The sequence below is a fragment of the Streptomyces sp. Q2 genome (assembly GCF_056820935.1).
Genome location: NZ_JBXEJE010000026.1, coordinates 56,158 through 112,533 on the forward strand (window position 1 = coordinate 56,158; position 56,376 = coordinate 112,533).

At 68.7% G+C, this 56,376-nt stretch carries 53 protein-coding genes and 4 pseudogenes (2 of these 57 cut by a window edge); 24 read left to right on the forward strand and 33 right to left on the reverse strand.

The genetic code is table 11. The features are described from left to right. Positions 1-1,033, reverse strand: partial view of a pirin family protein gene (locus ACWBNA_RS27990; RefSeq protein WP_482707281.1) — the 5' portion only. It extends 80 nt beyond the left edge of the window; 1,033 of the gene's 1,113 nt are visible here — the first part of the coding sequence; its start codon is at positions 1,031-1,033; its stop codon lies off the left edge, out of view. A 386-nt stretch (positions 1,034-1,419) separates the two neighbouring features. Here ACWBNA_RS27990 and ACWBNA_RS27995 point away from each other — a divergent pair, with 386 nt between their 5' ends. Continuing rightward, positions 1,420-1,788: a DUF6343 family protein gene (locus tag ACWBNA_RS27995; RefSeq protein WP_482707367.1), complete on the forward strand. Its 369-nt coding sequence runs from the start codon at positions 1,420-1,422 to the stop codon at positions 1,786-1,788. Positions 1,789-1,869: 81 nt separating this feature from the next. On the opposite strand, the gene ACWBNA_RS28000 is transcribed toward ACWBNA_RS27995, so the two are convergent. The 3 genes and pseudogenes from ACWBNA_RS28000 to ACWBNA_RS28010 all read right to left on the reverse strand — a co-directional run. Further along, complete coding sequence (locus ACWBNA_RS28000; protein WP_482707282.1) at positions 1,870-2,196, reverse strand: NADPH-dependent F420 reductase; 327 nt, start codon at positions 2,194-2,196, stop codon at positions 1,870-1,872. Continuing rightward, the gene (locus tag ACWBNA_RS28005; protein WP_482707283.1) at positions 2,193-2,429 is read right to left on the reverse strand and encodes a hypothetical protein; all 237 of its coding nucleotides are present in this window, start codon (positions 2,427-2,429) and stop codon (positions 2,193-2,195) included. The genes ACWBNA_RS28000 and ACWBNA_RS28005 overlap by 4 nt, the downstream gene beginning before the upstream one ends. Positions 2,430-2,834: 405 nt before the next feature. Then, positions 2,835-3,210: pseudogene (locus tag ACWBNA_RS28010) on the reverse strand (cation:proton antiporter domain-containing protein); the annotation flags it as partial. Between the two features lie 6 nt (positions 3,211-3,216). Between ACWBNA_RS28010 and ACWBNA_RS28015 the strand changes: the two are divergent. Then, the gene (locus ACWBNA_RS28015) at positions 3,217-3,330 is read left to right on the forward strand and encodes a hypothetical protein (RefSeq protein ID WP_482707368.1); all 114 of its coding nucleotides are present in this window, start codon (positions 3,217-3,219) and stop codon (positions 3,328-3,330) included. Between the two features lie 76 nt (positions 3,331-3,406). Here ACWBNA_RS28015 and secD read toward each other — a convergent pair whose 3' ends face one another. The 3 genes from secD to ACWBNA_RS28030 form a co-directional block, all read right to left on the reverse strand. After that, on the reverse strand, positions 3,407-5,635 hold the full coding sequence (gene secD, locus ACWBNA_RS28020) for a protein translocase subunit SecD (RefSeq protein ID WP_482707284.1): 2,229 nt from the start codon (positions 5,633-5,635) through the stop codon (positions 3,407-3,409). A gap of 602 nt (positions 5,636-6,237) precedes the next feature. Further along, positions 6,238-6,903: a response regulator gene (locus ACWBNA_RS28025; RefSeq protein ID WP_482707285.1), complete on the reverse strand. Its 666-nt coding sequence runs from the start codon at positions 6,901-6,903 to the stop codon at positions 6,238-6,240. Next, the gene (locus ACWBNA_RS28030; RefSeq protein WP_482707286.1) at positions 6,900-7,853 is read right to left on the reverse strand and encodes a HAMP domain-containing sensor histidine kinase; all 954 of its coding nucleotides are present in this window, start codon (positions 7,851-7,853) and stop codon (positions 6,900-6,902) included. Before ACWBNA_RS28030 ends, ACWBNA_RS28025 begins: the two co-directional genes overlap by 4 nt. A gap of 453 nt (positions 7,854-8,306) precedes the next feature. Here ACWBNA_RS28030 and ACWBNA_RS28035 point away from each other — a divergent pair, with 453 nt between their 5' ends. Beyond that, entirely contained in the window at positions 8,307-8,501 is a 195-nt protein-coding gene (locus tag ACWBNA_RS28035; RefSeq protein ID WP_482707287.1) for a hypothetical protein, read from the forward strand. A 430-nt stretch (positions 8,502-8,931) separates the two neighbouring features. On the opposite strand, the gene ACWBNA_RS28040 is transcribed toward ACWBNA_RS28035, so the two are convergent. The 3 genes from ACWBNA_RS28040 to ACWBNA_RS28050 all read right to left on the reverse strand — a co-directional run bounded on the left by ACWBNA_RS28040 (position 8,932) and on the right by ACWBNA_RS28050 (position 10,121). Beyond that, positions 8,932-9,303, reverse strand: coding sequence for a toxin Doc (locus tag ACWBNA_RS28040; RefSeq protein WP_482707288.1), 372 nt, complete (start codon positions 9,301-9,303; stop codon positions 8,932-8,934). A gap of 1 nt (position 9,304) precedes the next feature. Then, entirely contained in the window at positions 9,305-9,562 is a 258-nt protein-coding gene (locus tag ACWBNA_RS28045; RefSeq protein ID WP_482707289.1) for a YlcI/YnfO family protein, read from the reverse strand. Between the two features lie 262 nt (positions 9,563-9,824). Continuing rightward, positions 9,825-10,121: a hypothetical protein gene (locus ACWBNA_RS28050; protein ID WP_482707290.1), complete on the reverse strand. Its 297-nt coding sequence runs from the start codon at positions 10,119-10,121 to the stop codon at positions 9,825-9,827. Positions 10,122-10,580: 459 nt separating this feature from the next. On the opposite strand from ACWBNA_RS28050, the gene ACWBNA_RS28055 reads away from it, so the two are divergent. From ACWBNA_RS28055 to ACWBNA_RS28070, 4 genes are all read left to right on the forward strand, one after another. Then, positions 10,581-11,222 (forward strand): ABC transporter ATP-binding protein, encoded by a 642-nt coding sequence (locus tag ACWBNA_RS28055; protein ID WP_482707369.1) that lies wholly within the window; start codon positions 10,581-10,583, stop codon positions 11,220-11,222. Next, a complete protein-coding gene (locus ACWBNA_RS28060; protein WP_482707291.1) occupies positions 11,219-12,025 on the forward strand; it encodes an ABC transporter permease in 807 nt (268 codons plus the stop codon). The genes ACWBNA_RS28055 and ACWBNA_RS28060 overlap by 4 nt, the downstream gene beginning before the upstream one ends. A 73-nt stretch (positions 12,026-12,098) precedes the next feature. Then, on the forward strand, positions 12,099-12,764 hold the full coding sequence (locus ACWBNA_RS28065; protein ID WP_482707292.1) for a phosphatase PAP2 family protein: 666 nt from the start codon (positions 12,099-12,101) through the stop codon (positions 12,762-12,764). A gap of 14 nt (positions 12,765-12,778) precedes the next feature. After that, on the forward strand, positions 12,779-14,098 hold the full coding sequence (locus tag ACWBNA_RS28070) for a wax ester/triacylglycerol synthase domain-containing protein (protein ID WP_482707293.1): 1,320 nt from the start codon (positions 12,779-12,781) through the stop codon (positions 14,096-14,098). 28 nt (positions 14,099-14,126) lie between these two features. Here ACWBNA_RS28070 and ACWBNA_RS28075 read toward each other — a convergent pair whose 3' ends face one another. Further along, on the reverse strand, positions 14,127-15,215 hold the full coding sequence (locus ACWBNA_RS28075; RefSeq protein WP_482707294.1) for a polyprenyl synthetase family protein: 1,089 nt from the start codon (positions 15,213-15,215) through the stop codon (positions 14,127-14,129). Positions 15,216-15,315: 100 nt separating this feature from the next. Next, positions 15,316-16,614, reverse strand: a complete 1,299-nt coding sequence (locus ACWBNA_RS28080) for a polyprenyl synthetase family protein (protein ID WP_482707295.1) — start codon at positions 16,612-16,614, stop codon at positions 15,316-15,318. Between the two features lie 60 nt (positions 16,615-16,674). Here ACWBNA_RS28080 and ACWBNA_RS28085 point away from each other — a divergent pair, with 60 nt between their 5' ends. The 3 genes and pseudogenes from ACWBNA_RS28085 to ACWBNA_RS28095 all read left to right on the forward strand — a co-directional run. Next, a complete protein-coding gene (locus ACWBNA_RS28085; protein ID WP_482707370.1) occupies positions 16,675-17,052 on the forward strand; it encodes a DUF6300 family protein in 378 nt (125 codons plus the stop codon). Continuing rightward, positions 17,049-17,153: a hypothetical protein gene (locus tag ACWBNA_RS28090; RefSeq protein ID WP_482707296.1), complete on the forward strand. Its 105-nt coding sequence runs from the start codon at positions 17,049-17,051 to the stop codon at positions 17,151-17,153. The genes ACWBNA_RS28085 and ACWBNA_RS28090 overlap by 4 nt, the downstream gene beginning before the upstream one ends. 249 nt (positions 17,154-17,402) lie before the next feature. Further along, positions 17,403-17,639 (forward strand): annotated as a pseudogene (locus tag ACWBNA_RS28095) (short-chain dehydrogenase); the annotation flags it as partial. Positions 17,640-17,749: 110 nt separating this feature from the next. Here ACWBNA_RS28095 and ACWBNA_RS28100 read toward each other — a convergent pair. Together ACWBNA_RS28100 and ACWBNA_RS28105 are read right to left on the reverse strand one after the other, a co-directional pair. Then, a complete protein-coding gene (locus tag ACWBNA_RS28100; protein WP_482707297.1) occupies positions 17,750-18,319 on the reverse strand; it encodes a TetR/AcrR family transcriptional regulator in 570 nt (189 codons plus the stop codon). Between the two features lie 305 nt (positions 18,320-18,624). Further along, positions 18,625-20,124, reverse strand: coding sequence for an MFS transporter (locus ACWBNA_RS28105; RefSeq protein WP_482707371.1), 1,500 nt, complete (start codon positions 20,122-20,124; stop codon positions 18,625-18,627). A 982-nt stretch (positions 20,125-21,106) separates the two neighbouring features. Between ACWBNA_RS28105 and ACWBNA_RS28110 the strand changes: the two genes are divergently transcribed. From ACWBNA_RS28110 to ACWBNA_RS28130, 5 genes are all read left to right on the forward strand, one after another. Next, positions 21,107-21,808, forward strand: a complete 702-nt coding sequence (locus ACWBNA_RS28110; RefSeq protein ID WP_482707298.1) for an SDR family oxidoreductase — start codon at positions 21,107-21,109, stop codon at positions 21,806-21,808. A gap of 26 nt (positions 21,809-21,834) precedes the next feature. Next, positions 21,835-22,704, forward strand: coding sequence for an alpha/beta fold hydrolase (locus ACWBNA_RS28115; protein WP_482707299.1), 870 nt, complete (start codon positions 21,835-21,837; stop codon positions 22,702-22,704). 226 nt (positions 22,705-22,930) lie between these two features. Further along, positions 22,931-23,302 carry a DUF1330 domain-containing protein gene (locus ACWBNA_RS28120; RefSeq protein ID WP_482707300.1) on the forward strand — a complete coding sequence of 124 codons (372 nt, stop codon included), beginning with the start codon at positions 22,931-22,933 and terminating at the stop codon, positions 23,300-23,302. A gap of 146 nt (positions 23,303-23,448) precedes the next feature. Then, complete coding sequence (locus tag ACWBNA_RS28125) at positions 23,449-24,018, forward strand: TetR/AcrR family transcriptional regulator (protein ID WP_482707301.1); 570 nt, start codon at positions 23,449-23,451, stop codon at positions 24,016-24,018. A gap of 460 nt (positions 24,019-24,478) precedes the next feature. Then, positions 24,479-25,576, forward strand: coding sequence for an NmrA family NAD(P)-binding protein (locus ACWBNA_RS28130; protein ID WP_482707302.1), 1,098 nt, complete (start codon positions 24,479-24,481; stop codon positions 25,574-25,576). 606 nt (positions 25,577-26,182) lie between these two features. Here ACWBNA_RS28130 and ACWBNA_RS28135 read toward each other — a convergent pair. Further along, the gene (locus ACWBNA_RS28135) at positions 26,183-26,650 is read right to left on the reverse strand and encodes an ester cyclase (protein WP_171394757.1); all 468 of its coding nucleotides are present in this window, start codon (positions 26,648-26,650) and stop codon (positions 26,183-26,185) included. Positions 26,651-26,738: 88 nt separating this feature from the next. On the opposite strand from ACWBNA_RS28135, the gene ACWBNA_RS28140 reads away from it, so the two are divergent. Next, a complete protein-coding gene (locus ACWBNA_RS28140; RefSeq protein ID WP_311715582.1) occupies positions 26,739-27,089 on the forward strand; it encodes a winged helix-turn-helix transcriptional regulator in 351 nt (116 codons plus the stop codon). Positions 27,090-27,449: 360 nt separating this feature from the next. On the opposite strand, the pseudogene ACWBNA_RS28145 reads toward ACWBNA_RS28140, so the two are convergent. The 10 genes and pseudogenes from ACWBNA_RS28145 to ACWBNA_RS28190 form a co-directional block, all read right to left on the reverse strand. Then, a pseudogene (locus tag ACWBNA_RS28145) lies at positions 27,450-27,698 on the reverse strand (phosphoribosyl-dephospho-CoA transferase MdcG domain-containing protein); the annotation flags it as partial. 72 nt (positions 27,699-27,770) lie between these two features. Further along, a complete protein-coding gene (locus ACWBNA_RS28150) occupies positions 27,771-28,286 on the reverse strand; it encodes a DUF6262 family protein (RefSeq protein WP_482707303.1) in 516 nt (171 codons plus the stop codon). Then, the gene (locus ACWBNA_RS28155; RefSeq protein ID WP_482707304.1) at positions 28,283-29,038 is read right to left on the reverse strand and encodes a hypothetical protein; all 756 of its coding nucleotides are present in this window, start codon (positions 29,036-29,038) and stop codon (positions 28,283-28,285) included. Before ACWBNA_RS28155 ends, ACWBNA_RS28150 begins: the two co-directional genes overlap by 4 nt. Positions 29,039-29,044: 6 nt before the next feature. After that, positions 29,045-29,413, reverse strand: a complete 369-nt coding sequence (locus ACWBNA_RS28160; RefSeq protein WP_482707305.1) for a hypothetical protein — start codon at positions 29,411-29,413, stop codon at positions 29,045-29,047. After that, positions 29,338-30,693, reverse strand: coding sequence for a hypothetical protein (locus tag ACWBNA_RS28165; protein WP_482707306.1), 1,356 nt, complete (start codon positions 30,691-30,693; stop codon positions 29,338-29,340). Before ACWBNA_RS28165 ends, ACWBNA_RS28160 begins: the two co-directional genes overlap by 76 nt. 319 nt (positions 30,694-31,012) lie before the next feature. Beyond that, a complete protein-coding gene (locus ACWBNA_RS28170) occupies positions 31,013-31,693 on the reverse strand; it encodes a site-specific integrase (protein ID WP_482707307.1) in 681 nt (226 codons plus the stop codon). Between the two features lie 493 nt (positions 31,694-32,186). Then, positions 32,187-32,780: an alkaline shock response membrane anchor protein AmaP gene (amaP, locus tag ACWBNA_RS28175; RefSeq protein ID WP_482707308.1), complete on the reverse strand. Its 594-nt coding sequence runs from the start codon at positions 32,778-32,780 to the stop codon at positions 32,187-32,189. 9 nt (positions 32,781-32,789) lie between these two features. Then, on the reverse strand, positions 32,790-33,476 hold the full coding sequence (locus tag ACWBNA_RS28180) for a DUF6286 domain-containing protein (protein ID WP_482707309.1): 687 nt from the start codon (positions 33,474-33,476) through the stop codon (positions 32,790-32,792). Between the two features lie 442 nt (positions 33,477-33,918). Beyond that, the gene (locus ACWBNA_RS28185) at positions 33,919-34,143 is read right to left on the reverse strand and encodes a hypothetical protein (RefSeq protein WP_482707310.1); all 225 of its coding nucleotides are present in this window, start codon (positions 34,141-34,143) and stop codon (positions 33,919-33,921) included. Positions 34,144-34,181: 38 nt separating this feature from the next. Then, on the reverse strand, positions 34,182-34,613 hold the full coding sequence (locus tag ACWBNA_RS28190; protein WP_482707372.1) for an Asp23/Gls24 family envelope stress response protein: 432 nt from the start codon (positions 34,611-34,613) through the stop codon (positions 34,182-34,184). A gap of 225 nt (positions 34,614-34,838) precedes the next feature. Between ACWBNA_RS28190 and ACWBNA_RS28195 the strand changes: the two genes are divergently transcribed. After that, entirely contained in the window at positions 34,839-35,630 is a 792-nt protein-coding gene (locus ACWBNA_RS28195; RefSeq protein WP_482707311.1) for a hypothetical protein, read from the forward strand. 83 nt (positions 35,631-35,713) lie between these two features. On the opposite strand, the pseudogene ACWBNA_RS28200 reads toward ACWBNA_RS28195, so the two are convergent. After that, positions 35,714-36,796 (reverse strand): annotated as a pseudogene (locus tag ACWBNA_RS28200) (hypothetical protein). Between the two features lie 601 nt (positions 36,797-37,397). On the opposite strand from ACWBNA_RS28200, the gene ACWBNA_RS28205 reads away from it, so the two are divergent. Next, a complete protein-coding gene (locus ACWBNA_RS28205; protein WP_217241807.1) occupies positions 37,398-37,643 on the forward strand; it encodes a DUF6411 family protein in 246 nt (81 codons plus the stop codon). A gap of 123 nt (positions 37,644-37,766) precedes the next feature. Next, positions 37,767-38,777 carry a polyphosphate kinase 2 gene (gene ppk2 / locus ACWBNA_RS28210; protein ID WP_482707312.1) on the forward strand — a complete coding sequence of 337 codons (1,011 nt, stop codon included), beginning with the start codon at positions 37,767-37,769 and terminating at the stop codon, positions 38,775-38,777. A gap of 154 nt (positions 38,778-38,931) precedes the next feature. Here ppk2 and ACWBNA_RS28215 read toward each other — a convergent pair whose 3' ends face one another. Continuing rightward, positions 38,932-40,632, reverse strand: a complete 1,701-nt coding sequence (locus ACWBNA_RS28215; protein WP_482707313.1) for an alpha-amylase family protein — start codon at positions 40,630-40,632, stop codon at positions 38,932-38,934. Further along, on the reverse strand, positions 40,623-41,627 hold the full coding sequence (locus ACWBNA_RS28220; protein WP_482707315.1) for a TIGR03885 family FMN-dependent LLM class oxidoreductase: 1,005 nt from the start codon (positions 41,625-41,627) through the stop codon (positions 40,623-40,625). Before ACWBNA_RS28220 ends, ACWBNA_RS28215 begins: the two co-directional genes overlap by 10 nt. Before the next feature lie 749 nt (positions 41,628-42,376). Between ACWBNA_RS28220 and ACWBNA_RS28225 the strand changes: the two genes are divergently transcribed. Next, entirely contained in the window at positions 42,377-45,988 is a 3,612-nt protein-coding gene (locus tag ACWBNA_RS28225) for a protein kinase (protein ID WP_482707316.1), read from the forward strand. Between the two features lie 677 nt (positions 45,989-46,665). Here the strand turns inward: ACWBNA_RS28225 and ACWBNA_RS28230 are convergent. The 3 genes from ACWBNA_RS28230 to ACWBNA_RS28240 form a co-directional block, all read right to left on the reverse strand. Then, on the reverse strand, positions 46,666-47,874 hold the full coding sequence (locus tag ACWBNA_RS28230) for a UDP-N-acetylglucosamine--N-acetylmuramyl-(pentapeptide) pyrophosphoryl-undecaprenol N-acetylglucosamine transferase (protein ID WP_482707318.1): 1,209 nt from the start codon (positions 47,872-47,874) through the stop codon (positions 46,666-46,668). Positions 47,875-47,948: 74 nt separating this feature from the next. Beyond that, positions 47,949-48,287 (reverse strand): thioredoxin family protein, encoded by a 339-nt coding sequence (locus tag ACWBNA_RS28235; protein WP_482707319.1) that lies wholly within the window; start codon positions 48,285-48,287, stop codon positions 47,949-47,951. 560 nt (positions 48,288-48,847) lie between these two features. Next, positions 48,848-49,987 (reverse strand): PucR family transcriptional regulator, encoded by a 1,140-nt coding sequence (locus ACWBNA_RS28240; protein ID WP_482707320.1) that lies wholly within the window; start codon positions 49,985-49,987, stop codon positions 48,848-48,850. Between the two features lie 87 nt (positions 49,988-50,074). On the opposite strand from ACWBNA_RS28240, the gene ACWBNA_RS28245 reads away from it, so the two are divergent. From ACWBNA_RS28245 to ACWBNA_RS28255, 3 genes are all read left to right on the forward strand, one after another. Next, positions 50,075-51,130 carry a ferredoxin reductase gene (locus tag ACWBNA_RS28245; protein ID WP_482707321.1) on the forward strand — a complete coding sequence of 352 codons (1,056 nt, stop codon included), beginning with the start codon at positions 50,075-50,077 and terminating at the stop codon, positions 51,128-51,130. Positions 51,131-51,137: 7 nt separating this feature from the next. Next, positions 51,138-52,256 (forward strand): fatty acid desaturase family protein, encoded by a 1,119-nt coding sequence (locus ACWBNA_RS28250; RefSeq protein ID WP_482707322.1) that lies wholly within the window; start codon positions 51,138-51,140, stop codon positions 52,254-52,256. 314 nt (positions 52,257-52,570) lie between these two features. Next, positions 52,571-52,741: an ATP-dependent DNA ligase gene (locus ACWBNA_RS28255; RefSeq protein ID WP_482707373.1), complete on the forward strand. Its 171-nt coding sequence runs from the start codon at positions 52,571-52,573 to the stop codon at positions 52,739-52,741. Positions 52,742-53,003: 262 nt separating this feature from the next. Here the strand turns inward: ACWBNA_RS28255 and ACWBNA_RS28260 are convergent, their stop codons facing one another. Next, the gene (locus tag ACWBNA_RS28260) at positions 53,004-53,567 is read right to left on the reverse strand and encodes a DinB family protein (RefSeq protein WP_482707323.1); all 564 of its coding nucleotides are present in this window, start codon (positions 53,565-53,567) and stop codon (positions 53,004-53,006) included. An 858-nt stretch (positions 53,568-54,425) separates the two neighbouring features. Between ACWBNA_RS28260 and ACWBNA_RS28265 the strand changes: the two genes are divergently transcribed. Further along, complete coding sequence (locus tag ACWBNA_RS28265) at positions 54,426-55,643, forward strand: hypothetical protein (protein WP_482707324.1); 1,218 nt, start codon at positions 54,426-54,428, stop codon at positions 55,641-55,643. Between the two features lie 337 nt (positions 55,644-55,980). Here the strand turns inward: ACWBNA_RS28265 and ACWBNA_RS28270 are convergent, their stop codons facing one another. Next, positions 55,981-56,376, reverse strand: the 3' end of a protein-coding gene (locus ACWBNA_RS28270; protein ID WP_482707325.1) for an ATP-binding SpoIIE family protein phosphatase. The gene runs 1,767 nt beyond the window's last position; only the last 396 of its 2,163 coding nucleotides appear in the window; its start codon lies beyond the right edge, outside the window; it ends in the stop codon at positions 55,981-55,983.

Below are 56,376 nucleotides of genomic sequence, written 5' to 3' on the forward strand. Positions count from 1 at the left end.
TCCTCCCCCGGCTAAAGCCGGGGGTATCCACGAAAGGGAACTCCGATGAATGCGAGCGCCTGCCGGCCAGCGGTTTGCTCATCAGTTCTCTCCGGCCTGTGGCCAAAAGGGGACCTTGGCGGGAATGAGCGGCAGGGCGGAGCGGACGCGGCCGAAGCGGTTGTCCTGGGCCGTCCAGGAGGCGTGGGCGGCGTCGATCTCGGCGTGGCCGCGGGCGACGAAATTCCACCACATGAGGATCCGGTTCCGGGAACGGTTCGCCGCCGAGCAGGATCGCCCGGGCCGGTTCGCGAACCTCCAGGCGTAGGTGGTCGCGACCTTCACCGAGGTATCCCAGCCTGCCCGGCAGCAGCTGCCTGCCGTGGACGGCCACCGCTCCTTCCAGGACGATCAGGGCGTACTCAAAGTCGGTGCGCAGCGGCACGGTGACCGGTGCGCGCAGGTCGAGGTCGGTCCCCACCAGCGGTGTGTCGTGCCGGGCGGGGCTGGCCGGCCCGGTGAAGTCACCGACCAGGACGGTCGCCGTGCCCGCGCCGTCGTCCAGGTCGGCGCGGGGCAACTCGGTGTGGTGCTCGAAGGTGGCCGGCCCATGCCGGGTGGTCTCCGGCAGGGCGATCCACAGCTGGATGCCTTCCAGGGTGCCCCGGTAGTGGCCGGTGGCCTCCTCGGCGTGGGCGACGCCGCCGCCGGCTGTCATCAGGTTGAGCTGCCCGGGCTTGATCACCTGTTCGGAGCCGAGGCTGTCGCGGTGCAGCACCTGGCCATCGGTGAGCCAGGTGACGGTCTGCAGCCCGATGTGGGGGTGCGGGCCGATGTCCAGGCCACTGTTCTCGGTGACGTCCGCCGGCCCCATGTGGTCGGCGAAGCACCAGGCACCTACCGTGCGCCGGCCGCGGCGCGGCAGCGCGCGCCGCACACGGATCTTCCCGACCCTCTCCTCGCGGCTGTCGCTCACCTCCACACACGGAGCCGTGGCATGGCCGGCGTCGGCCAGGGCGGGGGGCGCGTCGGCCACGCCGACTGGTCCACTCATCACGGCACCTCGTTTTCCTGGCTCTCGCGCCGGCAAGGTCGGCGGGGGGATGACCTGCAACGGAAGCAGCCCACATCGCTGGGGGTTTCGGCCAGCCCCGGCCATCACAGCAGATGCCGATCCCAAACGCGTGTCCGGCGCCACGCACCTGGCCCATGCATCACCGGCCAACCGGGCTGCCGCACCCGAGATGGCAGGCCTCGAACCAGCAGGCTGCGGCACCGGCTCACCTCCAGGCGCCCGACCGTGGCACGGGCATGGCAGGGGGGCAGCGGGTGGAACCCGGAAGCTGGCGTGGGCTGCCGCCGATGCGCCCCACTGGGCATGCCATCGGCGGCCGCAGCCTCGTTGTCGGCAATCTCAGCACCACCCCAAAGGAGGCGACCATGCCACCAAGGAAGGGAAGTCGGCCGCAGAGCGCAACCGGGCCGTCAGACAGACGTACCCCGCTGCCCGGATCACGCTCGGGCTACACCGGCCGCTTCGAACGAACCGGTACCGAACCTGTCACCGCCCGAAGTGCCCTCGGCCTACGGCTGCTGTTGTCCATCTTCCACACGCCGTTCTTGGTCGCCGCATCAGTGCTGTTCGCCCTGTGGTCAACGCGCTCCCAGCCGGGCAGCAGCCCGACCTCCTCACCAACTGGCGGTGCTGGCGGGGCGTGCGCAGCACTCGCTGTGATCGCAGCAGTGGACCTGGCGGTCATCCTCCGCCGCCGCAGGAGGCAGCGTTCTCCCCGCCGGACCGCCCGGTGAGTTCCAGGGCCTTGGCTGCTACGGGTGAGCGCGAGCCAGAGTGCGCTTCTTTTCACGTAGGACGGTCCCGCCGGGGCTTATCTAGGGAAGGATCTTGATCGAGCTTTGCCAGTTCAGCTGGAGTGGCTGCTGGAGGGAGATGTGCAGGAATCCCATCGCCTCCAGCTCCCGGGCTCTGCGCAGGGGTCCTACGTCGAACGGGCGCATCGCGCCGGAGCGGACAAAGTCCGCGATCTTGTCCTTGGCTGCGGAGTCGTCTCCGGCGATCAGGACGTCGAGCGGGAAGTCATGACCTTCGCCTGTCGTCAGTGGGCCGGCGAAGGTGGTGTTGAACGCTTTGACGACCTTCACGTCCGTGCCGACGATCTGCTGGATCTCCTCGGCAGCCGAGCTGTCCGGGGGTGTCACCGCCCATCCATGGTCGAGACGTCGATGGGGTTGCAGATGTCCACCAGGACCTGCCCGGCCAGCGCAGCCCCTGAGGTTCTCGCGGCCTGCAGTGCCGCGTCGTACCACAGTGCGAGCACAGTGACATCGGCTGGCCCCGTCGAAGCGGCCCAGTCGCTCTCGCCGTCCGGGAACTGCTCCTTGAGCTCCTCGGCCAGCGCCCGGCAGGGTCGGCGTCCGGGTGGACCATGCACACGCCATGGCCGCCGGCAAGGGCACGGGTGGCAATTGCGTGGCCCATATTGCCGGGGCCCACAATGTTGATCTTCACAGCTGCTGCCTTCCGGTCTGACGGAGCTACGACGCCGTCGGGTCCATCGGCTCTGCCCATGGGCAGGGGCTGTCCCGGAGCGAAGGGCCGCGTCGTGGCTTTGAGCCGAGGGACACAGGTGCATCCCTATCCCGAGGCCCGACAGCTGTGCGCGAAGGCCGGCCACTGTCACCCGGATGCCGGGCGCAGCCGGGATGCTGACACCGTGGGCGACCATGGAACACAGCGCCTCACGCCTCGCCGCGTGCTTTCATCACCCGTCGTGTTGAGCACCCGCAGCCCGACGCCGGTGGCCAGCAGCACGCCCGCGCCGATGTAGATGTCGGCGCCCCACGGCCACGTTCATGGTGATGGTCAGTGCTGCGGCGATGGCGACCGGTCCGGCGACAAAGGTGATGTCTGCCGGGTTGTTGGCCAGACCGAAGGCGAAGAAGAAGATCGCCGCAAGGCGTCGCGCAGCGGATGCACCAGTTCCCGGATCCGCGGCCCGGAGGAGGTCCCGGCGAGCTCAGGCCGATCATGGAGGCGCCGATGGCGTCGACGACTCCGAGGACCTCGGAGATATCGGCGATGAGGCTTGCGGCGCCGACGAAGCTGATGACCAGCAGTTCGTTGTCCCGCACCGCGATCAGGCGCCCGATCAGACGAGTGCCGTAGCGGGCTGCGATGGCCAGCACCAGGAACTCCTCAGCCAGCTCCGCCTGCACGGCATCCAGGACCCCGCCCGGGTACACCTGGCCTACCTCGAACCCAACGGAATGATCAGCGTACTGACCGGCACCGGCGAGGAGACCGAAGCCTCGCAGCACACTCCAGTCCAGTGACCGATCCCCTGCCCCACGATCGCTGGCTGCTTCACACCCCGGTTGCGGACCGAACCGACGGAGCACCGGGCCGCGCCTATGCGCGTTTGTGAAGTTCGATGGCGAGGGGTGTGGCGGTGAACATGGAGGAGTAGGTGCCGACAGCGAGGCCGATGAGCAGGGCGAGGGCAAAGTCGGTGAGGGAGTCGCCGCCGAGGACGGCCAGGGCGGTGAGGATGAAGGCGGCGCCCATGCCGGTGTTGACGGTGCGGGGCAGGGTCTGCAGCAGAGCGCGGTTGGCGGTGGCGGGAAAGGGTGTCTTGGGGTCGCGTCGGCACAGGTCCCTGATGCGGTCGAAGACGACGACGGAGTCGTTTACCGAGTAGCCGATGACGGTCAGCAGCGCGGCGAGGAAGACGCCGTCGATGGGTTTGCCGAGCCAGGCGAAGATGCCGGTGAGGATGACCACGTCGTGGGCGAGTGCGGCGACCGCGGAGGTGCCGAACAGCCAGCGGAAGCGGGCGGCGAGGTAGAGCAGCTGGGCGGCGAGGGCGACGCCGAGGGCGATGACGGCGCCCTGGCGTAGTTCCTGTCCGAGGCTGGGACCGATCGCTTCGTCGCGGAGCTTGTCGGCATCGCTGGTCAGAGTGCCGATGGTCTCCGTGACGGTGGCCGCTTGCGCGTTCGTCAGCTGGTCGGTGCGGACGGTGAGCTGGTTGTCGCCCGAGGTCTGGACGACGGCGCGGGGGAACCCGGCGTCGGCGAGGGCGGCACGGGCCCGGTCGGAGTCGACGGGGGTCGCGGTGCTGTATTCGATGAGGCGGCCCCCCGTGAACTCGACACCGAAGTCCAGGCCGCGCACGGCGATACCGGAGGTTGCCAGGGCCAGGACGGCGGCGGATACGACCAGCCACCGCCCAGGGCGGCGCATCAGGTGGGGGTTGGTACGGGTGAGGTGGTCGCGGACGGTGCCGGTGTGAGCGATGCCCGTCAGGCGTGGGCGACGGCGAAGCCAGGACCGGGAGACGGCCAAGTCGGCGAGGACGCGGGTGATGACCAGGGCGCTGAACATGGAGGCCAGCACGCCGATGCCCAGAGTGACGCCAAAGCCGCGCACGGGCCCGGAGGCGAGGAAGAACAGCAGGCCGGCGGCGATGAGGGTGGTGATGTTCGAGTCGGCGATCGCGCTGAAGGCGCCGCGGAATCCCGCGGTCAGCGATGAACGCGGGCTGGGCCGGTTGCGGGAGGCGTACTCTTCGCGGGCGCGTTCGAAGACGAGGACGTTGGCGTCGACGGCCATGCCGATGGCCAGCACGAACCCGGCCAGGCCCGGGAGGGTGAGGGTGGCGCCGAGGGCGGAGAGGGCGGCGTAGGAGATCAGGCCGTAGCAGGCCAGGGCCATGGTGGCCAGGGCACCGAGGAACCGGTAGACCGCGATGATGAACAGCGCGGTCAGCGCGGTGCCCACGGCCGCGGCCCAGGCGCTGGCGGTGATGGCCTGCGCGCCGAGGGTGGGTCCGACGGTGCGCTGCTCGATGGTTTCGACGGGTACGGGCAGGGCGCCGCCGTTGATGAGCAGGGCCAGTTCCTTGGCTTCGTCGGCGGTGAAGGATCCGGTGATCTGCGTGGAGCCGCCGCTGATGCCCGAGCCGCAGCCGACCGAGGGGTCGACCTGGGGCGAGGAGATGATCTTGTCGTCCAGGACGATGGCGACCCTCCGGGACGGGTCCCCCGCCGGGTGGCAGGCGGCCTGGCCGGTCAGGTGGGTCCAGCCGTCGCGGCCAGATCCCTTGAAGTCGACGGTGACCTGCCATCCGGCGCCGCCCTGCTGGTCGAATCGGGCGGTGGCCTCCTTGACATCCCTGCCGGTCAGCGCGGCTGCCTCAAGACGCAGCAGCCGGCCGGACTCGTCGGCCAGAACCTGCGGACGGGGCCGTTTCGGTAGCGGTTTTGACGCGTCGTCGGCGCTGGCGGCTGTGCCGAGGACCTGGTGGAAGGTGAGCTGGGCGGTGCGGCCGAGGACGTCTGCGGCCTTGGCCGGGTCCTGCACGCCGGGCAGTTCGACGACGATCCGGTTGCTGCCGGAGCGGGCGAGGGTGGGTTCGGCGACGCCGAGCGCGTCGATGCGACCGCGCAGCACCTCCACGGTGCGGTCCGTGGCTTCGCTGTCGGCGTCGGAGGTGGCGGTGGGGCGGGTTTCCAGCACGATCTGCGTGCCGCCGCGCAGATCGAGTCCGAGGTGGACGGGCACAGTGAGGGCGACGTACAGCGACAGGGCAACAGCAGCGAGGGCGAGTAGCCCTCGGATGCGCAGGGCGCGGGTCAAAGTGGGCCTCCGGCAGGCACACCGCGGCCAGGGCAGTGGCTGCGGTCAACGGAAAGAAAGGAGAGGAGGTTCAGGTGCCTGCGGCTGTTGGTGGTGCCCGTCCCTGGTGAGGGTCCGCCGGGTGCGGGGAGGCGGGTGGGCTCGCCGCCAGCAGGGGCGTGCGTGCGGGCGACGGCGGGCCGTACGCCGTGCAGGACGAAGCGAGGGTGGCGGCGGTTGGCGGCGCAAGACGCTCGCCGGGGGTATCGCGAGGGCTTCGGACCAGCACATCGCAGGCGGCGCAGTGCCCGTCGTCTGCGTACGGTGCGCTGCCGACCTGTACATGTGCAGCACCGGAAGCCCGCGACCCGCCGCCGGTGGCGGAGGTGCCGCCGTGCGCTGGTGGGCCGATCAGGGCGGTGAGGACCGCAAGCAGGACAGCGAGCATCGCTGATGGGCCGAGGCCGCCCGCGCGGGGAACGGTGTGCAAGGAGCGCGCCATGCGCCGTCCCCCTTCTTGTCTCTTCCGTGGCTGGGCAGGAGCTGTTCTGCAAGGGCCTCAAGGTCCCGGATGGGAAGTGGGCAGCCGGAACTTTGAGGCAGTCGGAAACGGCCGAGGCGGGTCAGGGTTCGATGAGACCGGCACGGATGGCGTAGCGGGTGAGTTCCAGGCGGTCGCGCAGGCCGAGTTTCTGCAGCAGGTTCGCCCGGTGCCGATGGACGGTCTTGATGCTGATGAAGAGCATCTCGGCGATCTCCTTCGACGAGTGGCCCTCGGCGACCAGCTTGAGCACCTCCTCCTCCCGAGGCGTGAGCACCTGGTCGGGGGGTTCCTCACCGTGGCGGACGCGGTCGAGGTAATTGCGGATGAGGGCGGTGACCGCGCCCGGGTACAGGAACGGCTCATCGCGCATGGCGGCCCGGCAGGCGGCGACCAGATCGCGGTCGGCCACGGACTTCAGCACGTATCCGCTGGCGCCGGCCTTCAGCGCCTGGAAGAAGTACTGCTCGTTGTCGTGCATGGTCAGCATCAGCACACGCACATCCGGCATCAGCCCGCTCAGCTCGCGGGCGGCTTGCAGTCCGGTCATCCGGGGCATGGCGATGTCCAACACGGCCAGATCGACCTCGTGGGTCCGGGCCAGGGCGATGGCCTCAGCGCCGTCGCCGGCCTCGGCGACGACCTGAAGGTCCGGCTCCCGGTCGAGGATGAGCCGCACGCCGCGACGCACCAGCGCATGGTCGTCGGCGAGGAGGATACGGATCGTGGACGTGTCGGTAGTGGTCATGGCTGCTTCCTGGGAACGGGCACGGCGAGCCGCACCTGCGTACCGGCCTGCGGCTGGGAGGCGACGTCCAGCGTGGCCCCAATCAGTAGGGCCCGCTCACGCATCCCGCGGATCCCCGAGCCTTCGCGCGCGACCCCAGTCCCTCGGCCGTCGTCCGCGACGGCCAGCACCACCGTGCCGTCGCTGTGGCTCAGGCTCACCTCCACCCGGCCGGCCTCAGCGTGGCGGGCCGCGTTGGTCAGCGCCTCCTGGGCGACGCGGTACAGCACCAGTTCGCTCTGCTGATCCAGCGTGGGCAGGCCTGCATCGAAGTGGCGCACCACGCGCAGCCCGGTGTGGGTGGCGAACTCGGTGGTCAGCGAGGTCAGGGCGCTGACCAGGCCAAGATCCTCCAGGACGCCCGGCCGCAGCCGGCGCACCAGGCGGCGCACCTCGTCCAGGCTGTCCCGGGTGATCTCCTGCGCCTGGTGCAGCTCACCGCGCAGGGGCTCGTCCGCCTCGTCCGCTGCCCGCTTGAGCCCCAGCAGGATCGCGGTCATGCTCTGGCCGACCTCGTCGTGGAGCTCCTGGGCGATGCGGCGCCGCTCGTCCTCCTGCGCGAGCAGGACGCGGGCGCTGCTGGAGGCCCGCTCGTGCTCCAGCCTCTCCAGCATGGCGTTGAAGGTGCGGATCAGCTCGGCGGTCTCACCGCGGCCGTGTTCCGGCAGCCGCTGCCCGGGGCGCAACAGGTCGACGGTGGCCATGAGTTTCGTCAGCCGGTCCAGGGGGGCCAGCCCGATCCGCAGCAGGGCCGCGTTGGCGATCAGCATGACCACCAGGCCGGCCACGAGGATGATCGCCTCGGTCAGCAGGACTGGTACGGAAACGGTCACGGGAGCCCACAGCAGCAGCGCGGTCGCGGCCCCCAGCACCACGGCGTTGAGAGCGAAGATCCGCCAGAACAGGGACACCGCGATGACGCCTTCCTCTTCATGCCTCAGTCTCTACTGTCGGTCACCGCGTACCCCGAGCATGAGCTGCGGCCACTGCTCTCGACCGGCCTGCGGCCAGCCTGCCCACCCCCCGCTGATTCGTCGATGGGCTCCAATACCCATTTCCGCACCCTGGCCTGACCACGTCACGATCGGCACCGGACGCTGCCGCAGACGGGTATCGCCCGATGGGTTTCGCGCGGCGCCGCTCGGTCACCCGACGCCTCGGACTGCCATGGCTGACACCCCGTGGTCACCACTCGAAATCGCTGATCATCATGTCGGCGTAATGGATCAGGATTGCGCGAAGCGCCCGGTAGCGGGCAGGCAAATGCCTCCCTGAGACGAAGAAGGTGCGAAGGCGGCGTTCTCGGACCGCGTCGGGCCTGATCCACGTCCCTACAGGGGCGCCTCGAGTGGGTCCGCGCCCACGTGGACGCCCTTCCGGAGACCGCCGGATTCGTCGCCGACGAGGCCGCGCTGGCCGCCGTCCGTGACCTGCGTGCCGAGTTGGTAGTGGAGGTCGGCGTCGACGTCGCCCGGGACAGCACCGGGCGCTGTCGGCACCAGGCCCGCTGGTACCGCGCCCGGATCGACCTGTCCCCCGGCGACGTCACGCTTCGGTAGCCCTGGACAGCCGCCGCTGTTCCCTCCCCGATAGTGCAGGGTGTTGGGCACGCTCGAGTATCCGGCCGGTGACGATATGCGGGATCCGAGCGATCCCTGGCCGTCGTCGCAGTGGCCGGCGGGAGGGTCCACACGGTTGTGTCAGCGTCATAGGCCCAACCCGGCAACGTGCACGTTGCCGAGTGCTCAAGAGAAGAGTCCGGTGATCGCGATGCCGAGTGCAGCGATGGCGATGAAGGCACCGCCTCCGGCGGAGACGCTGAGCAGCGTCGGGGCTCCGAGGAATTTCAGTGCGAAGCCGGACAAGAGGCCGGCGACGACGGACAGGAGCCGCACTGCAACGTGCAGCGAGCAGCCACGGCGGACTTCACCAGGAGAACCGGAGCTGTAGACAGCGCCTCGGGCTTCGTACTCCTCCCGGGGCCGGTCGTCAGATCCGCCAGGAGCGGATGCGGTCGGCCGCGTCGTACCCATCGGCGCGGCCGGCGTCGATGTCACGGGCAAGGTCGACCAGCGCGCCGTACGGCGGGTCGATGGCCTCGCCCGCGGCGTCCATGTACGACACGACGATCGCGGCGCCGTACAGGGCGTTGCGGGCCGGGAGCGGGCGCAGCCGGATGACGGCGTGCATCAGCGCGGCCGCGCGCCAGGCGTTGTCGACCCTGGCGCCGACCTGCGGGGTGTTGACGCGGTGGCGGGCGACGGCGGCCACGAGGTTGGAGAAGTCGTGGACTTCAGGGTGCTTGGGCAGCACCTCCGCCTGGCGCTCCAGCAGCCAGCGGATGTCGATGTGGAGTTCCACCTCAGGCAGCCCGCCCCGGGGCCTCGGCAGCGTCCAGACGGGCGGGGGCGTCGTCGGGGAACGCCGCGTCGAACGCGTCCGCATTGTCGGCGACGAACTGGCGGAAGACCTCCGCGGCGTTTTCGAGGCGAGGGTCACGGACCGCGTTGTGCGCGGCCTCGGTGATGAGCGCGGTCACCGTGGTGCCCTCGGTCTCGGCCCGCTCCTGCAGCTGGGCATGGAGGTCTTCGGGAACCCGGATTGTCACTGACTTCGACATACCCCAAACGTACAGCAGGGCGTACAGCACGGGTACGGATTCATCAGAATTACCTCGAAAGAGGCTGTCGCGGACCCAGGGACCCAGCCGCCCAGCCGAACCGCGTCGGCCAGGCGAAACGCCGCATATGACACGGAACCTTGACCGGTTGCCCTGCAGTTGACCAGCGCCGCCTCGTGACACTGAATTTTGATCGCCACAGATCGGGGAGGCTGCACGGTGCCGGGCCGAATGAGACGGTCCCTCGAGCAGCAGATCTGCTTCACATGCCTCGGACCGAGATCATCTGGTCCACGGCTTTCTGAACCTTCGGCAGGAAGGCCGTGATGGTCTCGCTATTGGGTTCCTCGCCAAGCAGGTCCAGAGCGGTCGCGCGGGTGAGGACGATGTCGGCCTGGTCGACCAGGCCTGCAGCCCACACGTCCAGCTCCGCTTCGGTGCCCTCGTCGCCAGGACCGTAGCTGATGTACAGAACGGGGAGCTCAGCGGAAGAGTCCAAAAGGGTACGGATGTCTGTGACGGTAACCTGCAGCGCTGGCTTGTCGACGGTCGGTTCCATGGTGTGACGCTCCTCCGGCTGATTGTTGAGCCAGCCTACGTCCGCTACGGCGATCGCACTCCCGTGTCACAAACCGGCGTTCACCCGCATCGCGGCGGATGACGGGCAGCAGAGCCTGGCCTGCAGGAACGTCAGCGAGCACCTGCTCCCGAGAGCCTCTCGCGCCCGCGTATCGGGTGGGGTGCGAGAGGAAGTTCGTGATGGGCACAAAGGTGTCCTTGGGGCGAGCCCGACCGCGTCGTCCGGGCGCCCCGGGCGCGGAAGCCGACCTTCACGGCGTATCGGTCGTGTCCTGTGACGGTCGTCGTCGTTGCACGACTGGGCCGGGGCCCTTGCGGGGCACTGCCGGTGTCCGGCCGTTGCTGGGGCGGTGCGCCTGAGGAGATCGTGACCGCATTCGGTCGGGCGCGGCCTCGCGACAGGCTGACTCTGAAGGCGGTGGGCGTGGAGGGCGGAGTGATGAGCGCGGTCGGTCCGGTGCTGGACGTGCGGGATGTGCGCAAGGGCTACCGGCAGCGTCCGGTCCTGCGCGGGGTGTCGCTGGATGTCCGTCCGGGACAGCTGGTGGGCATCGTCGGCGAGAACGGGGCCGGCAAGAGCACGCTGCTGCGGATCCTGGCCGGGGATCTCGCTGCCGACAGCGGCATCGTGGAGCGGGCGGGCCGATTGGGCTGCTGTCCGCAGGAAACCGTGCTCCACCAGGCGTTCACCGTCGAGCAGCACCTGCGGTTCTTCCAGGCCGCCTATGGCATCAGAGGTCTGACCCGGGCCTACGAGCTGCTGGAGGAGCTGAACTTCAGCAGCTACCGGCATGAGCGGGTGGAGGCACTCAGCGGCGGCACACGCCAGAAGCTCAACGTGGTCCTGGCCTTGATGCACGATCCGCAGGTGCTGCTCCTGGACGAGCCGTATCAGGGCTTCGACTGGGAGACCTACCTACGGTTCTGGGACCTGGCCGCGGCTCTGCGGGACCGGGGCTGCGCGGTGCTGGTGGTCTCCCATCTCGCCTACGACGCCTCCCGTCTGGACATCCTGTACCGCTTGGACGGCGGGGTGCTGCGGGAGACAGGGCGGACCGGCACGGTCGGGGTGGCCTCGTGAAGCGATGGCGGACCTGCTTCGGGACGGCTATGCGGTTCGCGCTGGTCGAACAGGCCCGTAACCGGCTGGCCCTGCTCATCGTGCTCCTGTTCGTTCCGCTGTGGACCACGTTGGCCTACGCAGTGGTGGCGCAGACACCGCTGCGGTTCTACGTCCGTCCGGTCGGCCGTTTCGTGGTCATGGACGGGAATGTTCTGACCCAGATTGTCGGGGCGCTGCAGGCTCTCGCGCTGGTCGTCGCTTTCATGATGTTCGTCGCTACGGCCCGCTCCGACGTCTTCGACCGGCGTCTGGTGCAGGCCGGCTTTCCGCGCTCCTGTCTGGCCTTGGCGAAGTGCGCCTCGCTCGTCCTGGTGGCGGCCGCGGTCGCCGTCTATGCCACCGCGTGGATGCATCTGTTCTGGCGGCCGGTGCAGCCGGTGGTGTTCGCCGCCGGGATGTTCACCGGGGCGCTGACCTACGGCAGCATCGGCATCGTGCTCGCGGCCGTGGTGCGCAGTGAGCTGGCCGGCATGTTCCTGGCCATCATGATCAGCTCCATCGATCTGCTGCTGCAGAACCCGCTGATCAACCCGGCGTCGGACAGTGACCTGGTGAGGTACCTGCCTGCTCACGGCGCGGTACAGACCGCGGTGACGGCCGACGGCCTGCACGTGATGCCCTGGAGCTGCCTGCTGCTGGGCTTCGGGTGGGGGCTGGGCATGGCGGGACTCGGTATGGCCGCCTTCGCCCTGCGTACCCGCACCCACCGGCCGGCCCGAGCATCCGTGCCAGGTGTGGTGGAGACCGCTTCGGCGCCGTGACCAGGGCTGTTCGGGGTCGTTGGGCCGGGGGACGTATCCGCTCGACCAGGTGTCGTGAGGGCAGGGGGCTGGAGTGTCCGAGCAGGAGACCACGGTGGTGACCGAGCGGGAAGCGGACCCGGCCCTTCCTGCCCACTGCCGGGAGGCGTCCGGTGTGCCGGCCCGGGGTGACGCGCGCTGTGCGTGGTTCGTCAGCGACGGGTTCGAGCCGAGAAACTGGATGCTGGCCCTGGCGCCGCTGCTCGGATGGCACGCCGACGGCACCAAGGGATTCGGGTGGGGCCTGCTCGCGGCCGTGTTCACCAGCGTGCTGCCCTCGGTGATCCTCCACCTCGGCGAACGCCGCAGCTACTGGAGCGACCGGCACGTACGACAACGCCAGGAACGTCTGGTGGCCGGCCCCGTCGTCCTGGCCTCGGTCATCACCGGTACAGGGCTGCTGTACGGGCTGGAAGCCACCCGTGACGTCCGTGCGCTGGTGGCCGCGATGCTGGCCGTGCTGCTCGTGCTGATGGCCATCACCTTCCTCTGGAAGGTGTCGGTGCATTCCGCGGTCGCGGCCGCCGCCCTGGCTGTCCTCGCCTCGCTCTACGGGCCGTTGTGGGCACTGTCCGCCCCGCTGGTGGCGTTGATCGGCTGGTCACGAGTCCGACTCCGGTGCCACACCATCGCCCAGGTGGCCGTCGGAGCATGCGTGGGCGCGGCCGTCAGCAGCACGGCTTTTGACCTCCTGCGATGACAGGAATGACAGAGATGGGAACTTTTCTCCCTCCCAGCGCCGCCGATCTCTTCCTGCGCGACCTGGAACAACGCGCGGAGCACCCGGACGCCGCCTCGACCATCGGTGCGGTACTGCATCTGTCCGGCGCCGTTCCCGCGCTGCCTGACCTTCAGGAGTACGTGGCCGCGCGCCTTTCCCACCTTCCGTGCATGGCGCACCTCCTGCACGGTGACGGCAGGCAGTCCCAGTGGGTACACGCCGTTCCCGACCCCGCGCATCACGTCAGTGCCCGTCGCGTGGCGAGGGGCCCCGAAGCTCTCGAGGCCGCGGTACAAGACCTGATGCGCGTTCCTTGGTCCGAGGACGCCCCGGCCTGGCGCCTGGTCCTGCTGCACGGACACGTCGCCGATGGGTTCGCGCTGCTGTACCTGACCCATCACGCCGTCCAGGACGGCGGCACCATCGTCGCGATCATGGAGACCCTCTTCGGGCTGGATACGGCGACCGAGCGGCCTGCGACGGTGCTGCGGACACCGCCCGCCGAGCCGCGGCCCCGGCTACGGCAAGTACTGCGCAGCGCCGCCATCCTGCTGCGGCATGCCAGGAAACACCATGTGTGGACCTCGCCCTCGCAGCCACTTTCCAGCCGCCGCCGCACTTCGTGGGTCCACGCGCCCGCGGCGTTGCTCAAGGCGGCGGCCCGTGCCGACGGCGGCGCCAGCACCAACGACGTCTACCTCACTGCCCTGGGCCACGCAATCGCGGGGTGGGCGAGCACCGCCTGGCCGCGCGCCGCCCAGGCCCCCATTCCCGTCATGGTTCCCCTCAGCCTGCGCACGGCCGACGAGTGGGCGGCGCCCGGCAATCGTCTCTTCCTGACCCGCGTCGACCTTCCGGGCGGTCTCTTTCCTCTCGCACAGCGGCTCGCTCGCACCAGCGCGGTCACCGCAGCTCTCAAGTCGCCCGGACACCGAGCCGTACTGCGCGCGGCCCTCACCCGCCTCCCTACCGGGCTTCTTCGGCGCCTCGTGGCCATGAGTACTGCCCCGGGCCGGCTCACTCTCGCAGCTTCCTGCCTGGTGATGCGCAAGCGCCTTCGCTACGGCGACGCGGTGGTGAACCGGATCGATCCCGTCATGTGCTGCCCGCCCGGCGCGCCCCTGGCGGTCATCATGCTCGTCTACGCGGGTGAGGCGAGCGTGTGCTTCCGTAGCGACGAAGCCCTCCCCGACGCCGACAGCCTCCCCGCACGGTGGCGGCAGGCCCTGGAAGACCTGTCGACAGCCGTTGAACGGCCGACGACCGGCCCCGGAGCCGCCGCGGAAGCGGCAGCGGGGCCGTCTACGGAATGATCACGCACCGGGGTGGTCTGCGCAGTGGTCACAGGGCCCGTTCGACGCTCCACAGCGGCAGGCGCTCGAAGAGGGCGACGGCCTCCTCACGCCAGCGCGGGCGCCAGCCGGCGGCCTCGGCCGAGGCCAGTTCCGCATAACGCTGCATGTCCGCCCTCAGCTTCTGCTCGACCCCGCAGCTCGTGGCGATCTCCCGGACGTCGGACACCGTCTCCGGTGTGCAGGAGGAGTCGCCGAGTGCGGCTTCCACCACCGCCCGCTCGGTGCCGCTCACGGCTGCCAGCAGGGCGCTGACGGTGTAGCTGCGCTTGCCGTCGCGCAGGTCACGGCCGGTGGTCTTGCCCATCGTCTGCGCGTTGCCGAACAGATCGAGGTAGTCGTCCCGCATCGTCTCGTAGATGCCGACCAGCCGCGCGTAACGGCGCAGTTCCGCATCGAAACGGGCCGGCTCCTCCCCCGCGGCCAGCAGACCGAGCTGCAGGGGGGCAAGAATCGAGTAGTGGGCGGTCTTGTAGCCGGACACGGCATGCAGAAGCTCCTCGGACGGGATGTCAGTGAAGTCCCGCTCGATATCCGTGATCTGGCCCACGATCATGGCGGAGGCCGCCGCCGTCTGCACCCCGACCATGGCATGGCGGACCGGGACAGAGACCGGGGAGTTGAAGAGCACCTGTAGGGACAGAACCAGCGCGAGGTCGCCGGCAAGCACGGCGAGCCCGAGCGCGTCCTGCGGACGGTCGGGAAACTTCTCGCGGTAGGCGTAGTAGGTGGAGGGACCGCCACGGCGGACGGGACCGTCGTCGATGATGTCGTCGTGAACCAGCCCGAACGTCTGCAACAGCTCGATGCTCAGCGCGGCCTCCTCCAGTCCGGGCACGGGATCCGGCGTCACCAGCCGGGCCGCCTCGTAGATGAATGCCACCCGCAGTCGCTTGCCGCCCCGCACCGACAAATCCCGCACCAAGTCAAGGCACTCAGGAGTGAACCGGCTGAGCGACGGAGCGTCCAAGGTGTCTGCCAGGTCGCGGAAGTACTGCTCGAACCGTGCGTTGAAGCGGCGTTCGTAGGCGGCAAAGCGCTCTCTGACCTGGTAGGTGGGAAGAGCGGTATCGGTCACGAGGAAGGTCCCATTCGTAGTACCAAGCGCTCACAATTCCGAGGCGCCAGGAGTCGGATAGTCCTGTGTCCGGCCAGGTGTGCCGGAAGCTGCTGGTGTGTCAGGAGGTGTACTGGGTGGCGGTGACGGCCAGTCCGCGCAGCGCCCGGGACGCGGCCGACGGCAGAGCGGACGCATCCAGCACCCGCAGGACCTGTTCATAACGTGAAGTGATCATGCGCTCGGTATGCTGCCGTGCGCCGGTCTCCTCCAAGATGGCCCGCACCTCGGCCGCCCCCTGTGCGTCGAGATCGGCCCGGCCGACCAGGTCGCGCAGGCGACGCCGCTGCGCCGGGGTGGCCGCACGCAGACCCAGAGCAAGGAGAACGGTGCGCTTCCCCTCCCGCAGGTCCCCCAGGCCAGGCGCGCACGCACCGTCCGCGCTGCCGAAGACGTCCAGCAGGTCGTCCCTGATCTGAAACGCCTCCCCCAGAGGCAGCCCCAGTGCTGTGCACACACCCAGGGTGGTGTCGTCGGCGCCGGCGACGGCGGCTCCCAGCTGCAAGGGACGCTCGACCGTCGCGGTGGCGGTCTTGTAGCGGACGATCTGCAAAGCCGCGTCGACGTCGTCATCGGGGCCAGTGCCCATCACGTCCAGGTACTGGCCGTACATCACCTCCTCCAGCATCGCGTCGTACAGGGCGTGCACCGCGCGGCGCCGCTGGACGGACAGTTCGGCGGTGTGCAGCAACTCCTGTGCCCAGATCAGGGCGAGATTGCCCACCAGGAGGGCACCGCCGGCACTGATCCTCTCCGCCCGCGGGAACGGACCAAGGCGCGTACGCAGGGCGCGGTGCACCGCAGGGCGGCCCCGGCGCGTGTCCGAGTCGTCCATGATGTCGTCGTGGATGAGCGCGAACGCCACGAACAGCTCCAGCGACGCCGCCACTCTCAGCACGGCCGCCCTGTCCTCGCTCCCGCCCGCGGCATGCCAACCCACGACGCACAACAGGGCCCGGATGCGCTTGCCGCCAGCAGCCAAGAAGTCCCGCAAAATGCCCGCTACCTCGAGCGGATGATTCCTGCCGGCAGCCACGCGCACCTTGTCCTCGAGGAAGTCCTCCAGCACCGCGTCGACCTGCTCCCGCACAGCACTCAGATCGATCTCCCGAACGTCGATCACACCCGAGGTCACCGGCCGGCCCTCCCGACGAGACTCACGGGCGAACGGCCGTGACTCGCGGGTGACAGAAATCGACGGCCGCGGCCAGCCGAGAGGGGCCGACTGTCTTTGGATCCAGTCCGTCCATCCGGCCGGACCACCCACTTGATCTTCATGCCTGATCAACGACCAAGACAGCCCCAGAACACGCCCCGACTGAGCAGTGACCACGAAGCGTTGTATCGCCTGTACGGTCACGGACCGTTCTCGATATCGCGCACCTCGGCGAGATCCCACTCGTCCTGATCACCGCACGTGATGACAGCTCGCCAACTGTCCTGCGCCACCCTTGCCAACTACAACGCGTCACGACTTGCTGATCAGGGCCAATGCAAGGACTCACTTGCCAACAAGGCCGTGCCGGCACAGTTGACGGCACAGGTCAGCGGGTCTTGGGTGGAGGGCCACGTCCAGAGCAAGGGGCTGGCCATGGCGTTGCAGGGGGTTTCCGACCGGCTGGCGCAGTGGTCACGCTGCCGGGGCAACCTCATCATGAGCGGGGTGGCGCCGCAGGACGACGAACAGGGGCGGCCGATCCACCTGGCGCTGTACCCGGTGTGCGACACCGGCGACGTGGACCGCCCGGGGCTGGCCTTCTCGTCCAGTGGTTCAACAACGACGGCGGCCATGATGTGAGCCGCGTCAAGGAGGGCTCACACCTGCTGATGGAGCGGACGAAGGAGTGCATGGCCGCCCACGGCTGGTACTTGCAGGACACCCCGCCCGACCAGCCCTGAGCCGTCATCAGCAGAAGCTGCCGGGCGCGCAGTGCCGCCGGGTCGTACGGGCAGCCCGGCCATCGGGTCGAACTACTGTTGGGCCGTGGCGACACCGTACGACTCCCCCGACTTCTCTGGGGGAGTGAGGCTGTCGTAGTGGTGTGCACCTCGGGTTTGTGCAGCTCAGCCACTCGTGGTCGAACTCTAGCTAGTGCAACAGCTGTGGTGCTATCGCTGGTTGGAGTGTCTCTGAGGGCAACTGAGTGATCCACCGACGCCCTGTGGTCACTGACCAACTCCCTGCGCCTGGAGCTGCAGCCGCGCAGCATCGGCGTCACCGGACTGCACGTGGGATACGTGGACACGGACCTCGCGGCCAGCGTAGAGGCGCCCAAGTCCGACCCGCGTGACGTCGCCTCCCTCGCCCTCGACGGCGTCGAGACGGGCGCGTACGAGGTGCTCGCCGACGACATCTCGCGGCAGGTCAAGGCGGGCCTGGCCGGCCGGCCTTCGGTCGGCAACGGGCGTGGGCCCATGGGAGTTGCTCGGTCGCCGGTGCTCGGCTGCGGCTCACCGAGCGCATGGCTCGCCGAGGCCGCTCGTCACGCGATGCGTCAGCGCATGTCCGCCGCATCGAGCAGGGCGGCCACGGTGGGGGTGATGAGCCCGGCCTGCGTGTCGGCTTTGATTCCAGCACGGGCGCTGGCGCCGTCGAAGACCAGAATCAGCTGACGGGCCAGCAGGTCCGGGTCGCTCGCCCCGCCCTGTTCGGCCTCGGCGCGGAAGAAGCCGGTCAGGTTCTCCTTGACCCGCGCGGCCACCCGGCTCGCGGTGTGGTTCGGGTCCTTGAGCTCGATCTGTACGACGAGGTACCGGCAGCCCTGGAAGTCGGGTGCACCCGCCTGCCTCTCCGCCTGTTCGAAGACATGCAGGATCCGCTCACGGGGTGGACGGTTGTCGTCCGTCGCGGGAAGGAGTGCCGCCATATAGGCGGAGGCGCGTTCCTCCAGGCTCGCCGCCAGCAGTTCGCCTTTGCTCTCGAACAGCTTGTACATGGAGCGCTTGGACACCCCCGCCGCCTTGCACAGCGTGTCGACGCCGATGTTGACGCCGTCGCGGTAGGTGAGCGTGGCCGCTGCCTCCAGCAGTCGCTCTCGGGAGCTTGACATTGCTTCGGTGGTCATATTGCGAGGTTAACTCGATTCCGGCCCATTGGAAACCGATCGGTTTACGGTGCTGGCCGGAGTGTGCTACGGCGCCGCCCACGGCCGAGTCGGTTCGGCGCCGCCGCCGCGGTCTCCAGAATGGTCGGTGTGTCTCGCCGGCCTCGGAAGCTCGGCCCCCATCGTGCGTGCCCTCGACCGGCGATGACGGGTCTGCTGAGGAGGGAACGCACAGGACCGTCTCGGAGATGCCCCTGTCCTGCGCTGATGTATGCCTGGAGGGCATCAATCAGCGCAGGACATTTCTCACCACGGTGACTTCAGGCTCAGTGGGCGATCACAGGCTCGCCCTCCGACGGCGCCAGAGCCGTATTCGGCATCAGGAGCGCCGCGAGCACCGCGCCGACCACGAAGATGCCGGCGCCCCATGCCAGGGTGGCCGTGTAGCTCTCGACCCCGGCCTGGGCCACGGTCAGGGCGCCAGGCTTGTGCGAGGAGAGGTAGTCGGTCGCGGCCGATGAGGCAACGGTGGTCAGCAGCGCCGTACTGATCGAGCCGCCCACCTGCTGGCTGGTGTTGATCAGCGCCGAGGCGACACCCGCGTCCTCGTGATGCACGCCCGCGGTCGCACCCTGGAACGACGTGGTCATCACCGCACCGATACCGAGACCCAGCAGGATCATGCCCGGCATGATGTCGGCGACGTAGCCGCTCTCCAGCGTGAGCCGGGTCAGCAGGGCCATACCGGACGCGGAGACCAGGAAGCCGGCGCTCACCACGACCTTCGGGCCGACCTTGGGCAGCAGCAGCGAAGGCACCGTGGTCGACGAGGCGACGATGCCCCCGACCATCGGCAGGAAGGACAGACCGGCCTCGATCGGCGAGTAGCCGATGCTGGCCTCCAGGTAATAGGTCAGGAACAGGAAGATCGAGAACATCCCCATGCCCAGGACGAACACGGCCAGGAACGAACCGCCCCGGGTCCGGTCCAGCACGACTCGCAGCGGCAGCAGCGGATGCGCGACCCTGAGCTCCAGCCAGGCGAACACCGCGAGCAGCACCACGCCGCTGATCATGGAGCCGAGGGCGACCGGGTCGGTCCAGCTGGTGGATTCGACGTGCGCGAACCCGTAGACGATGCCGAACAGCGCGGCGCTCACCACGACGGTCCCGGGAATGTCGATCTTGGGTCGCTCGGTGACCACGGGCTTGGCCAGCAACAGCAACGCGCCGACCAGCGCGACGCCCGCGAAAATGACGTTCACGTACATCACCCAGCGCCACGACGCCCATTCGGTGAGCATGCCGCCGAGCAGGAGTCCGACCGCAGCGCCCGCACCGGACAGCGCACTGAAGATGCCGAACGCCTTCGGCCGTTCGGCCGGGTCGGTGAAGGTCACACTGAGCAATGAGAGGGCCGCGGGCGCGAGCAGCGCGGCGAACAGGCCCTGGGCCACGCGGGCCGCGACGAGTATGTCGAAGCTGCCGGCCGCGCCGCCGACGACGGATGCGGCCGCGAAACCGATCAGGCCGGTCACGAAGGTCGTACGGCGGCCGAACAGGTCACCCAGTCGGCCCCCGAGCAGCAGCAGGCTGCCGAACGCCAGGGCGTACCCCGTGATGACCCACTGCCGGCTGCCGTCACTGAAGCCGAGGTCATGTTGCGCTTCGGGCAGCGCGATGTTCACGACGGTCGCATCGAGCGTGACCATGAGCTGCGCCACGCCCAGCACGACGAGCACCCACCAGCGCACGGCATGGGAGCCGCGGCGGCCCGAGTCTGTTTTCCCGGAAGCGGGCGCTCCGCGGTCGAAGGTGGTACTCACTTTTCCCCTTAGTCGCTGGTCATGGACCGACCACCGGTCGGAAACCGATCTGTTTCCACTCAGGAAAACAGATCGGTTTCCCAGGTGCAAGTGAACGGGTCGCTTCTGGCCCGGGACTGGCCCGACAAGGTCGAAGTCCGCGTAGGCCGACGACGCTGCCCCGCCAAGCGACTGGCTGATCGGCCTCGCGGCACGGCCGTCCTACCGACGGAGCGCCCATATCGGCGTCGGACACCTTGCGCCGCACCGCCAAGACCACAGGACGCCCCAGGCGTACTTGGTCGGTGCGTCCCCGACCGCGACCTTCGGGGTCCTGGTCTGGATCTTCCAGGTCACCGGACCACCGAGACGTCGCCCCAGCGGAAGCCCTCCACTGGAGCCTCCCGCGCCTGTGACATCAGCGATCCCAAGGCCCCCGACGACAAGAGCGCCGGTCGGTTCGCCGCCGAGTCCTGAAACATGAAGGGAAGCCGCCTCGAACTGCACGACCTCGTCTTCGGTGGCGTGGAGACCGTGGACACGGCCGCCGGACCCAAGCGGGTGCCCAAGTTCTCCGAGGCGGCCGTCACGATCCGCGACCTGAAGATGGCCGTACCCGTCAGCCCGCAGACCCAGTACGTCGACGGAGCGCAGGGCCCGACATCCACGCCGCGAGGCGACCACATCACCATGTACGTCGAGAACCTGACGGGCACTCTCTCCGCCGTCGAAGGCTTCCCCTGCCGCCGCCCCTCCCCCTTCACCCCCCGACACCGTCCCGGAGCGGCTCTACGACACGGTCGGGAAACTCGACCTCAAGCTCCGACTCAGCCTGGACGACGCCGACATCGACCAGGCCGGACAGACAGGCGGAGAACTCGTCGTCCCAGGGATCCACGGGTACGGAACCGGTGAGTCCGGGGATCCGGTTGGACTTGCGTCTTGAAACCGATCGGTTTACCGTGACGGAAACCGATCGGTTTCTCATTCTGTGGAGGCAGTCATGACCGCACTCAAGGGCGCCAACGTCTTCGTCACCGGCGGCAGCCGCGGCATCGGCAAGGCCCTGGTGGAAGAGCTGTACGCGCGCGGTGCCGGCAAGGTCTACGCCACGGCCCGCGACCCGCGCACGGTGACGCACCCCGACGCGGTCCCGGTGGCGCTGGAGGTCACCGACCCGGCCTCCGTGGCGGCCGCCGCCGCGCAGGCGCAGGACGTGACCGTGCTGATCAACAACGCCGGTGCCTCGGTCGGCGCGTCTTTCCTGGACTCCCCGGTGGACGACGTGCGCCGGGAGTTCGAGACCAACTTCTACGGTCCGCTGCTTCTCGCTCGGGCCTTCGTGCCGGTCATCGAGGGGAACGGCGGCGGCCACCTCCTGAACGTGCACTCCGTGCTCTCCTGGCTCGCCCTCGGCGGCTCCTACAGCGCCTCCAAGGCCGCCCTGTGGTCGCAGACCAACTCCCTGCGCCTGGAGCTCCAGCCGCGCGGCATCGCCGTCACCGGCCTTCACGTCGGCTACGTCGACACGGACCTGGCGGCGGACGTCGAGGCGCCCAAGTCCGACCCGCGTGACGTCGCCCAACTCGCCCTCGACGGCATCGAGTCGGGCGCGCACGAAGTCCTCGCCGACGACATCTCCCGGCAGGTCAAGGCAGGCCTGGCCGGCGACTTGGCCGGCCTGTACCCGCAGCTGGCGAAGTAACCGCCTTCACACAAGGAATCGGCGAGATGCCCAGCCACGGGTCACGCCCCACGATCCGCATTCCGGAGACCACCAGCCACACCATCGCCCCTCGCAGCGGCCGTGAGGGACAGCTGCGCTACCTCAAGGCGGGCACCGGCGCCCCCCTGGTCCTGCTGCACACCGTGCGCACGCAGGCCGAGCATTTCCGCCACCTCATCCCGCTGATCGCGGACCGGTACACCGTGTACGCCCTCGACCTGCCGGGGATGGGCTACTCGGAGATCGTGCCCGGGGCGTCGTACGACGAGCCGGCCATGCGTGCGGGCGTCGAGCGGCTCCTGACCGAACTCGACCTCCACGACGTGACGTTGGTCGGGGAGTCCATGGGGGCGGTGCTCGCCCTGACCACAGCGGCCGATCTCCCGGAGCGGGTACGACGCGTCGTCTCGGTGAACACCTACGACTTCCGCGGCGGAATCGCCCGGTCGAGCCTCCTCGCCCGCGTGGTCGTCACCGGTGTCCTCGCCCCGGGGGTAGGTCCAGTGATCGCCGGGGTGGAGCCAAAGCCCGCCCTCAGCAAGATCCTGCAGGGCGGCCTCGGCGACAAGAGCGCACTGCGCGACGACTACGTGGACGAACTGCTCCAGGTGGGCACCCGCCCCGGCTACCCGACCGTCGCCCGGGCCGTGTACCAGGCCCTGCCCAGCCTCATCGCCGCCCGCTCGCGCTACCCCGAGGTCAAGGCACCCGTCCACCTCGTCTACGGGGAGAAGGACTGGTCCCGACCCTCGGACCGGCAGGCGAACAAGAAACTGCTACCGGCCGCCGACTTCACACAGGTGCCGGGAGCAGGCCACTTCATCGCGCTGGAAAGGCCCGATGTCCTGGCCGACCTGGTGAACTCGGTGGCGTGAGGTCCACGAGCGTCCAGCGGGCAGATTACCCGAACAAAAGACACACTACTCAGATTCCCGCGACCTCAGTCTTCACTCGGGCACTGGATGTTCATTCTGCCAGCCAGTCTCCCATATGTCGTAAATCGCGGCCTTCGTCAGCGCCATCATCAACGATGCCGGCGTCCTTGACCCGCTCGCCTAGAGCAGCGAACACAAATTCATGAAACCGGAGAGGGTATTAACAATGAGTGCAAATTCGCAGAAGAAGAAGTTTTACGCCCTGAACATGTTTGACGTGGTCGACTTGGAGAAGTACCTGGCGTATTTCAGTCGTTTGCCCGAAGCGGCTCCGCAGTATGGTGGTCGAATGGTGGCGTTCGGTCGTTTCCGAGACAACGTAGCCGGTGACGTCGCGCCGCGGCAGGTCCTGTTTCTCGTTGAATGGGAGTCCGAAGAGGCGTTCATCAGCTTCCGGGACGATCCGGCCCTGGCCGACTTGCATCCGCTGCGGGAGAGCGGGGCGGCGTCCTATGTCTGGCAGACGTTCGATGGTGTCGATATGAGTGACCCCGCCAACGTCTCACTCGACGATGTACTGGCGGTACTCAAACCCTAAAACCCGCATCCCTACGGAGCCGAAGCCGGATGCGCCAGCCGACGAATCGTCGGCTGGCGCGTCATCGCCCCGCGCAGTCTGAGCAACCAGCGCCCGGCCGAAGCCATGGACCGCCAGATTACGGAAAGCCGAGTAATCCTCACATCATGACTGAACAGGCGAAGCCGACGTCCCGAGAGCGGCTGCTGGAGGCAGCGGCCACGCTCGCCTACCGCGACGGCGTCACTATCAGCGTCGAGGCGTTGTGCAAGGCGGCGGGGGTGTTCAAGCGCTCGATGTACCAGCTGTTCGAGAGCAAGGACGACCTGCTGGCGGCGAGCCTGGAGCGGCGAGCCGCTTCCTACGCCGCCCGTCTCCTGCCTGAGGCAGGAGACGGGCTTTCCCCCCGGGGGCGGATCCTGCATGTCTTCGAGCAGTTGGAGTCGCAGGCGGAGGCGCCGGAATTCCGGGGCTGTGCGTACCTGGCTGTGCAGATCGACCTGAGGGATCAGAGCCACCCCGCCAGCCGGGTGGCCCACCGGGTCAAGGGGAACCTGATGGCCTTTTTCCGTGCCGAGGCCGAACAGGGCGGGGTGAGCGATCCGGGACGGCTGGCCCGGCAGCTGATGGTGGTCTTCGATGGCGCCAGCGCCCGTGCGGGTATCGGCGCCGACAAACTGACGGGGCTCGTCGCGCCCATGGCGGCCTTCCTGCTCGATGCGGCAGGCATGCGCTGACGCATCGCCTTTGGAGCTCCCCGGGCAGACGAATGCGCGTTGCGATGGAGCGTCGGCAAACGTCCCTCCCGGCTAAACGGGAGGAAGGCGCAGGGCTCCGGCCGCACAGGTTCAACCCGTTGCGAAGAGGCCGGTGCCGGCCGACGCGTGTCTGCCGGGGTTGCGGACGACGGCCGGGCGCCGGTGCAGGGTTGCCGGGTCTCCGGTCATCCAGGCTGCCTGGCACCTGCATCCGTCCTGGCCGACCGTGATGGGCGCCTTCCGTGCCCAGGATCGTGAGGTCGTCGAGGCGCCACTGCCTGAGACCTTGCCGCACGGAAACCGATCGGTGTAACGTGTGGGAAACCGATCGGTTTCCCAGAGGGGTTCTCGATCGCCGAGCTGATGCAGATCAGTCTCGAACGCACCGCGTCCATCGCGTACTGATCACGTGCGTACTCAACCTCGGGAGTCGAACGCCATGTCTTCTCACACCACCTCCAATATCTTCGTGATCGGCGGTACGGGGGCTCAAGGAATGCCCATCGTCCGCTCTCTTGTCGCCGACAAGAAATACTCCGTCCGGGTTCTCACGCGCGATTCCAGCTCCCCCCGAGCCCAAGCGCTCCTCGCGCTCGGAAACGTCTCCCTCCTCGAAGGGTCGTTCGCCGACGAGGACGTGCTGCGGGAAGGGTTTCGAGGCTGTGACGGCGTATTCATCAACATCGACGGATTCAACACCGGTGAGAAAACGGAGACCTACTGGGCGATCCGCAGTTACGAGATAGCGATTGAAGAAGGAATCAAGTTCTTCGTCTACGGAAACCTCGACTACACCCTCAAGAAGTCCGGCTACGACTCGAGGTTCCGCACCGGGCATTATGACGGTAAAGGCCGCATGGCCGAATGGGTGCTGTTTCAAAATGAAAAGAACAGGGACCGGATGGGAGCAGCGGTCTTCACGTCAGGTCCCTACATTGAGATGGTGATCTCACCGCTCACGCCCATGACACCCAGCGTTGAAAACGGTGTCGTCACGTGGCGAGTTCCTCTCGGCGAGGGAGCCGTTCCTCACGTGGCCCTCGAAGACTGCGGCTTCTACGTTCGCTGGCTCTTCGACCATCCGGAGCGCGCGAATGGCATGGACCTCGAAGTCGCCATCGAGCACATGACCTATGCCGACATGGCTGCGGCGTTCGAGAAAGTCACCGGGCATCCGGCGCAGTACATCGACACTGATCTGGACACTTATTGGGACGCGCCGGACGTGAAGGGCATTGCTGATCAGCCTGCTGGTTACAACGCCGATCCCAACGACAAAAGCACCATGAGCTTCCGGGACAATTTCACGGGCTTCTGGAATACGTGGAAGCACGGAATCATCACCCGAGATTACGCTCTGCTCGACGAAATCCACCCCAACAGGATCAGGAGTGCTGAGGAGTGGTTCCGCCGGGAGGACCAGGTGGGAAGGGAACTCGGTAAAGGTAGCCTCTGGGAGAGGGTCCAACCGGAGAACTGGAGCCTCGACTCTGCGATCCTCAAAAGCAGTGCTGATATGAGGACGGGCAAGCTGTAAACGGGTGAGCGGTATGGCGGATCGGTAGATGCCGAGCGATGAGTTGAATGGTCGCGATCTTCGCCGGGAGTTGCTGCCGGGGAGCGTACGGTTCCGCGGCGGTTCGCCCCGACGGCGACGGCCGTGTCAGCGCAGGTCGTGCGCGTACGTGGTGACGGGGCTGGGCCAGGTCTGGGATGGCCCCGTACTCGCCGATCCCGGTGTCGCGGATGGCATTCGTGAAGCGGCCTGCCGGAGCTGCGGTGACGGCCGTGGCGGTGGGACCGAGCCGGCGAGCGTCCGGCACTGCGGTCCACGAGGTGCGGCGAGGCGACGCAGCACGGCCATCGTCGACCGGCGGACCTTCACGGTGCGATCGTCCAGACCGGGGCGGAGTCCTACCGCCTCGCCCACACCAAGGCGCAGGCCGAACGCGCCGCGGCCGGCTGAGCCCGTCCCCCCGGTCAGGGACGGCGGCTCCGGCGGCGCCGATGGCCCGCCGCCCCACCCGCTCATGGCCGCCGGCGTGCCTTTCCCGGACTGGCCCCTGGAACGAGTGCGCCGCGTCGACGCGGCGGTTGCCGATCAGGGCTCGGGGGCAGGCGTGGTCCGAGAAAGTCTCGATCTTCAGGCCGGCTGCGTGCCGGTGCTGATCTGTTGGGTGAGCTTGAGCAGTTCTTCGACGTGGTAGATCTCGGTGATCTTGCCGTCGACAACGCGGACGATGTCGGTGCCGGTGATGTCGACCGGGTTGCCGCTGGCGGCGAAGCCGAAGGCGTCTCCGGTGTGCGTCCCAGTCATCCGCCAGTGGAGGACCACCCAGCCGCCGGGAAGCTCCTGCTGGAACAAGATCCGGTGCTGCGTGCCGGTGAATCCGTCGCGGACCGCGGCGATCAGCACTCGCATGCCGTCGATGCCCGAGGCGGCGCCGTCAGCGGGGTTGTGGTCGATCACGTCGGGGGCGAACACCTCGTCCGCTCCGGCGACGTTGCCGGTGTCGTAGAGCTCAAGGTTGCGCGCGGCGACCCGCAACGCGGTGGTCGTGGCCGAGCGCACCATCTCGCTCGCGGTGTTGGCCGTACTGATCGCGGTCATGAGGTTCTCCAAGGAGTGGGGGTGCGGGCTGCTCCGGCTATAGTTCCCTGAGGGAATCAGTTCCCTCAAATGAACTAATGGGGAGAGCATGAGTGAGCTGGATCACCCTTTGCCGGAATGTCCGATCGCCCGGTTCCTGACCGTGCTGGACGGGCCCTGGGCGACGCTGATCGTGAGGGAGTTGCTGACCGGCCCGAAACGCTTCACCGAGCTGCGCGCCGGACTTCCCGGGATCAGCCCCAAGACCCTGTCCTCACGGCTGCGCCGATTTGTACTCCTAGGACTGGTCACCCGCACGGCCTATCCGGAGATCCCGCCCCGCGTGGAGTACGAACTCACCCCGGCAGGCGCACGACTCGAGGTCGTGCTGGCCACCATGGGCGCCTGGGCCGAACAAGACCTTCCCCGCACTGGCGCGTTCCCTATCGAAGATCGGTAACCAGGGCCCGCCGACTGCCCAGCCCTGAGCGCAAAGAGTGGTCAAGGCGACGAAACAGTGCCTGACAGGACACCTCAGGCAGAAAAGGCGGCTGGCTGGCACGGCTTGGAGAATCCGGGCCCGCAGACGAGCACTGACGCAGCGGCACAGTGACATCGATTCCCATCGACATTGATCATGAAAACGCGCGCCAGGTGACTCCCGAACTCAGGTCGAAACGGGAAAAGTGACACAGCCAATGGGGCTCTCTGAAAATGGCTCTGCTCGCGATTCCGTGAAAGAGCACACTCCGGTGGGTGCCGCCTCGGCATTTACCGAAGTTCCTCGCACCAGGGACGATCTCCATACGCTTGGGCGACCTCTGAGAGTCCCAGGCGGGTCCGCAGCCCACCACTCCCATGCGGGCAGCAACTGCTGCACGACCCGTTGGTCGCGCCGGAGCAATAGGACATCGAGATCGCTGTGATCTCGGAACGAGTAGCCGACCGCGAGCTCGATGGCGTAACCCCCGGCAACCCACCAGGGGACCTCGACCGACGAGAACAGCGTCGCTACATCGGCCAGGGCCGCTGGCTCCCAGGGACCCCACGGCGTCTCGGTGCGTGTCACTCTGCGAGGCTACTGGTGCCTGATCATTCACGGCACTGCGGGCAGAGCCATTTCCAGAGAGCCCTATCAGCGTCAGCGGGCCTGGTTCAGCGCCCGGGTCAGTTCCCGGTTAGCCGCCCGCGCAGCATCAAGTTCCTCGCTCCGCTCATCGAGCTGGCCCCTTATGTCGGCCAGGTCTTGTTCGAGCAACGTGATGCGGCGTTGAAGTTCGTCGATGTCTGCGGATGCGCCAAGGCCGGATTCCTTCCAGGTGGTTTCACCGAGGCTCTCGGACAGACGCTTCTCCAACTGCCGGACCCGGACTGTCAGCCGCCTGTTCCGCTCCAGCGCGTTGGTCAGGTCTGCCCGCAGCGAGGCCCGGCTGACGGCCGCGATCCGGCCTTCTTCTGGTGGGGCGGCTGCGGCGGCGTGGACGCGTTCGAGGAGATCGCGGTGCCGGTAGAGGTAGGTGCGGTCCACTCGTGCGGCGCGGGCCAGTCCGGAGACTGTGATGTCCTGGTCGCTTCGCAGCAGGACATCGAGGGTCTTCAGAACTCGTTCGCGGCGGCGGGCCGAGTCGGCCCGCCGCCCGTCGGTCATGCTGGTCATCCGGTTCTCTCCGGGCGAAGGTCGGGCAGGGGCTGGCGGACGCGCGGCATGCCCAGGGAGACGCCGCGGCTGCGGCGGACCAGTGCGACTGCCTCGCGAATCTGGGCCCGGTCCTCGTCGGTGAGCTCGTCGAGGTCCTGGCGCACCCGCTGAACCAGGCGGCGGACACGGGCAATCTCGTCGTCCGATGGTGTGGCTTCGGCCTTGGCCCAGGGGTCGGCGTTGGCGAAGGCGGCCAGACGTTCACGGTTGCGCAGCAGGTCGGCCAGGTATGCCTCAAGGTCGGGGAGGTAGGAGACGTCGGTGCGGAAGTGTCCGCAGCCCACGCAGCGGAAGCGTACGGGGCAGTCGTGGCCGCCGGCCGCAACGTTGGAGGGTTCAGTGCAGGTGCCGTAGGGGACTTGGACGGAGCCGATGGCGCGACGGGCGTGTTCGGAGTCGAGCAGGGTTTTGGCCTGGCGCCAGACGCGTGTGCCGTGCCGGTCGAACTGCATGGTGGTGACCCGCTCGACAGCTTCGCGGCGGCGTTTCTCGCCGACGCGGTAGTACCGCTGTGTGGTGCTGGCTTCGCAGTGATCCATCAACGATTGGAGAACGTCCTGGGGGACCCCGGCGTCGGCATGCCGTTGTGCGTAGGTGTGCCGGTAGGCGTAGGGGTAGATCTTGTTCTTGTCGAAGGGCAGCATCGTGGTGACCCGGTTGCCGTCTTCGACGATCACGGTGGGGACCTGGAAGTCGGGCAGGTTTTTCACCCAGGCTCAGTGCTTTGCCGACACCCACTCGTAGGTTGTCGCCTTCGTGCCGTGGGGGTTGGCCAGGCTGGCGGGGAAGAGTTTGAGCTTGTCGGTCGGGGTGTTGGGGAAGCGGGCGCGGGCGCGTTGTTGCTGCTTGATGATGAGCGCGGCGGTCGCGCCGGGGATCGGTAGTCGGCGAGCGTGCCGAAGGTTCTTGGTGTTGTCGTAGACAAGGACGGGGCTGCCGTCGCTTTCCCGGTCGAGGCACTGCCATGGCAGTTTGCAGATCTCGTTGGGGCGCCTGCCGGTGTCGATGATCAGCTCGATGGCCGTGCGGACGTCTGTGGAGCTGACGGTCTCAAGGGAGTCGAGGTTGGCGCAGAGCTGCCGCATGGCTTCCGGAGGAAGGTCTCGACCGCTTCGGAGTCCTCGGGGTCGTCGGGGATGTCCTCCTGGCGGAGGGCGAAGTCGTCCGCCAGGCCGTGCAGGGGCTGGCCGGGTTTGGTCAGGCCCAGGGTCCGGAGCCGGGTCAGCACGCGTCGGGTGTCGCGGACGGTCATGTACTGCGTGCAGCCAGAGATGTCGCCGCGGTCGTTGAGAAAGCTCAGCCGGCCCAGGAAGGCAGTGATGTCGGTGCGCCCGAGCACCGGCAGGTCGACGCCGTGGTCATCCCGGCTCAGGTGCAGGCTCTTGGAGAAACGGCTCAGGGACATCAGGGTGCGTTGGAGCGCGGTCTTGCCACTCTTTCCGCGGCGCCGGGGGATGTCGTCCAGGGCCCAGGCCTTGGCTCGTTCCCTCAGCCAGGGCTGGGTGATCCCGGTGAAAGAGAAGGTGCCACCGAGGCCGAGGACACTCGCATCCCAGACGTCCTTGTGGCGTTCGGTCTCCGGACTCAGTCCGAAACGGCGGATGTGCTTGAGGAAGCCCCTGGCCAGGGTCCTGTCGGTGCGGGTGAGAACGTCCAAGTCGAGCTCGTCGAGTGAAGTAACCTGCCGAGCACGGGCGTTGTTGCACAAATTGCGCAGCAGGTAGTCCTTGTGCAGGAGTCCCTGCGCGATCCGTTCCTGGAGGCCGTAGAGGATCTCGGCGACCACGCGGTCGGGCAGTCCGCGCAGGCTGACCTTGCGGGATTCTGCGATGGCCGGGGTGGTCAGCCGCCAAAGATCCTCGTCCTCCAAGACGCCTTCCTGGCGGAGGTCACGGCATTGATCGGCGTGGGGCGTGCAGTAACCGTCCCTGGTCTCGCCTTGCCGGTCACAGGCAGCGACCTGACAAGGCCCCAGGGCTGGCAGCGGTTGCACCTCGGGGTGAGCGAGGAAGTCCTCCAGCGGGAGGCCGTAGACGTTGCGCCTCTGGTAGTCATGCGATGAGCACAGGAGTGTCGCGCGTCTGCCCGGCCGTTCGCAGTGCGCGACCTGGCAAGGGAAGAACCCGACCATCCGGCCGGGGCGCTGGATGGTGACGAACTCCTCGAAGGGCAGGTCGCTCTTCTTCCACCGCTCCGCGCAAACGGTGCACATTCCCTTCTGATAGGCGTAGTAGGACATCTTGTCGCAGCCAGCCACCAGGCACTCCTCACCGCTGAACTGCGGGTGCGAGCGAGGCAGCAGCAGAACCCGGACGTGAGGATCCCAGCTGAGCAGCTGCAGGAACTCCGGTTGGACGGCGCCCATTAGCCCTGTGGTGACCGTGTCTTCCCCTGCCCCGCGTTGGGGCGTTGCGACCGCCAGGTTCACCGGGTCTCCCCCTCAGTCAGGCGGGGCGAAGCCACGCGGTCAACGGCCGCGCGCAGGCGAGCTCGGTCCGGATGAAGGTAGGGACGGGGTGAGGCCGGGTTCTTCTGGCCCAGCAGAGCCTGAACCTCATCCAGCGTGCCGCCGGCATCCACGACGTTGCTGGCCATCGCATGCCGGCACATCCGCGGCCCAACGTGGCGGCCCAGCCTCGCCCGTCCCGACAGCGACTCGCACAGCTCTCCAATCGCGCCGGTGGTCACCGGCGACCCGTAGGGCGGGCGGAAGAGGTTGACCAGCAAAAGTCGCTTCCGCCCTCCCCGAGGATCTCGTAACGCTCCACCGCGTACTGGTCGGCGGCCTGAACCACCAGGAAGTCCACCGGCATCACCCACGACTTCCTCGACTTCGACCAGGCGCCATTCACGTTCTGCCGCCGGATCACGTGCAGATGGGGCCCCTCGGCATCGCACCCCAGCGAGCGCGAATCCATCAGCAGGTGGACATCACAGCGGTGCAGCCCCGCGACCTGTCCCGGACGCAACCCCACCCGCGACAGCAGCAGCACGATCAACCTGTCCCGGGCTGACCGACAGGCCCGCAGCATCGCCACGACTTCCTCGTCACTGGCCCGGTCCACTTCCGTCTCCGGCTCCTGCAGCCGGTGACGGGCCCGCAGCCGATACCGCATCCCACCGCTCTCGCCCCGTGCCTCCACCGGCAGGTCACGGTCATCCCCCAGCTCGTAGAGCTGCTCAAGTACCCACGCTGGTGCGGCCTTGTTGACCACCGCGTGAAGCAGGAACATCCGTACCGCGGTCAGCACCTTGTTGATTCGCGCATCCCCGCGGACCGGCTTTCCTCCCGGCCCCGGGACGACGGCCTGGCGCTGGCCACCGTTGCCCGGCGCCCACCGCAGCCACACCATGAACAGCCCCATGTCCCGGGCCGCTGTCGACCAGAGTCCCGCCCCGTTCCTGCGCACCAGCGCAGGAACAAGGTCACCGCCTCGGCGTACGCCTTCGTTGTCGTCTCTGCCCGGCCCCGGGCCAGGCGTACCTCTTTCAGGAAGCGGTCCGCCTCTTGGACGACCTCCAGTTCGTCGTCCACCACGGTCCAGTACCGGGTCCCCGACGGCATCGAGACGAGAAATGTTTCGTACATTCGTTCCCATGCTCCGTGTGTCGATCGCAACGATCCACCACAAGAGCCACACCCCCCGAGAACCGTCGCAATACACCAAACGACGGCAAGAGGCGCAATGTCACACCACAGCCACCAAAACCCCAGAGAACCCGGCTTCTCTGGGGGAGCGCTGTGGCGCGAGGCCAGCCGATGAGGCTCATGCAGCTCAGTCGGTTTCGTTGACGCTAGTAGTGCAACGGGTGTGGCGGGATCGCCGGTTCAGGTAAGACCGTCTCCTACATGGGTCTTTAGGCGGTGCGTTGGGCGCGGTGGCGGACTTCCCGGAGTCGGACCTTCGCCGGGAGGCGGTCCAGGCCGGCCGAGTCTCGTGCGTGTGCGAGCGTTTCCCGGCTCAGTTGCCCCAATGTCCGCGCCGGATCCGCGTGAGGCTCCAGCAACAGCCGCACGCGCGCGGTGGGGGCGGTACGTCTGCCCGTCAGCCGGACATGAGCCCGCGAGACCCCGTCCAGGGCTTGCGCCTCTTCGGCGATGACGTCCTCGAGCGTGCGGCCGTTGAGTCGGGCCGTTGCGCCGTCTTCGCTGTTGACGAGGACACGGTCCAGGCGGTGTCTGCGCTGTGCGAGGAGCCACCACAGCAGCAGGGCGAGCAGCACGGCGAACACCGCGATGACGGTCGGCCACCACCAGTCCTCTTCCCGCCACCGGGTGCGTCCCTCGGTGCCCAGCACCACATCGTCCGGCCCACGGAAGGGCCACCAGCCCGGCAGGTCGAAATCCCAGTGGCGCTGCAGGTCCAGTGCGCCCAGCAGCACACCGCCGCCCAGGGCGAACAGTCCGAGGCCGAGCAGTGCGAGCAGCACCCGGTTCGCCGTCTTGAGCATCGGATCACCTCAGCCCTTCTTGGGGCGCCGGACGCGCACGGTCAGCGTGGGTTGCCTGGCCAGGCCCAAGGCGGTCACGGCTTCGCCCAGCTCGGCATCCAGGTCCGCGCGGACCTGGTCGAGATCGCGGAAATGTGCCTGTGCCCGGGCTTTGACCTTCCGGCGGCCGACAGCGACTCGTGCCGACTCGACACCGGGCACCCGCATGGCCCGGTCACGCAGTATTAGGGCGGCCGCGCGGCGGTCGAGCCCGGCGCGGACCTCACCTGTCCCGGGGATACCGGTGGGCTGCCGCATGGGCAGCAGCCTGCGCAGCCCCGGCGTCACCGCCAGCAGGAGAAGCCACAGGCCGAGGGCCATCGCCACTGCGGCCCCGACGATCATCCAGATGTCGTCCAGGGGCCGTGTGGCCAGTTCCTCGGCGAGCCGCCGTCGCCAGCGCATCGCAGACCGGTCCGCCCGCACCGAGACCACGTCGTACAGGAGCAGTCCGATGGCCGCGGCGGACAGCAGTGCCACGATGGCGGCGGGGACCCGCCGCGCGGACCAGAAACGGCGTGCCGACCGGCCCGATGCATCGACGACCGCTGCCGTCGCGCCCGCGCCCGGTGGGCCATCGGTGGACGAAGCTGCTTGTCCGTGATCGGGGGAGAGGTCGCTGTCGCCGGTCGGCTGCCGCCAGGTGTTCGCGCTCATCTCACCCTCTCGTGGTCCGTGTGGCGCGAGTGCACCGAGTGCAGCCTCTCGACCGACACCGCGAGGTCGGGAACGTCCATGCCGGCCCACGTCCTGAGCCGTTCTGTAACCTCTCGGCGCACTGCGGCGCACTGTGCCGCGATGTCGGACGGATAGCCGAGCTCCACGGTGATACGCATCCGCACCTCGCCGAGCACCGCCTGCCGTGTGACGGCAGACTCGCCGTCTCGTCCTACGGCATTCCGCTCCGGTGGCCGCCGCACGGCTGTGGTCACGCGTGGTGTCCGGCGGCCGGGTGGTACGTGCCTGGCCGACTCGGCGAAACGGCTCAGCGCATCGCGCGCAACCTGGGAGGCGATCTTCGCAACGACCCGGTCGGCGACGGTGGTCGCACCGCGCTCCCCGCGGGGGATGGCCGGGCGCCGATCGGCTTCACCGGTCACTACCGCCAGTCTCCCCGAGCCCGTCGCCGGTCATCGCGGATCCGCTCCTGCCGGTCCCGGCGGCGGACGAAGTCGCCCGGTTCGAAATCACCTTCCATGAGCCGCCCGACCACAAGGCCGACCACGCCCAGCCCCAGCACCAGCACGAAAGCCCAGAAGTCACCGAAATACGCGGCGAAGCCCAGCGCCATTCCGGCCATCAAGCCCACCACGGCCCTGCTCATCACGCACTCCTTGTCTCCAGCGGCCTGCTCCGCCCCGGTTACTCGATCCGCTGCCGCTCTTCGCCTTCGTCCTCCTCGTCGGGCAGCTTCACGTCGCTGACCATGATGTTGACTTCCACGACTTCGCGGCCCGCCATCCGCTCCACAGCGGAGATCACGTTCTCCCGAACTGCACCGGCGACGTCGGTGATCGACACGCCGTAGTCGACGACGATCTCCAGATCGATGGCCGCCTGCCGCTCGCCGACCTCGACACTGACACCGCGCGTGACGGACTTGCCACTACCGGCGCCGGGCATCCGCTCCCGCATGGATCCCATCGAGCGCGAGGTTCTGCTGCCCAGGGCGTGGACGCCGAGCACGTCCCGTGCCGCCATTCCGGCGATCTTCTCCACCACCACCTCGGCGATGGTCGTCCGGCCGCGAGAGCCGGGCGCACCGACTTGCTTTACGCCGGTGTTGTCAGTCATCGAGGTCATCGAGGTCATCGAGCCATTCCTCCCTGAATCAAGGAGCCCACCTGGCACCACTGTTAATACTATAGTTCGCTTTAGTGCTTATTGTCCGATATGTGAATCATGGGGCGGAGCGGTGCGAGTGGCACGAGCGCCCCTGGTCGAAGCCCGTCGGGGCACTCCGGGCGCAACGTGGCAGCAAGAGAACCGCGGCCATGGGTCATGCAAGAGCCTTGGGTCATGCAAGAAAAGGCGGTGAGAGGTCAGGTGACTGAGGCGTCAATGCAGGCAGTCCGGCGCCACCTCGATCTGGGCCGGCTGCTCCCGCTCGGCGGGCCCGACGACGGGACATGGATCACTGAGCAAGCGGCCGTCCGGGTCCTCGGGCGCGCTGCCGCTGAGATTCTCGGTGTTTGGCTGGAGTCTCTGCGCATCGGGTCGGCACCGCTCGAGCCCGTGTCCGAGCCGGCCGTCCGTCCACCGGCCAGCGCGCTACCGCCTGGACCGCTCAGGATCGAAGCCGCCTTCACAGCATCCCTCGGGCAGCCGGTGTCCGAGACCGCCGACCAGTTGAGGAGTGCACTGCTCAACGCGGCCGCTGAACGCCTCGGCCTGGCCACCGTGACAGCTGACCTGCGCGTCACAGATCTCCATGATCGCCCCGAGACAGGCGCCAGGTCGCGAACCGAAGCGAGTGCCATGAGGCCCGCGCCGGAAGCCGCAGCCGCGCGAAGCTCGCCCCCGGCGACCGGACCCGGATCGATGCGGGGGCCCGTCAGGGAGCTGGCGGACGTCGCGACGGGCGTTCCGGGCGTCGCCCGCCTCACCGCCGCGCTGGGAAGCCGCCCGGTCAAGGTGCAGGACCATGACGATCCACCCGGCCGGCACATCGAGGTTCACCTCGCGGTTGCCCCCGGACACCATCCGCTGGAAGTCGCCCGCGCCGTCCGGGACGCCGTAGCCGACGCGGCCACCACTGGCGCCCCGGGCCCGGTCACCGTCGCCGTCCTCATCACAGAGACCGCGGCCTAGCCACGGACGGGCGCCGAGGGCCGATCAGGAAGGGCGGAAGATCTCGAGCAGGTGGAATCGGCGCCGCCACTCGGCCCTGGGGATCAGCTAGCGGTCCGCGACGCAATCAGTCGGTTGGTCAGCTCCACCGTCGCGAGATACCACCAGAAGATCCAGTCCAGGAAGGCTTCGTCACAGTCGCCGCGCTGGTCCGCCTTGCGGTGGCGTAGGTCGTAGCGGTTGGCGATCTCGAACAGTGCCCCCTCGTCCTTGCCGAGCTGATCTTTGAGCAGGGCGCGGCGTTCCTCGAGGATCCCCGCAAGGGTGACGATCGCCGACCGCTTGCTCTCCACGGTTGTGTCCCGTCCGCGGAACAGGGCGATCGCGTTGCGGACCCGGGTCGTGATGTCCGGGGCGCTGTCGTTTGTGCACGGTGCACCAGCGCGCTGCGGGCGTCGTCGGTGACGGCGACCAGGCGCCCGAGATCCTCGCCTTCGGCAGCCAGCTCGTACTCGATGCCGGCCTCGCGTAGCAGCTGGTTGATCTTGCCCCCATACAGGATGCGGGCGGGCCCGTTGTGCAACTCCGAGTGGTGCCACCCGCACATGTTCCAGCTGTGGAAGCGGCGCGTGCGGGGGCGGCTGACCAGGTCGTGGAAGACCTCGATCAGGCCGAAGAGGGTGTCCTCGTCCTCTGTCTCAGGGTCCCGAGGCCACAGGTTGGGGATGCCGAGCCGCCGGTCGATTACCTGCGAGGCGTCTGGCAGATCGTTGGGGTCGTCGACGCATTCCTCGCCGAAGACTTCGGGCAGGTAGCCGTTGTCCGCGAAGTCGCTGATGATCCGTGCGAAGTCACGGCGGGTGTCTCGCGGCGTGCTGCCGTCGGGCGAGAGGCCGCGGCCTTGCCGCTGTGGCCAGTACGGCCGGGGCTCGGACGCATGCCGCAGTTCGGCTGCGCGACTGACCAGCTCCGTCAACCGCCCCCTTGTCCACCCCGCCGCGTTTTTCCCAGCCGGGGGTTGTTGTCACCCAGGGGTCGTCCGCGGGCGCAGGGTGCTTGGGCAAGTCCTCGAAGTCGGCCACCGCCGTGGTGCCGGCGAGGGCCTCCGTCAGCAGCCATATCGCCTGCTCCTCCCATTCCCACCGCAGACCGCAAACGACCTGCCCCGTCACCGCCCAAGCCACGATCCGAAACAGAACACGACTCAAGTGGCGACGGGAGAACTCAAAACCGGCTCACTAGGGGGAGCGCCGCACCCTGCGGCCAAGGGTAGCGACGCCAGGGCGTGCCACATGCGGGCGGCGTCGGTCCAGGCCCGGGCGCGGCGCTCGGCGGCACTACTCCGACTTCGGCGCCGACCTCCACGCCGAGGCACCACCGGCAGGCCAGGTGGCTGACATAACGGACGAGGCCATCCGGCAGGGCCGGCAGGGCCGGCAGCAGAGCTGACCGCGCGCGGACGTACAGACAGTGGGCGGCCCCGACCATGCCTCGGGGCCGCCTCCGTGCGTGCCGGTCCACGGCTGCCCGGCACCGGCCACAACCACAACCACGGCCCGGCCCCAGCCCCAGCCCCAGCCCCAGCCCCGGCCCCGGCCCCGGCCCCGGCTCCGGCTCCGGCTCCGGCTCCGGCTCCGGCTCCGGCCCGACCATATGGGGACCGACCAGCCGCCCGATCCGTATGCGCAGCCCAGCCGAGACCGCTCGATCCGGCGTGATCACCGTAGGGCGGGGCACGCGGTCTGAGCAGATGGAAGAAGCGCGCAAAGCCTCGATCTCCAGGAGCCCATGATGGTCATCGCCATAGTCATCGCCGCGTGTGTCGTCCTTGCCGTGCTGGCCTTTCTCCTGCCTCGGCTGTCCCGGCATCCGCAGAACGGTGCCCAGCGTGGTCTCGGAGCCGGTTCGCGGGCCGGGGCCAAGGCACCCGGCCCGCTGGGACGGCTGTTGAGCAAGCCCTTCAGCTCCAGCTCCCGTGCGGTCGGCCGCAGCGGCTCCGCCGGACGCCGGGCCCGCGGCCGCCTTCCATTCTGAGTGCCGCAATGCTGTACGTGGACGTGGTGACCCGGCGACGGCGCGTAGCCGGCGGCTCATGTTCGTCTGCGCCTCGTGCGGGCACCGTCCACCTCGGTGTCCGGGATTGATCGGAGACGGGTGATGTCACAGCACGACGACGCGGCACGACCGTACGAGGTCGACGAGGCGCGGGTCGAGGAGGGCCTGCTCGACGGCCTCAGCGTGGACGAACGCCGGCCGGAGAAACCGATCCTCCTGGACGCCGACGGAAGCTCCGTGGACACATGGCGGGAAAACTATCCGTACGACCAGAGGGTCAAGCGGTCCGAGTACGAGCGGACCAAGCGCGTCCTGCAGATCGAGCTGCTGAAGTTGCAGCGCTGGGTCAAAGAGACCGGCCAGCGGATCATCGTGCTGTGCGAGGGCCGCGACGCCGCCGGCAAGGGGGGCACCATCCAGCGGTTCACCGAGCGGCTCAACCCGCGCGGCGCCCGCGTCGTGGCGCTGGAGAAGCCGACCGAGCGGGAAGCGGGGCAGTGGTACTTCCAGCGCTACGTGGCACACCTGCCGTCCCGTGGTGAGATCGTCTTCTTCGACCGCTCCTGGTACAACCGGGCCGGCGTCGAGCGCGTGATGGGGTTCTGCACCGAGGCCGAGTACCGCGCCTTCCTTGAGCAGGCCCCGCTGTTCGAGGAGATACTGACCAAGGACGGCATCCTGCTGGTCAAGTTCTGGTTCTCCGTCTCCCGCACCGAGCAGCGGACCCGGTTCGCAATCCGCCAGGTCGATCCCCTACGCCGCTGGAAACTCTCCCCCACCGACCTCGCCTCGCTCGACCTGTGGGACGCGTACACCGCCGCCAAGGTCGACATGTTCCGTGCGACGGACACGCCGCACGCCCCGTGGACGGTGGTGAAGAACAACGACAAGCGCCGCGGTCGGCTTGAGGCGATGCGCAGCCTCCTCGACCGCTGTGACTACCCCGCCAAGGATTACGCGACCGTGGGCAAGCCGGACCCGCTGATCGTGGGCGCCGCGAACACGCTGCTGGAGGCGGGCGAGGAACCCATCGACCTCTCCCCGACCCCGCTGGCCGGGCACGGCCATGGCCCCGGAAGCCATCCGACCGAGGCGGGCGGCGAGCGAGTCTGATCCACAGCGTGCGGCATCGCCACCTCGATGCGGCGTACGCCGACGGGGGCGCAGCCGGTCATCCGACTCCGTTCCACTGCGGCCCGTGCTGTCCCGACCTTCGCCCCCGCCAAGCAGTCGACAGGGGCCGACCTACGCCGGCCCCGCTGGAGCTTCAGTCACAAGCGACCCTTTCGGGGTCGTCTGCCGACGTGCCGACGCGGAGCCACCGGTAGCCGTAGGCGGGCAGGTCGACGCGGAACAAGCCGTCGGCGGGCACCTCGGAACCGCTGTGTCCCTCGTCGAGCAGGTCGGTCAACCGTCCACCCGCTCCCGCCTCGCTCAGCTCCAGCCGTACGGTGAGAGGCCGGTCCGCGAAGTTGTGCACGGCCAGCACCGTGCCGTCGCCGGCGCGGCAGACGTGCGCCAGGACCGCACGCTCCCCCGTCTCCACCAGGTGGTGCTCGCCCCAGGCCAGTTCGGGTGCCTCCCGGTAGCGTTCGATGAACAGACGCATGCGGCTGAGCAGTGAGCCGGGGTCGCGGCTCTGCTCGTACACGTTGACCTTCTGGGGTCCGAACGCACCCTCCACCAGCGGGTTGGGGAAGGCGTCCGGCTCTGCGGTGGAGAACCCCGCGCCTTTCTCCGGGGTCCATTGCATCGGGGTACGAACGGCCTGGCGTCCCTCCGCGGCCAGGTTCTCGCCCATGCCGAGCTCCTCGCCGTAGAAGAGCACAGGGGTGCCTGGCAGGGTGAACAGCAGGCTGTAGGCGAGTTCGATGCGGCGCCGGTCGCCGTCGACCATGGGCGGCAGCCTGCGGCGCAGCCCCCGGTCGTACAGTTGCATGTCCTTGTCCGGGCCGAAGGACGCGAACACCTCGGCGCGTTCGTCGTCGCTGAGCTTGTCGAGGGTGAGTTCGTCGTGGTTGCGCACGAAGATGGCCCAGTGGGCGTCGCGCGGCGCTGCGGGGCGGTCTCGTAGCGCGGCGGCCAGCGGCCGGGCGTCCTGGCGTGCCATCGACAGGTACATCTGCTGCATCGCGACGAAGTCGAAGCACATGGTGAGTTCGTCGCCCCGGTCCGAGGAAGGGTCGCCGAAGAAGCGGGCGGTGCCGTCGTAGGGCAGGTTGACCTCGCCGAGCAGGACCGACTCGCCGTTGCGGCGGCCGAGGAAGGCACGCAGGTCGGCGAGGTACTCGTGCGGGTCGGGCAGCTCCCCCGCGTCGCTCTGTCCGTCGGTCTCCAGCAGGAAGGGCACGGCGTCGACCCGGAAGCCGGACAGCCCGAGTTGCGTCCAGAACCCCATGATGCGGGCTATCTCGTCGCGGACCTCGGGGTGGGCGACGTTGAGATCGGGCTGCTGCTTGTAGAAGCGGTGCAGATAGTACTGGCCGCTGCCCTCGTCGTACTCCCACAGGCTGTCCTCCGCGTCGGGGAAGACCACGCCCTGGGGGCCGTCCTCGGGGGGCTCGTCCTTCCAGACGTACCAGTCCCGGTGGGCGGAGTCCCGGCTGGAGCGGGCGTCCCGGAACCAGGGGTGGTCCTCGGAGGTGTGGTTGACGACCAGGTCGGCGATCACGCGGATGCCGCGGTCGCGTGCGGTGCGGACGAACTCGGCAAAGTCGCCGAGGGTGCCCAGGCGCGGGTCCACCCCGTAGAAGTCCGTGATGTCGTAGCCGTCGTCGCGCTCCCGCGTCGGGTAGAAGGGCATCAGCCACACGCAGGTCACGCCGAGCCGCACCAGGTGGTCGATACGCTGCGTGAGTCCGGCGAAGTCACCGATGCCGTCACCGTTGCCGTCCTGGTACGTCTCGACGTCCAGGCAGTACACCACCGCGTTCTTCCACCAGAGGTCGGAGGTGCGCGTCAGACGCATCGGTACTCCTTCGCCGTGGCGGGGATCGGGCGGGTCACGTGGAGTTGCGGCAGTACCTCGGCGCCGAACGCGTCGATGAACGCGCCCTGTTCGCGGCCGACGTGGTGGAGCATGACCGCGTCGAATTCGAGGTCGGCGTACTCCTGGAGCCGGGCGGTGTGCAGGCCGAGGTCGCAGGAGACGTCGACCGTGCGCGCCACCTGCTCGGGAGTGACGTGCTCACTGACGACGTCGAACAGTTCCGCGGAGTCCAGGTCCCAACTGACCGGCGGAGCATGCACGTTGGTCCGCCACTGGTCGTGCGCGAGCGCCATAGCCTCGTCCTCGTCGGGCGCCCAGCTCAGGTGCACCTGGAGGTGGAGTGGCCCACGGCCGCCCGCGTCACGGTACGCGGCGACGATCTCGCGCAGGCGTTCGCGCGGGCCGTTGACCGTGATCAGACCGTCCGCCCACTCGGCGCACCAGGCCGCGGTCGCGGTACTGCACGCAGCTCCGATCAGGGGCGGTACCTCGGGCGGAAGCGTCCACAGCCGGGCCCGGTCCACGGTCACCAGCCCGTCGTGGCTGACCTCCTCACCCCGCAACAGCGCCCGGATGACGTCGACGCACTCCCGCAGCCGCGCGGTACGGGCGTCCTTACGGGGCCAACCCCCGCCGGTGATGTGCTCGTTGGACGCCTCTCCGGTGCCGAGCGCGGCCCAGAACCGGCCCGGGTTCATGGACGCGAGCGTGGCGATCGCCTGGGCGACGACTGCGGGATGGTAACGCTGGCCGGGCGCGTTCACCACGCCGAACGGCACCTGGTCGGTGGCCTGGAGGGCGGCCCCGAGCCATGACCAGGCGAAGCCGGACTCCCCCTGGCGCACACTCCACGGCGAGAAGTGGTCCGAGCACATGGCGGCCGTGAAGCCCGCCTGTTCCGCACGTACTACGGCATCGAGCAGATCCGCGGGCGGGATCTGCTCGTGCGAGGCGTGTAACCCGTAGACAGTCATGGCAAGCGACTACCCTCCCGAACGGCCTCTCAGCGGGCGCCGGCCACAAGGACGTCGGTGTGGTCTAAACGTCCGAGTCACACGAGGCGCGTGGGGGGTGAGGGACGGGGGGCAGCATCGTCGAGAGCTCCGCTCCGGCGAGCGGGGGCGACGTCGGTGGCTTGATGCCGGTGGTTTCGAGGCCGGGTTTGATGCCGGTGGTTTCGACGCTGGCGCTTTCGACATAGGCGGTTTGATGCCGGTGGTTTCCCACGTCGGCGGTCTTGCGTCGGCCTGGGCGGTGCCGTGTCTCAAGCGCTCGCGTGGCGGCGGACGGCCGGCCTCTGCAGCGGCTTGGTGGGCGGCCCGGTCGGCGTCTTCGGACCGGTGGTGCCGCAGCCACAGGGTCGTCTCGGACAGCAGACCGGCGAGGACGACCAGCAGGAGCACGGGCACCCACATCTGACGGCTCCCGGGGTGCTGCCATCGGAGGGCGTCCGCGAGAACCCACGGCCGGTACAGTGCCGAGCCGTCCTGCCAGCATTCCTCCTTCATCGGCCAGCACGAGCTCGCACGTACCCGCGATCAGCGGCAGCAGCGAGCTCGGCGGATTCGGCCTGGCCGCCGCCCCATGGCCGGGACCGCCAAACTCTATGAACGAACCTCACATGTCCATAAACAGCGGATCGTTGACGGATTCGAATCTTGTGCGACTCTTGGCACTTCGTTCGTCTGGCAATTCGTTCGTCGCGACCCATGGGGGCCTGGATATGTCCGACGCGAGCGCTGTGTGGGCCGTGGGTGAGGTCGTCGCCGGTCTGTACGAGGTCGTAGAAGTGCACGCGCAGGGCGGGATGGGGCTGGTGTACCGGGCCCGGCACCAAGGCTGGAGGACCGACCTGGCGGTGAAGAGTCCCCGCCCGGAGATGTTCGTCACTGAGGCGTCCAAGCGGATGTTCGTCGAAGAGGCCGAGGTCTGGGTGTCGCTCGGCCTGCACCCGCACGTGTGCGCCTGTCACTACGTGCGCACCTTGGGCGGGGTCCCGCGGGTGTTCGCCGAGTACGTAGCGGGGGGCAGCCTCCGCGACCGGATCGATGACCGGTCGCTCTACCGCGGCGGCCACGGTCCGGCACTGGCTCGCATCCTCGACATCGCCATCCAGGTCGCCTGGGGGCTCAACCACGCGCACACCCACGGCGTCGTGCACCAGGACATGAAGCCCGGCAACATCCTTCTTGAGCCCGACTGGACCGCCAAGGTGTCCGACTTCGGCCTGGCCCGGGCGCGCGCAGCGACCATGTCGCAGTCGTCGGAGGTGCACGGCGCGGCGAGCATCCTGGTCTCCGCCGGGGGCATGACACCGGCGTACGCCTCGCCGGAACAGGCCACCGGCCAGCGGGTCAGCCGCCGCAGCGACGTCTTCAGTTTCGCCGTTTCGCTGCTGGAGCTGTTCACCGGCGGCGTCACCTGGCGGGTCGGCTTCGCGGCCCGTGCGGCGCTTGGCGAGCTGCTCCGGCACGGCCAGGCCAGGTCCTATCTTCCCCCGCTTCCAGCTGACTTGGCCGATCTGCTCGGACGGTGCCTGGACGACGACCCGGCCCGTCGGCCCGCGGACCTCGCGGACATCGCGGCGCAACTGCGCGACGTCTACCGGCGCCACACCGGACAGCCCCATCCGCGCCCGGTGCCGAGCGCCGCCGAGCTGCGAGCCGACGAGTTGAACAACCGGGCGCTGTCCCTGCTCGACCTCGGCCGACCGACCGAGGCACGCGCCGCCTTCGACAAAGCGTTGTCGATGGACCCCCAGCACCTGGAGGCCACTTACAACCGGGGCGTGCTGCTGTGGCGCGCGGGCGAGCTCACCGACGACGTGCTCGTCCGCCACCTGGAGGACGCGCGTGCCACCGCCGTCGAACCCTGGGTCGCCGGGCACCTGTTGGCACTCGTCCACCTCGAACGGGGTGACGTCGCGACCGCGCGAACCCTGCTGACCGACGCGGTCCGCCAGTCGGGCGGCGACGCCGAGGTCGCCGAGGCGCTGCGGACCGCGATGGCCGCACCGGTCGTCGGGGCCGGCGACACCAGCGTGAACCTCGGCCGCCAGACCCTCGTGACTCACGTCTGCGCCGCACCGGACCGCAGCGTCGCGCTGTCGGCCGAGGAGGCCTTCAGCAGGCTGGTGCTGTGGAACCTGCGGACGGGCGAGCGCCTGGCGGTCCGCGATCTGCATCCGATGATGGTGCGCAGCATCGACTTGGGCGACGAACGCTACGCGCTCATCGGCGAGCGCAACGGGACGCTCCACCTCTACGACGCGTTTCTCGACCAGCCCCTACGCCGGTTCCAGGGCCACCGCGACGCGGTGACCGCCGTCTGCCTGAGCCCTGACGGCAGGACGGCACTCTCCGGGGACATGAAGGGCGTCATCCGGTACTGGGACCTGGAGGGGGCCCGCTGTCTCCAGGTGTTCGAGGGTGACGACAGCCCGGTGCTGTCTCTCGGCATCAGTGCGGACGGGCGCATCGCCGTCTCCGGCCACTCCGACGGCAACGTCCGGGTCTGGGACCTGCGGGACGGCAGCCGTGTGCACACCCTGCGCGGGCACACGGACGTGGTCGTCCAGGTGTGCCTGAGCGTCGACGGCCGGTTCCTCCTCACCGGAGGTCAGGACGGCACCCTTCGGATCTGGGACCCGGAGGACGGCCGGTGCTTGCACGAGCGCCACACCGACGGGGGGACCGTCCAGTCGGTGCGTGTCAGCCTGTTCAGCCGATGTGTGCTGACCGGCCATGACGATGGATCGGTGCGGATCTGGGATCCCGAGAACGGCCGGTGCCTGCGGACGCTCGCCGGGCACACCAAGTCGGTGCAGTCGGTGTGGCTGAGCGCCGACGACCGGTGGGCCCTCAGCGGCAGCCAGGACGAGACCATGCGCGTGTGGGAGCTGCCGCCGGGCTACTCCGCCAGGTGCGCCCCGAGGCTGTGCCGGCCCCGGTCGACCGCCGAACTGGACGCCGTGGCGGCGCGGGCACAGCGGCTGCTCGCCGACGCCGAGCAGGCCGTCAGCGAGGACCGCCTGGTCGACGCGCACACCCTGCTGACGCGGGCACGAGCGCTGCCGGGGCACGAGCGCGCGCCACGCCTGATGGCCGCCTGGGCCGCGCTGACCAGGTCGAGCATCCGCACCGACGTCCGGGCGGCCAGGGCGGCGCGGACACTGCGCGGCCACAGCGCCTGGGCCCTGGGCGCCGGCCTGAGCGGGGACGGGCGCCTGGCTGTGTCGTACGGCGGGTTCGAGCAGACGGTCCGGATCTGGGACGTGAGCACCGCCAAGTGCCGGCACCTGCTGGAGGGACATACCTCGGGTGTGAGCGCGGTCTGCATCACGCCCGACGGCGCTGTGGCCCTCTCGGGCAGCAGCGACACCACCGTCCGGGTCTGGGACGTCGACACCGGCCGCTGCCGGCACGTTCTCACCGGCCACGGCAGGAGCGTCACGGCCATCGACGTCACACGCGACGGCCGGTTCGCCCTGTCCGCCGACGCAGACGGCCAGTTGCACCTGTGGGACCTCGCCGACGGCGTCTGCGTCGCGACCATGGCGGCGCCGGGTGGCAGAACGCTGGTGGCCATGAGCGCGGACGGCCGAAGAGCCGTGTCCGGTGGCTACGACGGCGCCGTGCGGGTGTGGGACCTGACCACCGGCCAACAGGTGCGGACGATGAACGACCACTACGGCAGCGTTCTCTCGATCTCCCTGAGCGCTGACGGGCGTACGGCCCTCTCGGGTGGCCAGGACGGCCTGGGACTCGTGTGGGACGTCGACACCGGTGAGCGCCTGCAGGCGCTGGACGGGCACACCCACGTGGTCATGGACGTCGCGCTCACCCTCGACGGCCGGTTCGGCCTGACCGCGAGCGCGGATGCCACGATCTGCGTGTGGGACATCCTGACCGGACGCCGCGTCCAGGTCCTGCGGGGCCATTCCGACGTGCTGGCGGCGGTCAGCGTCAGCGCGGACGCCCGCTTCGTGCTGTCTGCCAGCCACGACCGCACTCTGCGCCTGTGGGAGCTGGACTGGCAACTCCAGGCGCGCAACCCGGCGGACTGGGACGAGGGAGCCAGACCATGGCTCGAAATCTACGCGGCGCTGCGCACCCCCTTTGCGGACACCAGGCCCTCGGACGGCACCGGCCGGCTGCCGTCCCGCCACGGCACCCCCGTGCTCACCGACACGGACGTCGAGGAACTCCTCCTCGACCTCCAGCACGCGGGCTACGGCTGGCTGCGCCCGGAGGGCGTGCGCGCCCAGCTCGACGTCATGGGCATTGCCTGGGCGTCTCCCGGGCGTGGAGGTCGCCTTGACGACTCGTCGCCTTGACGAACCGGTCAGCGCCCGCCGCGACCTCGCCACGACGGTGCGGCTTTTGGACGAGGCACGGTCGCGCGGACGTTGCGATACCCCGGCGGACTCGGGCAGGGGTCAGTCGTCGTGGTGGGGCGGCCGTTCCCTGGGACGGCGGAGATCCTCGGTGAGGGTCGGGCGAGTCGGAGTTGGGTGTGGGCGGCGGTGATCAGCCAGGTCCATAGGTCGGCGGGGTCCGGGTGGCGAACCTTCGGGGCGTAGCCGGCGCGCATCAGGTGCTCATCCGGCCCGGTACAGCCCTCACCGACGGCATGGGATCCCACGTGTCGTCCTCACTCCCCCTTGACGCCCGCCAGTACCCGCGACGGCATCATGCGTACAACATGGGTGTCGTTCGGCACAGCCAACTGGGTGCATCCCGCCACGGCGGTGGGGCAGAGAATCGTCCGCGCACGGGGCAAGCCTGAGCTCAGTCGTGGAGACGGTGACCGACAACCAGAAGGACGGCCGGCCCAACCGGCTCTCCGTACCCTGCCGTTCCATCAGCATCTCACCGAAGTGGACATCGGCCACGTGGTGGCCTCTCTCGAACAGGCCCTCAAGTCGACGGAAGCTGAACCTGTACCTCAGCACGCGCGACGTCTGCGACCCCATCAACAAGGATGACGCCGCATTCACGGCCTGCGTGGAGGTCATCGAGCGCGATGTTGCCCGGAACCTGCCGTAGGACTCTTTGCGGCAGACAGGAGCACGTCCACGAGCCTGTCCGCCGCATCCGGCCGTCCGTGCGCCCGAGCCCGCTTCGCCATCTCGTCCCGCCGTGCGGGATCGGTGAGGAGCGGGCCAACGGCGTCTCGGAGGTGGTCTGCGGTGACGTCACCGAGCAGGGCGACGGCGGCCCCGGCCTCCTCCAGGTGGCGAGCGTTGTGCGCCTGCTCGTTCCCCGCCGACGAGGCAAGCGGGACGAAAACGGCAGGCTTGCCGAGAGCGGTGAGCTCGGCCAGGGTCCCGGCCCCACTCCTCGACACCACGACGTCCGCGAGCGCAAGGACATCGGGCAGCTCCAAGCCGACGAAACCGGCAAGGTGGTACCGGCCAGCCGACACGCCCGGCAGGGCCGCCACGTACTGCCGCAGCTCCTCGACGTTGTCCGAGCCGCACTGGTGGATCACGTTCGCCCGTTCCAGCAGCCAGGGCAGAACGTCCCGGACGACGCCGTTGATCTGCTGGGAACCCTGCGCGCCGCCGGTGACGTACACGGTCGGCAGCCGCCGGTCGAAGCCGTGCAGGCCCAGGGCGTCCACCGCCTTGTCCGGGTGCCCGGACAGCACTTCCGGCCGGATCGGGTTGCCGGTGACGACCGCAGCGCCCCGTACCGCCTCCGGCAGAAGGGGCAGCGTCGACTCGGAGGACACCGCAATCCGCGTCGCCGAACCGGCCAGCTTCCGGTTGGCCAGACCCAGGCGCACCGTCTGCTCATGCAGCACCAGCGGACGCCGGCACATCCGCGCGGCCAGCCCCGCGGGGACGGCGACGTAGCCACCGGTGGCGAGTACCACGTCCGGCCGGAAGTCCGCTACCAGCTTCCTCGCCTGGGCCACGCCGAGCGGCACCCGCGCCATGTCCCGCACGTTCGCCGCCGACATGATCATGAGGGGGTTGCTTGAGCGCCGGATCTTCCCCGTGGCCACCGTGGCGAACGCGATCCCCTCGGCGGGCGCGATACGCGCCTCCAGGCCGTCGGCGGTGCCGATCCACAGGACGTCGAGGGCCCGCCCCTCGGCCGCCAGCCGATTCTGCAGCGTGCGGATCGCAGTGAGCGCCGGGTAAGTATGGCCGCCGGTGCCTCCTCCCGTGACGATGAGGCGGAAGCTGTTGGCGCTGAAGGGTTCATTCTTCACCTGGCGCAGCCTACTGAGCCCCGACGGCTCTTCTCCGGTCGACGAACCGGGCAGCCACGTGCCGCAGCGGCCGCTCAGAGGTGGCCGTCCAGGAACTTCCGTACCTCGGCGATGGTCATGGGCCCCGTGCCGTGCGCCACCGCCTCTCCCTCCTTCAGCAGGACGCAGGACGGGGCTCCGGTGATCCCGTATCGCTCGGTTGCGGCCGGACAACGCGTGATGTCGGTGCGGACGGCCGTCAGGCGGCCCGTGTAGTCGTCGGCGATGCCACCCACGACGAGGTCCATCACCCGGCAGGGCTCGATGGCCTTGGGCCATGTCCCGGTGAAGTATGCGAGGACCGGAACTTTGCTCATCCCGAGGATGAAATTGAACTCCGCGTCCTCACGGGGTCGGTGAACCTGCTTCGCCATGGAAGCTCCTGACCTCACGTCCGTTATTCCATCCCCATCATCCCTCGCGCGTGTGCCAGGCCGGCCCGGTCGGTCGTCCGGTGGACCTGTCGGAAGGGAGGCACGGGGCCGTCGCAGAACCACGGTGGTCCCCGGCACGAGCGGCTCGGCCCCCCGCCCCTGGTGACCCGGCCTTGCCGCCCCGCCGGTCACCCAGCTGCAGCCCGCCGCGCGCCCGTGGGTCAGCTCGTGCCAGGACAGCGCCCTCCACGACGACATGAAATCCGTTTTCCAGGGCATAGCGGAACAGATCGCCGGCCAGATGCTGCATGAGCGCGTCGACGAGCGGGCCGGTGCGCATCGTCCACCGGATCCAGTCGAGCCGTATCCGCCACCGCGCTTCTCAGAGACAGCGCCCCCGACAGGCTTCACGAGGCCTTGTCTGATCTTCACATCAACCCCCGGTCTCAGCTGGCTCATACGGCTCTTCCCCGGGCCGCATGAGCCTGCTGATATCACCGAGAACGAGGCACGATTCCTGGACCGCTCGCGGACGCGGTCGTGGACGGTCGACGTACGCGTCAGCTGACCCGAAGACCGACCGCCAGCGTCAGTTCAAGGACCCGGTGTGGCGATGCGAGATCCGGAAACAGCTCCCGCAGCTGCGCCATCCGGTACCGGACTGTCTGGGGATGGACGAACAACGCCGCCGCCACCTCGTCCCGCCTGCCCTGGTGCAGCAGCCACGCCCGCAACGTCTCCTCCAGTCGCCGTGCGGTCGCGACGGGCAAGGTCCGCAACGGTGCGAGGGCTCGGGCACGCAGGTCTGCGAACGCGTCCGCGTCGGCGCTCAGCACCAGCTCGGGCAGGTGGTCCTCGGTGTCGCGAATATCAGAGGAGAGGGAGCGCGCGCGTACGGCTCGTGCGTACGAGGCGGACGCACGAGTCCATGGCCGGGCCGGGCCGACCACGGCGGTGCGGTCGGTCAGCTGCCGCAAGAGGTGTGATCGGTCGGCATCGGGGACGAGCAGCACACCGGTGGCATCCGGCAGATCGTCCAGGACGAGGGTGCTCGGGTCGAGCGCGCGGTAGACAGGCCAGGCCTGGGCGGCGGGCAGCAGGACCGCGGTCAGCGAAACCGGAGGCTGCCACCCGGCCCGTTGAGCAGAGGCCATCAGCACGTCCGGGCTCGCGCCGGCGAGGAGGTCGCGGGCCAGGTCTTCCAGGAGCCGTTCGTGGGCCCGGCCCCGGGCGGCCAGTTCGTCGGCGTGGCCCGCGGCGCTCGCGGCGGAGAGCTCGTCGATGTAGGCGAAGGTCAGCTCGGCGAACTTGGCGACCTCGGCGGCGGGCAGACCTGCGGGTACGGCACCCGCTGCCAGGCCTCGCCAAGCCACGCGGGCACCGACGCGGTAGGCGCTGAGCAGGGCGTCCATCGAACGGCCGTCGCGCACCTCGCCGCGGCCCAGCTCGTAGGCGGCGTCACCGGCGTCGCCGCCCGTGGCGTTCCCGCTCGCGAGGTCCAGGTAGTGCCCCAGGGCGGTGCGGACGGCTCGGCGGATGGTGGCGCCCATGCGGCCCGAAAGGGCATTGGCGTAAGGAGGGACCTCGTCGATGATCGCCTGGACGACCTCGTCGGCGGTGGACTTCAGCGCGGCCCGAAGCGCGGTGACCGTCGTCTCGTCCAGGGCCAGTTCGCTGGCCCTCCGGATTGCATGGCTCACGTTTCTATTCCCTGCGAACAATTAAGCCGACCAGATTCACGTCTTCCGGTCAGGACTTTACGCCCTGAGGCACAGCAAGCTGGAGTCATGACGAGTACAGCCCTCCGCAGCAGGGCGTGGAAACTGCTGGAGATGGTCACGACGCCGCTGCTGCCGTCGGACTATCTCGACCTGGTCAGCCCGCTGCGTGCGGGCGCCGACCTGCGTGGGCGCATCGAGGCCGTGCACCCCGAGACGGGTGACGCCGCGACCATCGTGATCAGACCGGGACGGGGCTGGCGCGGCCACACAGCCGGTCAGTACGTGCGGGTCGGCGTCGACGTCGACGGGGTGCGCCTGTGGCGTGCCTACTCCCTCACCTCGCCGACAAACCGCCAGGACGGCCGCGTCACGATCACCGTGAAGGCGATCCCGGACGGCAAGGTCAGCAACCACCTGGTCCGCAGCGTGAAACCGGGCACGCTGATCCAGCTCGACCAGCCGACCGGTGACTTCGTGCTGCCACAGGCCAAGCCCGCCAAGGTGCTCTACCTGACGGCCGGCAGCGGCATCACGCCCGTGATGGGCATGCTGCGCGACACCGAGTTCGATGACGTCGTCATGGTCCACTGCGCGCCACAGCCGCACGACGTGATCTTCCGCAACGAACTGCACGAGCTGGTCGCGGACAAGAAGCTGCGGCTCACCGAGGTGCACACCGACACGGACGGCAAGCTCGACATCGCCCGTCTCGACGAACTCGTGCCCGACTGGGCCGAGCGCGAGACCTGGGCCTGCGGGCCCGCGGGCCTGCTCGACGCCGTCGAAGAGCACTGGAGCGAGCACGGCGTACAAGAGCGCCTGCACACCGAACGCTTCCGCCCCGGCATCGTCGTCGCCGGCGACGGCGGCGAGGTCACGTTCAGCGCCACCGGCAAGACCGTCGACGCGGACGGCGCCACGCCGTTGCTGGACATCGGCGAGGAGGCCGGCGTGCTCATGCCCTCCGGGTGCCGCATGGGCATCTGCTTCGGCTGCGTCACGCCGCTCAAGGCGGGCGCCGTACGCGACCTGCGCACCGGCGAGATCACCGAGGCCGAGCCGGGCGTCCTCATCCAGACCTGCGTGTCCGCCGCGGCGGGCCCCTGCGACATCGAACGGTAGGAGCACCTTGACCGCCATCGACCCCACTGCCCACCTGACCGCGGAGCAGATCGAGGAGCTCGGCCGCGAGCTGGACGCGATCCGCGACGAGGTGATCGCCGACCGCGGCGAGAAAGACGCCGCCTACATCCGCAAGGTCATCTCGGCCCAGCGCAAGCTCGAGCTGGTCAGCAGGGGCGTGCTGCTGTTCTCGATCTTCCCGCCCGCGTGGCTGATCGGCACCGCCGGACTGTCCGTGGCGAAGATCATGGACAACATGGAGATCGGCCACAACATCCTGCACGGCCAGTGGGACTGGATGCGGGACCCGAAGATCCACTCCACCACCTGGGAGTGGGACCACGTCTCGCCGTCCGAGCAATGGAAGCACTCGCACAACGAGCTGCACCACACGTACACCAACGTGATCGGCAAGGACAACGACCTCGGCTACGGCATCATGCGCGTCGACGAGGACCAGAAGTGGCACCCGTTCCACCTCGGCCAGCCGCTGTGGAACTTCCTCAACGCCTGCTTCTTCGAGTACGGCATCGCAGCGTACGACCTGGAGCTCGGCAAGAACCTGCACAAGCGCCGCCGCAAGAACCCGGAATTCCGCGCGCGGGCCAAGGCCGTGGGCCGCAAGATCCGCAAGCAGGTGCTCAAGGACTACGTGGTCCACCCGCTCCTGTCGGGCCCGTCGTTCCTCCCCACGCTCGCCGCCACGTTCACCGCGAACCTGGTCCGCAACATCTGGACCCACTCGGTGATCATGTGCGGGCACTTCCCCGAGGGCGTACAGGTCTTCGAGCGCCGGTCGATCAAGGGCGAGACGCGCGGCCAGTGGTACCTGCGCCAGATGATGGGCTCGGCGAACATCAGCGGCAGCAAGGCCATGCACTTCATGACCGGCAACCTGTCGCACCAGATCGAGCACCACCTGTTCCCGGACCTGCCGAGCAACCGGTACGCCGAGGTCGCGGTGAAGGTGCGCGCGCTGTTCGAGAAGTACGAGCTGGAATACGTCACCGGCCCGCTGCCCAAGCAGGTGTTCTCCGCGTGGCACAAGGTCTTCCGGCTCTCGCTGCCGAACAAGAAGCCCAAGGTCAAAACGCCGGACCGCGAGCAGGAGCTCGTCGCCGCCTGATTCCCGGTATTGGTTCAGATCTCTCGGCCGTACCGGCGGCACCGCCGGGTCCGGTGAGATCCGTCGCGGACGGTGGGCGAGCGCGACGTCAGACCGTACGACACGGGATCCGGGGCAGCCAGTGTCCGGCTGCGCTGCCCGGAGGTGCGCCAGGAACCCAGCACCCAGCCCCCGGCGAGGTGTTGTAGTGCGCTGACCTGACACTATCGGCCGGTAGTCGGGGGCGTACGCGCACTCGATTTGCCGACGGGCGGGCTGGGTGGAAGGCATGGACTGTGACGCGGACACTGCCGGAACCGAAGCTCGCCGCCCCTGTGGCCGACCCTGCACTGCTGCCGGGGTGGGCGGGTGAGCCGAAGTGGGACGGGTTCCGGGCGCAGGTATGGCTCGAGTCCGGCCGGGTGGTGCTGAACTCACGGCGGGGCACCAACCTGGCGCCGGCATTCCCGGAGATCGTGCCGGTGCCGGCCTCACCGCCGCGATAGCTCAGGGGGCCGCCCGATCCATCACGGCCCGGATGGTGGACAAGTCTGCGCGCCTTGTTCGTCCTGAACCTCGAATGAGCCCGCTGACAGATGATCTACACCCGAGACATCCGCCCAACACAGCATGACCACCCCGAACGACCCTCACGCCACCACCCTGACCGGCTACTTCAAGAGGGCGCAGTTTCACTGAAGCTCGCAGCCACGGAGCGTCACGGAGTCCAGGTAGGTTTCCGAAGCTCCATCGCCGGATACCGGAAAGTCATATTCGGCGCGGTACGGCTCCGTCCTGCCAGCGGTAGAGGTCGCGCAGCAGGGAAATCTCGGCGCCGTGATGGATCAGCTCCCTGTTGACGTGGAGGACCCTGTTCTCCATGGGAAACCGCTCGGGACCCGCCGTGGGCGGATTCTCCAGGTCAGCGTCCGAGAGCTCGCGGACCCCCGCGTTCCATCTCCCATACATCTCATCAAGCTGTTTTAGCGCCTCGTCAGCGGTCCCCGCGTAGGCGAATGTCTCAGAGTCGAAGTCCTGGCCGCCGAAGTACCATCCGACCCGGTAGCCCAGGCACGAGACGATGATGTGCGCCAACCGCCAGGCAATCGTGGTCACCGGCGCCGGCACCGGGTCAGGGGACGCGGAGTCCATCGTCCATTCCCCCGAACCTGCCGACATCGGTGCGGCCGACGTTCCACGTGGGCGGATGCTCCAGCAGCCGCGCACCGGCTCCCAGAAGTACTCCTCGTCGGTAAGACCATGCAACTGCGGCCGCAGGTTCTTGTGCCAGTACCAGTCCAGTTGCTCCGCGAGCCGCTCGCTTCTTGTCATTTCCGCACACTACATACCACGGAGACCTGGCTGCGATCCTCGCAGACGCCGTCGCCGGCCGTGGGCCGCGAGAGCGTACCGCACCGGGAGACGACGCTGGGGGCTGATGTGCCCTTCGGACCGCGCCGCCGCGAGCGGCTGTTTGACATTAACAACCCGGCTGGCTGGGCTGGGTTCAATGACCCAAAGGTGACAGCCTCGACCAATGACATGACGGATGATCAAGACCGCAGACTCCCGCCCGAGATCAGCATGAGTATCCCGAGCGAGCGCCACGTCAGAGCCTCCGACCTGCATGTTCGAAGACGGCCAAGATCAATGTACGGGTAGTACAGGGCCCATCCGCTGCATCATGCCCATCCCCACGTCTCACGCCGATCGGCGATTGCGTCAGGCACCCGATGAGCGTAGGACAGCAGTGTCAACCGCGGGATGTCAGGCGGCAATGCCGCCCCTGACCAGTGACCGGGACTTTGATCCCTGATCCCGCCAACGCCGTCGTACGGACACGCGGTTGCGGTGCGCGCAACCCAGGCGCCCCAACCGTGTCTTCGTCCCGCGTCATCACCAAGGTGAGAGCGTCTTGCCGGATAGCTCTGCCTGCTACGAGGCGGGCTATCCGGCCCGGCTGGCCATCACCGGCGCGGCAAGGTCCGGCGCGACCGTCCTGTCCGGCCGGGAGCTGGCGGCGACGCGAGTGGTGCCATGTGCCTCGTCGGCCGAGCAGCATGGCGGCCTGCAGCACCCTTATCTGGCAGGTGGCTCCGGCCGAGGAAACCGACCTCAGGACGGGATGTCAGTGCCGGCACATACAGTCGCTCCGACGTTACGGGGCACGCACACGGGGTGGTCGCATTGGTGTCGGGACGACCGGTCGATCCGGAAGAGGCGCGGCAGTTGATGCTGCGTAACGGCTGCAAGCCGAAGACGGCCTTCACCACTGTGAAGGCAGAGTGGCCCTGCATCTGTGAGAGGTGCGAGGCGGACATCGCCCCGACGTACGACAGCATCGCCTCGGCAGCGAAGAAGAACGGCGACACCCCGCGCGGTTGCCGTGACTGCGCCGACCGGGCGCGGGCGGAGAAGTATCGGCTGGACGAGGTGCAGTTGGCGAAGACGATCGCCCAGGCCAACATCAAGCTGCTCGAGCCCTACACCAACAACAGGACGCGCGTGGAGAGCATCTGCCTCAACGAGGGCTGCCCGCGCCAGGGCAAACCGATCAAGGTCTTGATCAAGGCGGTCCGCCGGGGCGCCATGGCCTGCAAGTACTGCGCCCTGCGGGCGATCGATCCGGATGTGGCCGTCGCCATCATGCGCGATCAGGGCCTGGTCGAGCCCACGACCGCCTATGAACGGGTCGATGAACCATGGCCGGGCATCTGCCAGCGCTGCCATCGCGCGGTGAAGCCGCGGCTGCACGACGTCATGCGGGGCCAGGGGGCCTGCATTCACTGCGCCCCGAACACCCCTCTGACCAAGGAGCAGGCATGGGACAGGGCGCTGTCCTACCGGTTCCACCCGCACGACCCGGACGCCTTCGACAGCACCAACACCCCCTGGGCGGGCACCTGCATGGACTGCTCGGGGCCGGTGAACCCCTGCCTGGGCAACCTCTACCGCGGACAGGGTGCCTGCAACTCCCGCAGCTGCAAGCTCACCGGATTCAAGGACAGCGAACCAGGGCTCGTCTATCTGGTGCAACGGGCCTCGGACCCGGCCATGGCAAAGATCGGCATCTGCGAGGACTCCGCACGCAATACTCGGCTGAAGGTCCACACGCGCAACGGCTGGGAGGTCGTCTCCACCCGGCCCTTCGCCGTGGGACTGCACGCGCGGCTGGTGGAGGGAGCCATCAAGCGCCTGTGGTTCACCGAGCGCGGCTGGAGCAACGGAGCGGCCCGCGGAGAGGACTGGAGCGACGGATACACCGAAACCGTTCTGCTCGACGACCCCGCGCGAGGTGAGAAGTGGGCGCTGCTGACGCCGTTGGCGTTGTGGACGGACGTCATGGTCGAATCCGAGCGGCTGGGCTTCGACCTGGACAAGCAGCGTGCCGAGGTGTCCGAAAGCTGATGTCTGCGCCGAGGCCGGGGCGGGCGTAGACGCCTTCTGGTGTGAACGGCCCCGCCGGCCGAGAGGCCGCGCGGAGGGGGTGAGAGTGGCGTTGGGACTCATCCTCTGGGCCGCAGCCAGCTCGTCGTGACGAGTTTGGTCACCGAGCGGGTGCGGGTGGCAAGCTGATGCGCTGGGGTTCTCCCGGAGGCCGTTGAACTCGCAGGTGGGGTGCTTTAGGTTGCCGGACGCGAGGGGTCCGGGGCTGCATCGTGCGTGAGACTCGAACCTGAGCTCAGTGCCCCGGCGCACCACTCAAGAACGGCAGGCATCGGGTGTCATGGGACCCGCAGCCGCGTTACCCCGACACTGCCGCCCAGACCACTTTGCCGGTGTCCGTCCACCGCACCCCCCACCGGGTGGTGAGTCTGTGCACGACGTGCAAGCCACGACCGCCGTCGTCGAGGAGCCCGTTGCGGCCCAGCCGCGGCCTGCCGTTGCCTGTGTCGCCCACCTCGCACAGCAGCCCGTGACCGGTCCTGATCAGCCATACCGTGATGGGCCCGCGGGCGAAGCGGACCGCATTGGCGACCAGCTCGCTGACCACTAGCAGCACGCTGTCCCGGGTGTCATCTCTGGTGCGCCATTGCCCCAGCACCGCTGATACCAGCGTGCGGGCCCGGGCGGCCGCGTCGTCGCGGGCGGACAGCCGCCAGGTCGCGGTGTCCTCCTTGCGGTAGCCGATCATGCGCGC

Coding starts and splice junctions, on each gene's coding strand:
- ACWBNA_RS27995 (WP_482707367.1), top strand. CDS start 1,420: ATGCCACCAAGGAAGGGAAGTCGGCCGCAGAGCGCAACCGGGCCGTCA.
- ACWBNA_RS28025 (WP_482707285.1), bottom strand. CDS start 6,903: ATGACCACTACCGACACGTCCACGATCCGTATCCTCCTCGCCGACGAC.
- ACWBNA_RS28045 (WP_482707289.1), bottom strand. CDS start 9,562: ATGTCGAAGTCAGTGACAATCCGGGTTCCCGAAGACCTCCATGCCCAG.
- ACWBNA_RS28050 (WP_482707290.1), bottom strand. CDS start 10,121: ATGGAACCGACCGTCGACAAGCCAGCGCTGCAGGTTACCGTCACAGAC.
- ACWBNA_RS28055 (WP_482707369.1), top strand. CDS start 10,581: ATGAGCGCGGTCGGTCCGGTGCTGGACGTGCGGGATGTGCGCAAGGGC.
- ACWBNA_RS28070 (WP_482707293.1), top strand. CDS start 12,779: ATGGGAACTTTTCTCCCTCCCAGCGCCGCCGATCTCTTCCTGCGCGAC.
- ACWBNA_RS28085 (WP_482707370.1), top strand. CDS start 16,675: ATGACAGCTCGCCAACTGTCCTGCGCCACCCTTGCCAACTACAACGCG.
- ACWBNA_RS28100 (WP_482707297.1), bottom strand. CDS start 18,319: ATGACCACCGAAGCAATGTCAAGCTCCCGAGAGCGACTGCTGGAGGCA.
- ACWBNA_RS28110 (WP_482707298.1), top strand. CDS start 21,107: ATGACCGCACTCAAGGGCGCCAACGTCTTCGTCACCGGCGGCAGCCGC.
- ACWBNA_RS28115 (WP_482707299.1), top strand. CDS start 21,835: ATGCCCAGCCACGGGTCACGCCCCACGATCCGCATTCCGGAGACCACC.
- ACWBNA_RS28120 (WP_482707300.1), top strand. CDS start 22,931: ATGAGTGCAAATTCGCAGAAGAAGAAGTTTTACGCCCTGAACATGTTT.
- ACWBNA_RS28125 (WP_482707301.1), top strand. CDS start 23,449: ATGACTGAACAGGCGAAGCCGACGTCCCGAGAGCGGCTGCTGGAGGCA.
- ACWBNA_RS28130 (WP_482707302.1), top strand. CDS start 24,479: ATGTCTTCTCACACCACCTCCAATATCTTCGTGATCGGCGGTACGGGG.
- ACWBNA_RS28135 (WP_171394757.1), bottom strand. CDS start 26,650: ATGACCGCGATCAGTACGGCCAACACCGCGAGCGAGATGGTGCGCTCG.
- ACWBNA_RS28140 (WP_311715582.1), top strand. CDS start 26,739: ATGAGTGAGCTGGATCACCCTTTGCCGGAATGTCCGATCGCCCGGTTC.
- ACWBNA_RS28150 (WP_482707303.1), bottom strand. CDS start 28,286: ATGACCAGCATGACCGACGGGCGGCGGGCCGACTCGGCCCGCCGCCGC.
- ACWBNA_RS28160 (WP_482707305.1), bottom strand. CDS start 29,413: ATGCGGCAGCTCTGCGCCAACCTCGACTCCCTTGAGACCGTCAGCTCC.
- ACWBNA_RS28165 (WP_482707306.1), bottom strand. CDS start 30,693: ATGGGCGCCGTCCAACCGGAGTTCCTGCAGCTGCTCAGCTGGGATCCT.
- ACWBNA_RS28170 (WP_482707307.1), bottom strand. CDS start 31,693: ATGGGGCTGTTCATGGTGTGGCTGCGGTGGGCGCCGGGCAACGGTGGC.
- amaP (WP_482707308.1), bottom strand. CDS start 32,780: ATGCTCAAGACGGCGAACCGGGTGCTGCTCGCACTGCTCGGCCTCGGA.
- ACWBNA_RS28180 (WP_482707309.1), bottom strand. CDS start 33,476: ATGAGCGCGAACACCTGGCGGCAGCCGACCGGCGACAGCGACCTCTCC.
- ACWBNA_RS28185 (WP_482707310.1), bottom strand. CDS start 34,143: ATGAGCAGGGCCGTGGTGGGCTTGATGGCCGGAATGGCGCTGGGCTTC.
- ACWBNA_RS28190 (WP_482707372.1), bottom strand. CDS start 34,613: ATGACTGACAACACCGGCGTAAAGCAAGTCGGTGCGCCCGGCTCTCGC.
- ACWBNA_RS28195 (WP_482707311.1), top strand. CDS start 34,839: ATGCAAGAAAAGGCGGTGAGAGGTCAGGTGACTGAGGCGTCAATGCAG.
- ACWBNA_RS28205 (WP_217241807.1), top strand. CDS start 37,398: ATGATGGTCATCGCCATAGTCATCGCCGCGTGTGTCGTCCTTGCCGTG.
- ppk2 (WP_482707312.1), top strand. CDS start 37,767: ATGTCACAGCACGACGACGCGGCACGACCGTACGAGGTCGACGAGGCG.
- ACWBNA_RS28215 (WP_482707313.1), bottom strand. CDS start 40,632: ATGCGTCTGACGCGCACCTCCGACCTCTGGTGGAAGAACGCGGTGGTG.
- ACWBNA_RS28220 (WP_482707315.1), bottom strand. CDS start 41,627: ATGACTGTCTACGGGTTACACGCCTCGCACGAGCAGATCCCGCCCGCG.
- ACWBNA_RS28225 (WP_482707316.1), top strand. CDS start 42,377: ATGTCCGACGCGAGCGCTGTGTGGGCCGTGGGTGAGGTCGTCGCCGGT.
- ACWBNA_RS28235 (WP_482707319.1), bottom strand. CDS start 48,287: ATGGCGAAGCAGGTTCACCGACCCCGTGAGGACGCGGAGTTCAATTTC.
- ACWBNA_RS28245 (WP_482707321.1), top strand. CDS start 50,075: ATGACGAGTACAGCCCTCCGCAGCAGGGCGTGGAAACTGCTGGAGATG.
- ACWBNA_RS28260 (WP_482707323.1), bottom strand. CDS start 53,567: ATGACAAGAAGCGAGCGGCTCGCGGAGCAACTGGACTGGTACTGGCAC.